General features: G+C 69.0%; 50 protein-coding genes and 6 pseudogenes (1 of these 56 running past the window's edge). 28 read left to right on the top strand and 28 right to left on the bottom strand.

The window, feature by feature from the left end; translation table 11 throughout:
• From VS93_RS10140 to VS93_RS10125, 4 genes and pseudogenes are all read right to left on the bottom strand, one after another.
• Positions 1–90, bottom strand: the start of a protein-coding gene (locus VS93_RS10140; protein WP_046469711.1) for a DUF742 domain-containing protein. Its footprint begins 306 nt before the window's first position; the window shows 90 of its 396 coding nt (coding positions 1–90); it begins with the start codon at positions 88–90; its stop codon lies off the left edge, out of view.
• Positions 87–494 (bottom strand): roadblock/LC7 domain-containing protein, encoded by a 408-nt coding sequence (locus tag VS93_RS31405; protein ID WP_046469710.1) that lies wholly within the window; start codon positions 492–494, stop codon positions 87–89. The genes VS93_RS10140 and VS93_RS31405 overlap by 4 nt, the downstream gene beginning before the upstream one ends.
• Positions 491–1252 (bottom strand): ATP-binding protein, encoded by a 762-nt coding sequence (locus VS93_RS32920; protein ID WP_338022718.1) that lies wholly within the window; start codon positions 1250–1252, stop codon positions 491–493. Before VS93_RS32920 ends, VS93_RS31405 begins: the two co-directional genes overlap by 4 nt.
• Positions 1253–1990: 738 nt before the next feature.
• Positions 1991–2610, bottom strand: a pseudogene (locus tag VS93_RS10125) (nitrate- and nitrite sensing domain-containing protein); the annotation flags it as partial.
• Between the two features lie 676 nt (positions 2611–3286).
• On the opposite strand from VS93_RS10125, the pseudogene VS93_RS10115 reads away from it, so the two are divergent.
• The 4 genes and pseudogenes from VS93_RS10115 to VS93_RS10100 all read left to right on the top strand — a co-directional run bounded on the left by VS93_RS10115 (position 3287) and on the right by VS93_RS10100 (position 6310).
• A pseudogene (locus tag VS93_RS10115) lies at positions 3287–3867 on the top strand (DUF4166 domain-containing protein).
• Positions 3864–4391: a TetR/AcrR family transcriptional regulator gene (locus VS93_RS10110; protein WP_046469707.1), complete on the top strand. Its 528-nt coding sequence runs from the start codon at positions 3864–3866 to the stop codon at positions 4389–4391. Before VS93_RS10115 ends, VS93_RS10110 begins: the two are co-directional and overlap by 4 nt.
• A 574-nt stretch (positions 4392–4965) precedes the next feature.
• Positions 4966–5424, top strand: a complete 459-nt coding sequence (locus tag VS93_RS10105) for a hypothetical protein (RefSeq protein ID WP_046469706.1) — start codon at positions 4966–4968, stop codon at positions 5422–5424.
• A 130-nt stretch (positions 5425–5554) separates the two neighbouring features.
• On the top strand, positions 5555–6310 hold the full coding sequence (locus VS93_RS10100) for a tetratricopeptide repeat protein (protein WP_052745658.1): 756 nt from the start codon (positions 5555–5557) through the stop codon (positions 6308–6310).
• Positions 6311–6510: 200 nt separating this feature from the next.
• Here the strand turns inward: VS93_RS10100 and VS93_RS10095 are convergent, their stop codons facing one another.
• The 5 genes and pseudogenes from VS93_RS10095 to VS93_RS10080 all read right to left on the bottom strand — a co-directional run bounded on the left by VS93_RS10095 (position 6511) and on the right by VS93_RS10080 (position 18053).
• On the bottom strand, positions 6511–7920 hold the full coding sequence (locus tag VS93_RS10095) for a cytochrome P450 (RefSeq protein WP_052745657.1): 1410 nt from the start codon (positions 7918–7920) through the stop codon (positions 6511–6513).
• A 63-nt stretch (positions 7921–7983) separates the two neighbouring features.
• Positions 7984–10128: a KR domain-containing protein gene (locus VS93_RS10090; RefSeq protein WP_052745656.1), complete on the bottom strand. Its 2145-nt coding sequence runs from the start codon at positions 10126–10128 to the stop codon at positions 7984–7986.
• A 266-nt stretch (positions 10129–10394) separates the two neighbouring features.
• On the bottom strand, positions 10395–15602 hold the full coding sequence (locus VS93_RS32735) for an SDR family NAD(P)-dependent oxidoreductase (RefSeq protein ID WP_275451688.1): 5208 nt from the start codon (positions 15600–15602) through the stop codon (positions 10395–10397).
• A gap of 164 nt (positions 15603–15766) precedes the next feature.
• Positions 15767–16504: pseudogene (locus tag VS93_RS31375) on the bottom strand (SDR family oxidoreductase); the annotation flags it as partial.
• A 52-nt stretch (positions 16505–16556) separates the two neighbouring features.
• Positions 16557–18053 carry an acyltransferase domain-containing protein gene (locus VS93_RS10080; protein WP_046469705.1) on the bottom strand — a complete coding sequence of 499 codons (1497 nt, stop codon included), beginning with the start codon at positions 18051–18053 and terminating at the stop codon, positions 16557–16559.
• 700 nt (positions 18054–18753) lie between these two features.
• Here VS93_RS10080 and VS93_RS10075 point away from each other — a divergent pair.
• Entirely contained in the window at positions 18754–19146 is a 393-nt protein-coding gene (locus VS93_RS10075) for a VOC family protein (RefSeq protein ID WP_046469704.1), read from the top strand.
• Between the two features lie 76 nt (positions 19147–19222).
• Here the strand turns inward: VS93_RS10075 and VS93_RS10070 are convergent, their stop codons facing one another.
• Positions 19223–20671, bottom strand: a complete 1449-nt coding sequence (locus VS93_RS10070) for an amidohydrolase family protein (protein ID WP_046469703.1) — start codon at positions 20669–20671, stop codon at positions 19223–19225.
• 208 nt (positions 20672–20879) lie between these two features.
• Here VS93_RS10070 and VS93_RS10065 point away from each other — a divergent pair, with 208 nt between their 5' ends.
• From VS93_RS10065 to VS93_RS10040, 6 genes and pseudogenes are all read left to right on the top strand, one after another.
• Entirely contained in the window at positions 20880–21689 is an 810-nt protein-coding gene (locus VS93_RS10065) for an IclR family transcriptional regulator domain-containing protein (RefSeq protein ID WP_046469702.1), read from the top strand.
• Positions 21690–21776: 87 nt separating this feature from the next.
• Positions 21777–22966 (top strand): annotated as a pseudogene (locus tag VS93_RS10060) (CaiB/BaiF CoA transferase family protein).
• Positions 22959–23765 carry a citryl-CoA lyase gene (locus VS93_RS10055; RefSeq protein WP_046469701.1) on the top strand — a complete coding sequence of 269 codons (807 nt, stop codon included), beginning with the start codon at positions 22959–22961 and terminating at the stop codon, positions 23763–23765. Before VS93_RS10060 ends, VS93_RS10055 begins: the two are co-directional and overlap by 8 nt.
• 35 nt (positions 23766–23800) lie before the next feature.
• Positions 23801–24664: a DODA-type extradiol aromatic ring-opening family dioxygenase gene (locus tag VS93_RS10050; RefSeq protein WP_046469700.1), complete on the top strand. Its 864-nt coding sequence runs from the start codon at positions 23801–23803 to the stop codon at positions 24662–24664.
• Positions 24661–25023 carry a hypothetical protein gene (locus VS93_RS10045; RefSeq protein WP_046469699.1) on the top strand — a complete coding sequence of 121 codons (363 nt, stop codon included), beginning with the start codon at positions 24661–24663 and terminating at the stop codon, positions 25021–25023. Before VS93_RS10050 ends, VS93_RS10045 begins: the two co-directional genes overlap by 4 nt.
• The gene (locus VS93_RS10040) at positions 25020–25979 is read left to right on the top strand and encodes a quinone oxidoreductase family protein (RefSeq protein ID WP_236700452.1); all 960 of its coding nucleotides are present in this window, start codon (positions 25020–25022) and stop codon (positions 25977–25979) included. Before VS93_RS10045 ends, VS93_RS10040 begins: the two co-directional genes overlap by 4 nt.
• A 13-nt stretch (positions 25980–25992) precedes the next feature.
• Here VS93_RS10040 and VS93_RS10035 read toward each other — a convergent pair whose 3' ends face one another.
• Positions 25993–26475, bottom strand: a complete 483-nt coding sequence (locus tag VS93_RS10035; RefSeq protein ID WP_046469697.1) for a hypothetical protein — start codon at positions 26473–26475, stop codon at positions 25993–25995.
• A gap of 317 nt (positions 26476–26792) precedes the next feature.
• On the opposite strand from VS93_RS10035, the gene VS93_RS10030 reads away from it, so the two are divergent.
• The 4 genes from VS93_RS10030 to VS93_RS10015 all read left to right on the top strand — a co-directional run bounded on the left by VS93_RS10030 (position 26793) and on the right by VS93_RS10015 (position 29092).
• Positions 26793–27392 (top strand): sulfite oxidase-like oxidoreductase, encoded by a 600-nt coding sequence (locus VS93_RS10030; protein WP_046469696.1) that lies wholly within the window; start codon positions 26793–26795, stop codon positions 27390–27392.
• 2 nt (positions 27393–27394) lie between these two features.
• Positions 27395–28135 (top strand): ferredoxin reductase, encoded by a 741-nt coding sequence (locus VS93_RS10025; protein ID WP_236700451.1) that lies wholly within the window; start codon positions 27395–27397, stop codon positions 28133–28135.
• Positions 28132–28419 carry a DUF6510 family protein gene (locus VS93_RS10020; protein WP_046469695.1) on the top strand — a complete coding sequence of 96 codons (288 nt, stop codon included), beginning with the start codon at positions 28132–28134 and terminating at the stop codon, positions 28417–28419. The genes VS93_RS10025 and VS93_RS10020 overlap by 4 nt, the downstream gene beginning before the upstream one ends.
• Positions 28420–28525: 106 nt before the next feature.
• Entirely contained in the window at positions 28526–29092 is a 567-nt protein-coding gene (locus VS93_RS10015; RefSeq protein WP_046469694.1) for a hemerythrin domain-containing protein, read from the top strand.
• A 34-nt stretch (positions 29093–29126) separates the two neighbouring features.
• On the opposite strand, the gene VS93_RS10010 is transcribed toward VS93_RS10015, so the two are convergent.
• On the bottom strand, positions 29127–29657 hold the full coding sequence (locus VS93_RS10010) for a hypothetical protein (protein ID WP_046469693.1): 531 nt from the start codon (positions 29655–29657) through the stop codon (positions 29127–29129).
• A gap of 306 nt (positions 29658–29963) precedes the next feature.
• On the opposite strand from VS93_RS10010, the gene VS93_RS10005 reads away from it, so the two are divergent.
• The 3 genes from VS93_RS10005 to VS93_RS09995 all read left to right on the top strand — a co-directional run bounded on the left by VS93_RS10005 (position 29964) and on the right by VS93_RS09995 (position 32475).
• Positions 29964–30791 carry a manganese catalase family protein gene (locus tag VS93_RS10005; RefSeq protein ID WP_046469692.1) on the top strand — a complete coding sequence of 276 codons (828 nt, stop codon included), beginning with the start codon at positions 29964–29966 and terminating at the stop codon, positions 30789–30791.
• A 124-nt stretch (positions 30792–30915) separates the two neighbouring features.
• On the top strand, positions 30916–31146 hold the full coding sequence (locus VS93_RS10000; protein WP_046469691.1) for a hypothetical protein: 231 nt from the start codon (positions 30916–30918) through the stop codon (positions 31144–31146).
• A 357-nt stretch (positions 31147–31503) separates the two neighbouring features.
• Positions 31504–32475 carry an SDR family oxidoreductase gene (locus VS93_RS09995; RefSeq protein ID WP_046469690.1) on the top strand — a complete coding sequence of 324 codons (972 nt, stop codon included), beginning with the start codon at positions 31504–31506 and terminating at the stop codon, positions 32473–32475.
• A gap of 128 nt (positions 32476–32603) precedes the next feature.
• On the opposite strand, the gene VS93_RS29030 is transcribed toward VS93_RS09995, so the two are convergent.
• The 3 genes from VS93_RS29030 to VS93_RS29025 form a co-directional block, all read right to left on the bottom strand.
• Positions 32604–32792 (bottom strand): VOC family protein, encoded by a 189-nt coding sequence (locus tag VS93_RS29030; RefSeq protein ID WP_156184762.1) that lies wholly within the window; start codon positions 32790–32792, stop codon positions 32604–32606.
• The gene (locus VS93_RS32465) at positions 32789–32917 is read right to left on the bottom strand and encodes a hypothetical protein (protein WP_269082822.1); all 129 of its coding nucleotides are present in this window, start codon (positions 32915–32917) and stop codon (positions 32789–32791) included. Before VS93_RS32465 ends, VS93_RS29030 begins: the two co-directional genes overlap by 4 nt.
• A gap of 70 nt (positions 32918–32987) precedes the next feature.
• On the bottom strand, positions 32988–33161 hold the full coding sequence (locus VS93_RS29025; RefSeq protein WP_156184761.1) for a hypothetical protein: 174 nt from the start codon (positions 33159–33161) through the stop codon (positions 32988–32990).
• 228 nt (positions 33162–33389) lie between these two features.
• Here VS93_RS29025 and VS93_RS30350 point away from each other — a divergent pair, with 228 nt between their 5' ends.
• The 3 genes from VS93_RS30350 (at position 33390) to VS93_RS09985 (ending at position 35322) form a co-directional block, all read left to right on the top strand.
• Complete coding sequence (locus VS93_RS30350) at positions 33390–34055, top strand: helix-turn-helix transcriptional regulator (RefSeq protein ID WP_052745655.1); 666 nt, start codon at positions 33390–33392, stop codon at positions 34053–34055.
• A gap of 19 nt (positions 34056–34074) precedes the next feature.
• Positions 34075–34380 (top strand): hypothetical protein, encoded by a 306-nt coding sequence (locus VS93_RS26875; RefSeq protein WP_156184760.1) that lies wholly within the window; start codon positions 34075–34077, stop codon positions 34378–34380.
• Positions 34381–34602: 222 nt separating this feature from the next.
• Positions 34603–35322: a DUF1707 SHOCT-like domain-containing protein gene (locus VS93_RS09985; protein WP_338022713.1), complete on the top strand. Its 720-nt coding sequence runs from the start codon at positions 34603–34605 to the stop codon at positions 35320–35322.
• 333 nt (positions 35323–35655) lie between these two features.
• Here VS93_RS09985 and VS93_RS30345 read toward each other — a convergent pair whose 3' ends face one another.
• The 4 genes and pseudogenes from VS93_RS30345 to VS93_RS30340 all read right to left on the bottom strand — a co-directional run.
• Positions 35656–35889, bottom strand: coding sequence for a Rossmann-fold NAD(P)-binding domain-containing protein (locus tag VS93_RS30345; protein WP_201776593.1), 234 nt, complete (start codon positions 35887–35889; stop codon positions 35656–35658).
• On the bottom strand, positions 35886–36521 hold the full coding sequence (locus tag VS93_RS09980; protein WP_201776592.1) for an SDR family oxidoreductase: 636 nt from the start codon (positions 36519–36521) through the stop codon (positions 35886–35888). Before VS93_RS09980 ends, VS93_RS30345 begins: the two co-directional genes overlap by 4 nt.
• On the bottom strand, positions 36472–36822 hold the full coding sequence (locus VS93_RS31365; RefSeq protein ID WP_236700458.1) for an AMP-binding enzyme: 351 nt from the start codon (positions 36820–36822) through the stop codon (positions 36472–36474). Before VS93_RS31365 ends, VS93_RS09980 begins: the two co-directional genes overlap by 50 nt.
• A 126-nt stretch (positions 36823–36948) precedes the next feature.
• Positions 36949–39830: pseudogene (locus tag VS93_RS30340) on the bottom strand (acetolactate synthase catalytic subunit); the annotation flags it as partial.
• A 289-nt stretch (positions 39831–40119) separates the two neighbouring features.
• Here VS93_RS30340 and VS93_RS09965 point away from each other — a divergent pair.
• Positions 40120–40887 carry an IclR family transcriptional regulator gene (locus tag VS93_RS09965; protein ID WP_046469689.1) on the top strand — a complete coding sequence of 256 codons (768 nt, stop codon included), beginning with the start codon at positions 40120–40122 and terminating at the stop codon, positions 40885–40887.
• Between the two features lie 99 nt (positions 40888–40986).
• On the opposite strand, the gene VS93_RS09960 is transcribed toward VS93_RS09965, so the two are convergent.
• Positions 40987–42477, bottom strand: a complete 1491-nt coding sequence (locus tag VS93_RS09960) for an aldehyde dehydrogenase family protein (RefSeq protein ID WP_236700450.1) — start codon at positions 42475–42477, stop codon at positions 40987–40989.
• A gap of 10 nt (positions 42478–42487) precedes the next feature.
• Positions 42488–43771, bottom strand: coding sequence for a helix-turn-helix domain-containing protein (locus VS93_RS09955; protein WP_052745653.1), 1284 nt, complete (start codon positions 43769–43771; stop codon positions 42488–42490).
• Positions 43772–44174: 403 nt separating this feature from the next.
• Between VS93_RS09955 and VS93_RS09950 the strand changes: the two genes are divergently transcribed.
• From VS93_RS09950 to VS93_RS09940, 3 genes are all read left to right on the top strand, one after another.
• Positions 44175–44993 (top strand): alpha/beta fold hydrolase, encoded by an 819-nt coding sequence (locus tag VS93_RS09950; protein WP_046469687.1) that lies wholly within the window; start codon positions 44175–44177, stop codon positions 44991–44993.
• A 159-nt stretch (positions 44994–45152) separates the two neighbouring features.
• Entirely contained in the window at positions 45153–46118 is a 966-nt protein-coding gene (locus VS93_RS09945) for a phosphotriesterase family protein (RefSeq protein WP_046469686.1), read from the top strand.
• Between the two features lie 818 nt (positions 46119–46936).
• Positions 46937–47344, top strand: coding sequence for a RidA family protein (locus VS93_RS09940; protein ID WP_046469685.1), 408 nt, complete (start codon positions 46937–46939; stop codon positions 47342–47344).
• A 172-nt stretch (positions 47345–47516) separates the two neighbouring features.
• Here VS93_RS09940 and VS93_RS29020 read toward each other — a convergent pair whose 3' ends face one another.
• Positions 47517–48203, bottom strand: coding sequence for a GOLPH3/VPS74 family protein (locus VS93_RS29020; RefSeq protein ID WP_052745651.1), 687 nt, complete (start codon positions 48201–48203; stop codon positions 47517–47519).
• A 225-nt stretch (positions 48204–48428) separates the two neighbouring features.
• On the opposite strand from VS93_RS29020, the pseudogene VS93_RS09930 reads away from it, so the two are divergent.
• The 3 genes and pseudogenes from VS93_RS09930 to VS93_RS09925 all read left to right on the top strand — a co-directional run.
• A pseudogene (locus VS93_RS09930) lies at positions 48429–48683 on the top strand (SAM-dependent methyltransferase); the annotation flags it as partial.
• A 58-nt stretch (positions 48684–48741) separates the two neighbouring features.
• Complete coding sequence (locus VS93_RS32915; RefSeq protein WP_338022712.1) at positions 48742–48867, top strand: hypothetical protein; 126 nt, start codon at positions 48742–48744, stop codon at positions 48865–48867.
• Positions 48868–49047: 180 nt separating this feature from the next.
• Entirely contained in the window at positions 49048–49884 is an 837-nt protein-coding gene (locus tag VS93_RS09925; RefSeq protein ID WP_046469729.1) for an NAD-dependent protein deacetylase, read from the top strand.
• Positions 49885–50007: 123 nt separating this feature from the next.
• Here the strand turns inward: VS93_RS09925 and VS93_RS09920 are convergent, their stop codons facing one another.
• The 6 genes from VS93_RS09920 to VS93_RS29735 all read right to left on the bottom strand — a co-directional run bounded on the left by VS93_RS09920 (position 50008) and on the right by VS93_RS29735 (position 55799).
• The gene (locus VS93_RS09920) at positions 50008–50334 is read right to left on the bottom strand and encodes a hypothetical protein (protein ID WP_046469683.1); all 327 of its coding nucleotides are present in this window, start codon (positions 50332–50334) and stop codon (positions 50008–50010) included.
• 247 nt (positions 50335–50581) lie between these two features.
• Complete coding sequence (locus VS93_RS09915) at positions 50582–52942, bottom strand: heavy metal translocating P-type ATPase (protein WP_046469682.1); 2361 nt, start codon at positions 52940–52942, stop codon at positions 50582–50584.
• 51 nt (positions 52943–52993) lie between these two features.
• On the bottom strand, positions 52994–53200 hold the full coding sequence (locus VS93_RS09910) for a heavy-metal-associated domain-containing protein (RefSeq protein ID WP_046469681.1): 207 nt from the start codon (positions 53198–53200) through the stop codon (positions 52994–52996).
• A gap of 448 nt (positions 53201–53648) precedes the next feature.
• Complete coding sequence (locus VS93_RS09905) at positions 53649–54365, bottom strand: GAF and ANTAR domain-containing protein (RefSeq protein ID WP_236700449.1); 717 nt, start codon at positions 54363–54365, stop codon at positions 53649–53651.
• Between the two features lie 74 nt (positions 54366–54439).
• A complete protein-coding gene (locus VS93_RS09900) occupies positions 54440–55159 on the bottom strand; it encodes a GAF and ANTAR domain-containing protein (RefSeq protein ID WP_082126771.1) in 720 nt (239 codons plus the stop codon).
• Positions 55160–55334: 175 nt separating this feature from the next.
• Positions 55335–55799: an STAS domain-containing protein gene (locus tag VS93_RS29735; RefSeq protein WP_162231667.1), complete on the bottom strand. Its 465-nt coding sequence runs from the start codon at positions 55797–55799 to the stop codon at positions 55335–55337.
• Positions 55800–56723: the final 924 nt, after the last annotated feature.

Genomic DNA, 56723 nt, shown 5'->3' with positions numbered 1-56723 from the left:
CGTCACGGCGAAGTTCCGGACCAGCGGCCCGGCTTCGTCGTCCAGCCATTCGGAGCCCTCGTGGTCGCGGGCGCCGTGCCCGGTCCTCATTGGGTCGGGCGGTCGGAAGTGCGCACCTCGACGGACAGGTGCTCACCCATCCGCTTCACCAGGCGCGCCATCTCGTAGGCGATCAGTCCCAGGTCTCCGTCGGAACCGGCCAGAACCGCCAGGCAGGCACCGTCCCCGGCGTCGATCACGAACAGGAAGGTCGAGTCCATCTCCACGATGGTCTGGCGGACGCTGCCGCTGTCGAAGTGTCTGCTGGTGCCGCGCGCCAGACTCTGGAAGCTGGAGGCGAGGGCCGACAGGTGCTCGCCGTCGTCGCGGTCGAAATCCTCCGAGGTGCCGATGAGCATACCGTCGTTCGACAGCACGATGGCGTTGCGGATTGCTGGGACCTGCTCAACGAGCGTGTCAAGCAACCAGTTGATCGATGTGGCGGGTGCGTTCACTGGTCTCCCCCGGCATTGTCGTGTTCCTTCTGCGAGGGCGGATCGCCCGTGGGGTGCTGCTGATCGGGTTCTTCGTTGCGCCCGCGGGTCCAGCCGGACTGGAGCGCGGACATCATGGAACGCGTCTGTTCCGGTGACCTTTCCTGGGGCTCCGCGGGCCCGGTGGCCGTCTCCTCGGGGGCGTCCTGGAGCTGTGGGACCAGGTTGGCCTGGCGGACGCGCCGCGGCAGCCGGCCGCCGGTGTCGGGGAGGCGCCCGCCGGGGACGCCTTCCGGTCGGGGCGGGGCCGGTGCGGTCCCGCTGCGGTGGGCGGAGCCGCGCTCCAAGGCGGGCTGCTCCGGGGGCGCCCATACCGAAGGGCGTGTCTCCGCCGCGGGCGGACCCTCGGCGGAGCCTTCGCGCTGCTCCTCCTCGTTCCCCCTGATGGCGGGACCTTCGGTGAGGATCGTGCGGCCGAGCAGGACGATCGCGGTGATCCCCCCGTACGGGGATTCGCGCAGGCGCACCTTCACGCCGTGGCGCTTGGCGAGCGTGCCGACCACGAAAAGGCCGAGTTCGGTGCGTTTGGCGAGGTCCAGCTCCGGCGGGTCGGCCAGCAGCGCGTTCGCGTCGGCGAGGGCCCGTTTCCCCAGCCCCAGGCCGCTGTCCTCCACCTCGATCACGAAGCCGTTGGCGACGTCGAATCCGCGGACGGACACGTCGTTGGTGGGCGGGGAGGCCTGGGTCGCGTTCTCGATGAGTTCGGCGAGCAGCCGCATGACGTCGGTGACGGCGTTGCCGGCGATCCGCGTCGGCGGCATCGGTAGGACGGTGACCCTGTGGTAGTCCTCCACCTCGGTGCTCGCGGCGCGCACGATGTCCTGGACCGGCATCGGCCTGCTCCACACCCGCCCCGGTTTGGCCCCCGTCAGGATCAGCAGGCTCTCGGCGTATCGGCGCATACGGGTGGCGAGGTGGTCCAGGACGAACAGGTCCCCCAGCTCATCGGGGTCGGTGACCCTGCGTTCGAGCTGGTCGAAGAGTTTGAGCTGGCGGTGCAGCAGGGTCTGGTTGCGCCGGGCCAGGTTCACGACGACGTCGTTGATGTTCTCCCGCAGCTGGGCCTCGCCCGTCGCCGACTGGATGGCGACCATCCTGGCCTCGTCGAACGCCCGGTTGAGTTCGTCGAGTTCGCGCGTGCGGGCCTCGAACGCTGGCGCCGACGGTTCGAGGTCGGCGGAGGTGAGGGGGTGCCCTTGGCGGAGGAGACGGACGATGTTGGGCAGTTGCTCGCCGGCGACTTTCTGGACCTGCGTCTTCAGATCCCTGGTCTCCTTGATGAGCCGGCGGCCGGTGCGCACCGTGAAGGCGATGGAGAGCACCACACCGGCGAAACCGACCAGCGCGGCGGCGCCGGCCCGGACGAGGATGCCGGTCGCGGTCGGCAGCGACGCGTACTGGAGATCCTCGGCGGTCATGAGCTCCAGGTCGCGGACCTGGTTCATGACGTTCCCGGTCGCCGCCTCCCAGGAGCTCGCGGTCACCTCGGGTGGGACCTCGCCCGGTCCGGCCTCGATGACCGCGTCCTCCATGCGGCGCAGCCGCTCGGCCGCGGGGCTTTCCGTGATCGCCCGGTACCGTTCGAGGCTCTGCTCGGGCAGGTTGATGACGGCGCTTCGTAGGACGCCTCGACCGCTCCGATCTGCTGAACGAACCGGCTGTGCGCCTCGGCGTCGAGCCGGCCCTCCGCGATCCCCGCCGCGAGCAGCGCGTCCTCCTGGGCGAGCAGGTCGCGGGAGGCCGTGGTGCGGGCGAGCGACTGCAGTTCCTCGGTGGTGCCGAGGTCCTCGAGGAAGGTGAGCGAGGACAGGATCCGGTGGGTCGTGGTGATCAGTTCCGTGTAGAGGTCGAACACCTCCTGCCAGCGCGCGGTGCTCTCCTCGACCAGGGCGCGGGTGGAGCCGAGCTCCTCGACGTCGGTGAGGATCTTCTCGGTCAGCGCGCGGGTCTTCGAAGGCGCGATGTCCTGGACGCCGTCCGCGGCGGCCACGGTGCGGAATTTCTCCATCGCCTCCCCTGTCTCCGCGCGCCGTTCCGCGAAGTCATCGCCTCCCTCTTCCGGGTTCGCGAGGTGCACGAGGGCGGCTCGGCGCTCCGCCGCCAGGGCCGAGCCGAGCCTTCGGTGGGAACCCCGACCTCGGGCTGCAGTCGCTGGAACGCGAGGAGGTCCATCCCCGACGGCGCCGTCACGAGAACCGAGAACCCCCACAGCGGTACGAGTGCGAGCAGGGGGACCAGGACAAGAGCGAAGATCCGGACGCGGATGGAGCGTAGGCGGGGGGTGCGCATGGCGCTTCGTTGCTCCCAAATCTGAGAATCGCAGGCGGACCCCGGGAGGGGGAGCGGCTCACTTTAGAGAACGCGGGCATCCTCTGATGGTTTCGCGGCGAATGTCTAGAAGCGGAGAGTAGTCATTTTCTGTCGATGAGTTTTTGCCTGGACAGCCTCATCGGAAAGCACGTTCCGTTCGCGGATCGGGTTCGGCGCCGGGCGCAAGAAGGGCCACTGGAAGGGGCCGGCGGCCGCCGGGGACGGGAGTCCGCAAGCGCCGGGCGCCCCGCGCGCCTCGGTCCCGGGAAGGAAGCGCCGCCCTGACCGTGGCGGCGTAGTGCGCGGCTCGGCGACGCCGCCTACCCTCCTCACACACCTGGAGTCCGAATCACCTCGCTCTTCCAGCGCTCCCTCGGCACCGACTTCGACCGGCTGCCCCCCAGCTCCAGCGCAGGTTCTCCGTCGGACTCGGCGCCGGCGAGGTGTGTATCGGACGCGGCACCATGGGCCGCGTCTGGCACGGCAGCTCCTTCGTCGAGCCTTTCCTCGCTCTGGGGGCAGCCGCAACATCCTGGTCCCCAAGGCGGGCCGCGATGTACCCTTCACAATCGAGAACGTCCCTTACCGCGACTCCTACGGCAGGGAAACCGTCACCTTCGTGCGGACGTTCGCCTTCCCCGACCGTTCCCGGCGGTTCGACGCCACCATGGTCTTCAGCCCGGAGCGCGGCTGTATCGTCGACTACCTTGGAACCCACCAGCACCTGGCCAGTGACCCCCACGCCGGGGTCGACGACGAGGGAGCGATCATCATCCGCTCGGGCCGGCAGCGCTTCCGCGAGGGGATCATCGACGTTCGCGTTCCGGAGCTTCTCAGCGGCAGTGCCACGGTCCGCGAGTCCTACGACGACAGGACCGGCCGCTTCCGCGTTCAGGTCTCGGTCGGCAACCGGCGTTTCGGCCCGCTCTTCGGGTACCACGGCTCCTTTACCGCCGAATACGTCGCCCTGGCCGGCGCGCTCCGCCCCGGCCTGCGCCCCGCACGCGAGGAGTCCCGCGTATGAGCGAGCAGACGCGCACGAAGCTCCTGGCGGGCGCCCTTGAAACGCTGGTGGAGAACGGTATCGCCAAAACCTCGGCCCGCTCTGTCGCGGCGGCCGCCGGAGTGAACCAGGGGCTCATCTTCTACTACTTCGGCAGCGTGGACGAACTGCTCGCGGCGGCCTGCCGGTACGGGGCCGAGCAGCGGGTCGCCCGCTACCGGTCCCGGTTCGCCGAGGTGGAGACGCTCACCGAGCTCCTCCGCCTCGGACGCGAACTGCATGCGGAAGAGCGCGCGGCCGGCCATGTCGCCACGCTCGCCGGCCTCGTCGACGTCCACGGGCTGTCCCGAGCCCTGGCCGCGGGGTTCGTCGGTCTGGAGCTCTACGAGGGCGTGGACCCGGACGGGACCCAGCGCGCGCTCGCGGCGTTGGAACAGCTCGGCCACCTCGTCACCGCTCTGCAGGATCTCGGCCCGGTGGCCCAGAGCGCGGTCCGGATGCGGATGCGGCGGGCGGTCGCCGCTCGGGGCGACGCCCCGAGCTGAACCACGGAGTCCCCTCCTGGATGCTTCCTGGCGCCCATTGAACATGAGAATTTTTCTTATTATTAAAGTAACGTCGTTCGGTTTGTGATTCGCGTTGAAATCGATTCGGATGCTTTGTCCGGATTCTGGTTGAAATGTTGGATTTCTCCTATATGCGCCCGGTGTGTATCGGCCGGTTGTCAGCGGCAGGGTGTGGCGGCCCAAACAAGGCGATACTCCGGGGGGGGGGTCCGGATTCCTGTTCTTCTGCGGCGTCTGCGCCCCTGGTTGCCGGGAGCTCTATTGAAAAACAACGTTTCTGATTATTTTTCCTTCAGGCTCAGAGGCTGGCATAGCGGTGGGACGTTTTGGTGGCCGGAGCGATCTGTGACACCTCTTGCGAGGAGGAGCCGCGATAGCTCCGCGCTTCCCCGGTCAGTGGACAGGAGCGTCGCTGGACGTGTTGGCCGCAGTAGGACAACAGTGTGGCAATTAGCGGGTGTGGAACCAATCGGGCTGGCTAGCCTGTCGTATTCGTCAATGCCTCGCGGCGCAACTTAGCGGGGCGGACCACCAAAGAGGTAAAGGGGTCGGGATGGATTCGACAACGACATTCGCATTGGCCGAGAACGCGGCGAAGGCACTGGTTCGGGCCATGGTCGCCGAAGGCTGGGAGGCGGCGCGCGACCGGTTCGCGGGTCTGTTCGGTTCGGCCAGGGAGGCGGCGGTGGCGGAGCTGGAACAGGCGCGCGGCGAGGTCACGGGCAGCGGGGGGTTGGCCGTCGATGTGGAGGTCGAGTGGTGCACCCGGCTGCGCCGCCTGCTCACCGCTACTCCCGCCGTCGCTGGGGAGGTGCGCGCCATCCTCGACGAGTTCGCCTCCCGGCAGGATGAGGCCGGAGTGTCCAACACGATGGAGACGAAACCCTCCGGTCCCGTGATCCAGGCCCACACCATCGCAGGCGGGGTCAGCGCCATCAGCTACAGCGGCGATCACATCGACTTCAGCAACGCGATCTTCGAGGGACCGGTAACGGGCACGACCCACGCATAGGTCCTGTCATCGTAGGCCAGACCGAGGCGGTCTCCCGTCTGGAGAAAATAAGCAGGTCACTCAATGGATCATCCCCCTGGCGCCCCGTCCCACGGCGGCGGGCACATCAATTTCGGCCATGGGACCTTCCATGAAAACGCTGGAGGACCTGGCTGCCGCGCACCTGCTCATCGACCATCCGCACGGCCGGTGGTCGATGCACCCGCTCCTCGCCGACTATGCCCGCCACCACCCCGCCGCACCTCCCGATCGCTTTCAGGCCCGCGATCGGCTGCTCACCTACTACACCGTTATGACACAGGACGCCGATGCGCATCTGCGTGCCCTCCCCGGTGATCCTGTCCCCGCAGTGTTCGTCGACCGCGGACGGGCTCTGGCACGGCTGGACGCCGAACGTGCCAACCTCATCACCGCTGTCGAGACCGCCCACCACAACGGCCTGACCTCCATCGCCGCCAGCCTGCCCCGGGCCCTGGCCACCTATCTTGACTGGCGGCGCTACTTCGAGAACTGGGAGGCCGTCTATCACATCGCCCGCCGCACCAACGACCGTCATGGCGAGGCTCGGGCGGCCGCCAATCTCGGTCTCGCTTTGGCAGAGGTGGGGCGGGTAGAGGAGGCTATCGCTGTTCACGCTCGTGCCTGCACCTTGTCCGCCGAGGTCGGAGATCACCACCGCGAAGCCAGGGCGTGGCATGGTCTCGGGCTGGCGCTGCGCGACAACAAGCAGGAACGCGATGCGGCCGCCGCTCTGGGGCGCGCGGTAGCGCTGTACGCCGCAACCGACGACCACCGCCGGCACGCCATCGCCCAAGGTCTCGGCAGCATCCAGAACCGGCACGGCTACACCAGAGGCGGGACCGGGCCACTGAAGCCCCTCGCTTAGCGCGACATGTTCACCGCGGGCGCGGGGCACGATGTTCGCGGAAGCCCGGAAGACCCGTCCAAACCCTGACGACTACGCTCGGTACGCGCTGGGGTCTCCCTTTCCCGCCCCGGGGCCGCACCGCCCGCCCGCGCGTACACGCCCGGCATCCTCGACGCCGTCCGCCGCGGCGGACGGTACCTGGAAGGCGGGAGCGCGCCTTACCCGGCGATCACCGGACCGGCGGTCCGGGTACGCGGGCGCAACCGGACCATTACGTCCTGGTGCGGACGCAGCGAGATCAGGGGAGCGCCGTAGGCGAGGTCGGCGTCCGGGGTCAGACTGAGCTCGAACCGCTGGCTGATCATGCTGATGATCATGCGCAGCTCCAGCATCGCCATAAGCTGGCCCACGCACAGCCGGGGCCCTCCGCCGAACGGGAAGTAGGCCATGCGGGGCCGCTTCCGGACCGCCGCGGGAGCGAAGCGCAGAGGGTTGAACGTGTCCGGGTTCTCCCAGTAGCGCGGATTGCGGTGGGAGACCAGCGGCGAGAGCAGCACGTTGGAACCGGCCGGGATGCTGTGGCCGCCCACGGTGTCGTCCCCGAGCGCGCCGCGCGGGTAGGCCCAGATGGGGGGATACAGCCGCAGGCTCTCCTCGATCACCATCCGGGTGTAGTCAAGGGAGTCGACGGTCTCGATGTTCGGCGGGGCGCCGCCGAGGACCTGGTCGATCTCGCTGTTCAGCTCCTCCTTGGCCCAGGGGTGCTCGGCGAGGGACACCAGCGTCCAGAACAGTGCGACGGCGGTGGTCTCGTGCCCGGCCAGGTAGATGGTCACTAGTTCGTCGCGGATCTCCCGGTCCGTCCAGTGCTCACCGGTGACCGGGTCGACGGCCTGTTTCATCAGCGAGGTGAGGAAACCCCCGCCGGAGACGGTGTGGCTGTCGCGCACCTCCCGGACGACCCGCTCCAGGATCTCGTCGATCCGGGCGATCTTCTTGTTGCGTGCGGTCGGCAACCAGGAGGGAAGCAGCTCGGAGACGGTCCCGCGCTTGAACATCACCTCGACGACACCGTCCGCGAGCTGCTTGAGCTCCTGTGTCGAGGGCTTCACGTCGTGGTCGAACAGCGAACGGCTCAGCGTGACGAGGGTCAGCCGCAGCATCTCGCCGAGCAGGTCGATGGGCTTGCCCGTTCGCGCCTTGACTTCCCAGGTGTCCAGCATCTCGGCCGTGGCCTGGACGACGTTGGGGGCGACCGCGCCCATGGCGCTCTTCAAGAAGGCCGGCTGGACCGCGCGGCGGTGGCCGCGCCAGAAATCGCCGTCGGAGGTGAGAAGGCCCTCCCCCATCACCAGCTTGAACTGGTCGTAGAGCAGCCCCCTGCCGTAGTTCTGGTTGTTGTCCACCAGGATGTGCCGCACGGCGATCGGGTCACTCACCTGGTGGACGGTCAGGGGACCGAGTTTCATGCGCACGATATCGCCGTAGTCGCGCTGCAGGTCCAGCAGGAATTGCGCGGTGTTCCGCTGCCACGGGCCGAGGTTGCCCAGAAGCGGGAGACCTCGGGGGCCAGGGGCGGGGGTGACGGGGGTGCGGTTCGGCTGTGCGGTCTTCGTGTCTCGTGTCATGTGTGTACTCGTTTCGTTCTCGCGTCCGGCCGCGGCCGGACGCCGTTTCCGGTATGCGGTGGCTCAGTTCCGCGGGCCGGTCAGGCCGGTGATGGTGACCACGGGCTCTCCGGAGGCCGCGTCGGCGGCCTTCCACACGCCGAGCGCGGGGTCTCCCGTGATCCGGCAGTCGCCGCGCTGCGGCCCGTGCAGCACTATGTCCCCGACGATCAACGGGTCGTTCGACACCGAGAGCCCCCCGCCCTGGTGGGTGGTGGCGCGCAGGATGTTCTCCAGCGCGGCCACGGGAACGGTCGCGCGCGGCACGAACGGGCTCACCCACAGATCGGCGTCCGCGCAGGGCCGGACCTCGGCGACCAGCCGCTTGGCCGGGTCCTGGTGCCAGTCCGCCGAGGGAATCACCACCCCTCGCCAGCGCAGTGCGGGCGTGCCCGTGCGCCAGGTCCGCACCTGGGTGTCCGGCCGCTCGGTCGGCGCCGGGGGGTCGTGGCCGTCCGGCGGGCTGTGGACGAGGCGGAGCCGGGCTTCGGGCCCGCCCTCCTCGCCGGCGCGGCGGAAGGTCGCCTCGACCACCCACTGGTGTCCGCGGTACTCGCCGCGCACCTCGCGCTCCAGCCGCACCTCCGCGTCGCGCAGCCTCAGGAGCGAGAGCGGGACCACGACGGCTTCGATGCGGCTGAGGCCGAGCGGCGGCCCGTCCGGCGGCAGCACCCATTCCGCGGCCCGTGCCGCGTTCTCCAGCAGGACGCTCACTGGGAGCGCTTCGGCGCCCTCGACCAGGAAGTCGGCGGCGACCGGCGCCCAGTCGCGGTGCACGGTGAACACCGACCGCAGGAAGGTGTTCGGCTGGTGGTCGAGCACCTCCCCGAGGTGGAAGATCTTGGGGTAGGCTTGGTCGAACCCGGGCAGCTCCGGAACGGCCGGGAAGCCGACCGCCTGGCTGGGAGAGAGCCCCTTGCCCAGGTAGCCGACGAACGCGACCTCGCCGTCGGAGCCGGCGGCCAACTCCCGCCGCCACTTGGCCAGGCCCTCCTGGACGTCGAGCGGCGCCATGTAGCGCAGGCTCGCCGAGAAGTTCGTGATGAGCCCGATCCGGTCCCAGGTGGGCCAGCACAGGGTCATCACCGGAAAGCGGGTCCGGCGGCGCGCCCACAGGCCGAGCCGGGCGAGCCCTTCGTTCGCCGCGGCGTACTCCATCTGGCCGACCATGCCGCCCAGGCGACCGGTCAGGGAGCCGACGTTGCAGAAGAACTTCAGCTCCGACTCCCGTACCTCCTCGAAGAGGGTGCGGAACCCTTCGATCTTGGTCTCGACGGTGCGCAGGATCTCGCCGTCCGACTTCTTGGGCAGCCGCACGGCGGTGTCGATGCCCGCGTTGTGCACGACGCCGGTGAGTGCGCCGCCCACCTGGGCCAGCACCGCCCGCACCTGGCCGCGGTCGGTGAAGTCGCACGCCAGGTACTCGATGCGCAGCCCCTCCCGCTGGGCAGCCGTCACGTTCGAGGCCAGTTCCCACAGCTTGCCGGTCCGGTCGATCTCCCGGCGGATCTCCGCGACGCTCCGGCCGTCGCGGCGGGCGGACCACAGCCCGCGCTGGTACTCCCGCAGTTCCGGCTCGCTCAAGCCGAACCACGGCTCGGCCGATGAGGGGAAGGCCTCGCGCCCGGTCACGATCACCCGGAGGCCGAAGTCGCGGGCCAGCTCCCGGGCGAGCTGCCAGCCGATCCCGCGACCGCCGCCGGAGATCAGGACGGTGTCGTCCGTGCCCAGGTGGAGGGCGGGCCGACCTACCGGCACCCGTCTCGGTGTGAGGGTGCGGCGGCGCCCGTCCCGGTAGCCGACCTCGGTCCTCCCGCGGTGGCTCAGCTCGGCCGCCACAATCCGCGGCAGCCGCTCCACCGATTCGGTGCCGAGGTCGACCACCCGGGCGTAGCAGTTGGGCAGTTCGCGGTGCAGGGTCTTGGCGAAGCCGGCCCAGATACCGCCCAGCGGCTGCTCGAACGCGTCCTCGGCGTGGTAGCCCATTCCGCCGCCGAGATAGGTCACGGCCAGGTAGCAGAGGCGGGTGGCCGAGTGTTCGGCCGCCCAGTCCTCGTAGCAGGCGCGCACCGCGGCGACCGAGCGCTGGAAGGCCTCCCGCCAGGCGTTTTCCTCCACCGTGGAGGAGAACGGCCGGTCCACGGTGAGGTCGACGACCGCATCGGGCACCGCCCCTTCACCGTGTGCGGCTCCTCCGCGTCCGGGGGCGCCGCGCGCGCGTGCGCGCCGTGCCGCCGCAGTTCGCGGGTGACGCGCTGCGCGGCGGGATCCGTTCCGCCGATCACCAGTACGCGCATCCCGGCCAGCCGGGACGGGTCCGGCTCGACCGGCCGCAGGTCGGTCAGCTGCCACACGAGCCGCTGCACCGGTTGGGCGGCCGCGGTGTTCTGCGTGGTGTGCACCATGGTCTCGTGCATGGGATCGTCCCTCTCCCGCTACCCGCGTGCGGCGGCGGGCGCCTCGGCCGCCGTGGTCGGTGTGAAAGTGCGGCCGGTCTTGCTATCGATGTGACCGATCACGGTCGCCCTGATGTCCTTCATCTGCACGAGCACCCGGCCGTCCGCTCCCGTGGCGACGAACCGGTTGCTGACCGTCTCCGCCGCCATGTCGAACCCGGCCGGTGTCGCGTACAGCTCGATCGGCTCGCCGGCGGCGGCCAGGGTGTGGTCACTCCCCTGCCGGTAAAGGTCGATCCTGCGGATCGACAATGGGGCGGCGATCGGCACGAGGTAGCCGTCGACCAGGTCCAGCACCCCGAGCCGGGCCAGGCCGTCCAGCAGGATCGCGGGGACGGTGAACCGCGGCCAGACATCGGCGTCGGTGGCCAGGGACGGCGACGGCGCGTACCGCGCCCGCTTGCCCCGCGGGTTCAGCCGGGTCTGTGCCGTCGAGACGAACGGGCCGGTGAGCCGCACTCCCGACGCCGGCTGGTGGTAGGGGTCGGGCACCTCGATCTCGTCCGCGGTGTCCCACGGCCCCCACTGGGGCGCGGCCGGGACGTCGCCGCTGAGCAGCACCCGGGTGGTGAAGTGCGGCCGGTCCTCACGCAGCAGGACGCCACTCGGCGAGACGATGTCCTCGGTGATCCGCACCTCGACCGTGCTCAGGCCGTCCCGCTCCCCGAGGAGCTCGGCCCGGATGCGCTTCGGCGCCGGGACCGTCCCCGGGCGGACGCGCATGAAGTGCTGGAACCGCAGGTCCTCGAAGGCGATGACGTGCTTGCCCGGCACCAGGTACCGCGCGGCCTCGGCGGCGATCTCGGTGACGAAGGTGCCGGGAAGCGTCGGCTGGCCCTGCACCGTGTGATGGGTGAGGTAACTGTCCGTTTCCAGGTTGAACGTGCATTCGAAGGTCGCCGAGGCGCGGTACGAGGCCACCAGCCGCCGCAGGTAGAAGCCCTCGCTTCCGGGGGTTGCCGGATCCTCGTCTGGGGCCTGGGCGTCCCGGAACGCGGGCTCCTGGTTCGCTGTGTCCAGGTATCCGGGGTAGAAGCGCTCGACCGTCCCCCGTTCGGCGGTTCCCAGGTGCACCACCGAGGGGCGCCGGACCGGGGCGTGCAGCTCCTGGACGAAGTGGTGCACGCCTTCGGCCACCGCCATGTGGCTGTAGGAGCCGGCCCGCTCGAAGTAGGCCTTGGTCAGCTTGTCGGCACCCATGCCGACGGCGTCCCATAGCGTCCACCCCATGGTGAACTCCTCGGACCCGCCCGGCGCGGCGTTCTCATAGGTGGCGGCGCTGGCCAGGAAGTCGTTGCCCGCGGCGTAGTCGGCCTCGCCGAGCTGGCCGAAGTAGCCGAGCAGGGATCCGAAGTTGCACCACAGCCGCGGCGGGTGGTCCCGCAGGGCGCGTTTCAGGTTGCGGTAGCCGGCCACCTTCAGGTCGCGGATGGCGGTGAACTCCGAGAAGTCCTTGTCCCTGATCAGCGAGGACCGCTGGCGCCCGGCGGCGTTGACCAGCAGGTCGATCCGCCCCTCCGCTGCGAGCACCTGGTCCACGGCCCGCTGCACGGAATCGGGGTCGCGCACGTCGCACGGGAGGTAGCGGACGCGGTCGACGCCGCTGTGCGCGGCCATCGCGGCGAGGTTGCGCCGGGCGACGCGCGCGTCCAACATGCGGTCGAAGGCGCGGTTGATCTCCGCGACGGTCCTGCCCCCGCCCTTGGCCAGCTCGGCCTTGATGAAGGCGGCCCGCCCCGCGGCGAACTCCTCGTCGTCTCCGGCGAAGGTCTCCGGCGGGTGGGCGTCCAGCGTGTTGCTGCCGAACAGGTAGATCTTCGGCCCGAACCGCTCGGCGACCGCCTTGAGCACCTCGGCGGTGATCCCGCGGGCCCCGCCGACCGCGAGCACAACGGAGTCCCGGCCGATCGCGGCCGGCGGCGGTCCGCCGTCGAAGGCGACCGGCTCCGGACGAAGCAGATAGCTCTTCCGGACGCCGTCGATGTCGAACACGATCGGGTAGTTCCGCGAGGCGGCGCTCTCCGCCTCGGCGAGCCGGACCGCCGCCGGCACATCGGAGCCCGAGACGAAGAGCCCGAAGCTCAGGCAGGGGTCGAGTTCGAGGTGCGCGCTCTTGAGCAGCCCGGAGAAGAGGCCGGTGAACGGGTGGGGCACCCCCTCCGGCGCGGCGCCGAGCAGCAGCGCAACGAACGAGGACGCGTCGGCGCGCAAGCCGTCGTAGGTCTCCTGCAGCACGAGGTAGGCCGCGTCGTGCAGGGCGAGGAGGGAACGCGCGTCCCCGGTCAGGGAGTTCCCGGCCAGCGTCGAACGGGTCAGGTCGCTCAGTACCCGCAGGTGGGTCACCGGTCGCCCGAGGGCGGCCAGGCAGCTCCTGACGTCGGACGGCGTGACCTCGGGCAGGTGGTGCCACCCGGGACGCCGTTCGGCCAGCGGCGCCGTTGAGATCACCGTGAGGTTCGAGGCGCGACCGGTCGGCCCGGCCAGCAGTTCGGGAGTGTCGGTCAGCACCACCGCGCCGTCAGGGAGGAACGGCGTCCGCTCCCGCACCGGGCGGGCGGCGACGGCCGACAGGACCGGTACCTGGCGGTGCACCTCGATCGGCTCTCCCGGCGCGTACTCGTCGGTCCGGGTGAACCGTTCGGCGAGCGCCGCCGTCTGGGAAGCGGCCGGGGCAGGGGCAGCGGCCGGTTGTCCGGTGTCCGCCGCGGCCCGCTGCGGAGCGGAGTCCCCGGCGGGGGAGCCGGCCTGCTCCTCCGGGGCCAGGGCACCGGTGACGGACAGCCGCAGCCGGGTCGCGGCCGCGACCTCGTCGCCGGCGAGGCTGTCCTGCTCCGCGGCGCAGGAGAGGCTCACCGTGCCCGCCGGGCGGTGCAGCGCCTCCAGCACGGCCAGGCCGCCCGCGGCTCCCAGGAAGCGCGCGCGCTCGGGAGCCCGCGCACCGCACTCCATGGTGGTGTCCCGGCCGCTCCCGGCCGGGTCCTCCCCCACGTAGCCGAGCACCGGCAGGCCGGCGCGCTGCGCCGCCTCCTCGGTGGCCAGGGCGAACAGGAACGCCCCTTCGGCCAGATCCGGCATCTGCGCCCCTTCGGGCAGCAGTCCCGACACCAGCTCCCGGTACTCCGGAAGGCTGTTGCCGTTGATGCCGCCGGCCACCGCGAAGTCGAGCTCGCCGCTGCGCAGGTAGCGGCCGGCGGTGCCGATAGCGGACAGCGCGGAGCCGAAGCCGGTGTCCATCGTCATGTTGGGGCCGTTGAGGTCGAAGTAGTTGGCCACCCGTGCCGAGATGACGTTCGGCATCATTCCGGGGAAGGCGTCCTCGTTGGAGGGCGGGATCAGTCCGCGGACCCGTTCCCGCAGCCGGTCCAGGACGCGGGGCAGGGCGGGCGAGCCGGCGAGTACCGGGGAGCCGCGCAGTGCCTTCTCCATGTCGTCGAGGTAGCAGCGGTTGGCGAACAGCATTCCCGCCCGGGTCGGGCCCGTGTGACCGACGAAGACCCCGGCCCGCTGCGCGTGCTCCTGCCAGAAATCGGTGATCGGCCCGCGCAGGTCGTGCGCGCACTCCAGGATCATCAACTGGCACCGGTCGATGGTCCGCACCGTCCGGGGCGGCAGCCGGACCTTGCTGAACGGCGGCGCCGGATAGATCTCGCCGAAGCTGCTCTGCGGGCCGCGCCCTCCGCCGAGCCACTCCCGCAGCTCCTCGTGGGAGGACAGCCCCGGCAGGTGGGCCGACCAGCCCACGATCGCCACTCTGCCGCCGCGGTCCGGGGCCCGGTCGGACGGCGGCGCGCTCGCCAGAGCCCGCGGGGCTGCCGCGGAGCCCGCCCCCGGGGCGGGCTCCGCGACGATTAGGTGGGCGTTGGTCCCGCCGAAGCCGAACCCCGAGACAGCGGCGGTGCGCTGCCGCCCCTCCTCGGCCGGCCAGTCCCGCGCGGCCGAGGTGATCTCCAGTTCCGTCTCCGCCATCCGGAACTCGTCGCGCGGCGCGTTGAACCGGTACTGGCCGGGGATCCGCTCGTGCTCCATGGCCAGCAGCGTCTCGATCAGCGACACCACGCCCGCGGCCCAACCGGTGTGCCCGATCAGCGATTTGTTCGAGGTGACGACGGCCGTGCGGTCGACACCGTAGTGCTTGCGCAGCGTGCTGAACTCCGCGAGGTCGCCCGCGGGTGTACCCGTGGCATGGGCGTTGATCCAGTCCACGTCCCGGCCGCAGAGGCCGTTCCCCGCGGCCCCTTCACCGGACAGCGCCCGTTGCAGGGCCAGCGCCTGGCCGTGCGGATTCGGGGCGTAGATGCCCTTGCCCTTGCCGTCGGAGGAGGTGCCGCACGCCTTGAGCACCCCCAGCACCCGGTCGCCGTCCGCCAGAGCGGTGCGCAGCCGTTTGAGCACGACCACGCCCGCGCCGTCGGAGAAGACCACGCCGTCGGCGTCCTGGTCCAGGGCGTGCACCGCACCGCGCTCGGACAGTCCCTGGAGCTTGGAGAACAGCACGGAGCCGCGGGGGCCCACCGCGAACGCGCCGCCGCAGACGGCGACGTCCTGCCTGCCCATCAGCAGGTCCTTGATGCCGATGTCGATCGCGTACAGCGACGAGGAGCAGGCGGTGTCCACCATCTGCACCTCCGTCCGCGGCGGAAGCAGACCGCGCATGGCGAGCCGGCCGACCTGGTGCGGCAGGAAACGCGACGGCTCGGCCCGCCCGCGCTGGTACCTGGCGGACAGTGCCCGGTCGATCTCGCCGCGCAGGCGCTCCTCCTCCTGGGCGGGCAGGTCCATCTCGTCGAGGGCGCCGTGGGCCAGGCGGGTGGTGCCGCCGAGCACGCAGGCCTCCTCCAGGTGCTGGCTGCCGTCGGGGGTGTAGCCCACGTTGAAGGAGTAGCGGTGCTCCTCCCGCCGGTGCACGCCGTCCAGTGCCTGGACCAGCGAGTGGCGCAGCCACTGGGTGGTCAGCTCATGGTCCGGGGCATCGCCGGCCGGGTCCTCGACGGTGCCTTCGGCCGGATCGAAACCGGTGATGAACACGCTGGCCTGCTGGTAGGCCTTGTCCTCCTCGTCGGCGTCCGTGGCGGCGAAGCTGGCGGTCTCCCAGCGGTCCTCGGGAGCCTGGGTGAACAGCTCGCGCCCCGCTGTCCGTAACCTCCAGAACTCCTGCGGGCTGTTGGCCCCGCCGACCGCGAGTCCCATCCCGACCACGGCGATCTCGTCGTCGATGTCCTCGGGGATGTCGGCCGCGTCGGAGGCGCCGGCGACGCCGAGGTCCGCTGTGGGCTGGTCCGTGGCGACCGGCCGGGCCCCCGTGTCCGGCCGGCTCGGCGGTGACAGCAGCTCGCGCCCAGGGACAGGCCGCCGTCGGCGAGGATCACCTGCCCGGTGATCCATCGCGAGTCGTCCGAGGCCAGGAAGGCGACGACGTCGGCGAACTCCTCGGCGGTCCCGAGCCGGCCGAAGGGGGTCGCGTCCCTGATCACCTCCTGCATCTGCCCCGCGTCGGGGAACTTGTCCGCGACCTCGCTGCCGAGCATCGCGGCGGAGGCGGTGTTGACCCGGATACCGAGCGGGGCGAACTCCACCGCGAGGTAGCGTGTCGCCGCCTCGGCGGCCGCCTTCGCCGGGGCGCAGGCGAGGTAGTTCGACATCACCATCTGCGAGCCGCCGAGGGCCGAGACGGTGACGATCGCCCCGCCCCCCTGCCGGGCCATCAGCGGGGCCGCGGCGCGCGCGCAGCGCAGCCCGCCCTTGTAGTTGGTGTCGAGCGCCTTGTCGAGATGCTCATCGGTGATCTCGTCCAGCGGCAGCAGCGCTCCGTTGGCGGCGTTGTTGACGAGGATGTCCAGGCGGCCGTACCGCTCCTCGATCTCCGCGAACATTCGGTCGACCTGGTCTTGGCGGGCCACCGAGGCCCTGATCAGGTCCACCCGGGCGCCCGTGGCCAGGAGCTCGGCCCGTGTCCGCTTCGCCTCCTCGTGCGAGTGGAAGTAGTTCAGCAGGACGTGCGCCCCGCGTTCGGCGAGTTTCTCGGCGATGGCCTTCCCGACGTTCTTCGCTCCCCCTGTCACCAGGGCCAGCTTTCCGGTCAGATCCGTCATGGCGGTTCTTCCTCTGGGAGTTCTCGATCAGGGGCGGCAGGCGGATGCAGCCTCAGGCGGAGGCTGCAACGGGCTGCTCGTTCGGCCGGTCCCCCAGTTGGGCCAGGACGAAGTCGACGACCTTGTCCATCGTGTCGTAGTCGGCGAGGCTGAAGCCCGGCTGCCGGGGAGGGAGCCCGTACCGCTGCGAGATCCGGGACAGCAGCTCCACCTGCTTGACCGAGTCGATGCCGAGTTCCGCCTCCAGGAGGACCTCGCCGGTGAAGACCTCCTCCGGGTATTCGAGCGCTTCCGCGAACATGGCCCGCACCTCGGCGAAGAGTTCGTCGCGGTCCATCAGCGCGGCCGCCGGCGCCTCGGCGGCGGAAGGCTCGGGCTCGGCGAGCTGCGGCTCCGCCTCGTCGGCGGCCGTGGCCTGGAACGTGCTGAGCTGGTCCTGGACCAGCTCGATGATCTCGGCGCCGTGCGCATCCCAGAACGCGTCGAAGATCTCCTCGGACACTCCCGGAGCCAGCTGCGCCGCCAGGCTCGCACCGCTGCCGGCGGTGGCCAGACCGGCCTTCCGCAGCTCGGCCAGTGTCCCGTCGAGCGCGATCCGGTCGCCGCCGGCGAGTGCCAGTGTGGATAGAGCCGGCGCCTCCGGGTCCGCGAGAACCCGGCCCACCAGCTTCGACAGCGCTGCGTGCCCCCCGGCCTCGACGAACACGCGGTGCCCGTCGGCGTGCAGCCGGCGCAGCCCGTCGGCGAACTTCACCGGCGTGGTGAAGTGCTCCGCCAGCAGGTCGGCCAGTGTGTCGTCCGGCTCGTAGTACCGCTGCAGGATGGGGGAGAACACCGGGATCCGGGGAGCGTGCTGCTCCATCCCGCGCACCTGGGAGGCGAAGCGCGGCGCGGCCGGGGCCAGTACCGGGGTGTGGAACGGGAACCCCGCGTCCAGCGGGACGGCGCCGATGCCGAGCTGGCCGGCGATAGCCTGCACCCGCTCCAGAGCTTCGGAGGGCCCGCTGACCACCGTCTGCTCGTCGTGGTTCTCGGTGGCGACCGCCAGCATCGGGTCTTCCAGCAGAGTCAGGATCCTTCGGGCGCGCTCCGCGCCCGTCGACAGCGCCACCATGCGGCCCTCGGCGAGGCCCGACCCCCGGATCGCCGCCACCCGCCGGTCGACGATCCGCGCCCCGTCCTCGACGGAGTACGCCCCGGCCGCCACCAGCGCGGTGATCTCGCCCAGGCTGTGTCCGCTCAGGACGTCCGGCCGTACGCCGTGGTCGGTCATGGCCTCGTAGGCGATCAGGCCGGCGGCGTAGATGGCCAGCTGGGACACCCACGGCTCGTCGCGGAGCAGGTCGGCCAGCTCGACCGGGTGCGGGCCGACCAGGATGTCGGAGAGCCGTCGCGAGTGGAGGTCGTGCGTCACGGTGTCGATCCGGTCCAGGGTCCGGCGGGCCTGCGGATAGCGGGCGTGTGCCGCACGCAGTGCCGCACCGTCGAAGCCTCCTTGGCCCGGGAAGAGGACAGCAAGCCGGGGGGTGGCGGAAGAGCGCTCGGGCATCTCGTTTCTCTTTCCTGGAAGTTCGTCCTAGATGAATGGGACGCTATCGCCGGCAACCTTAAACCAGCTTTAAGAGGAGATGTCGTTTCCTTTGTGTGGTGTTCGCCAAGCGCCGTTTGGATGTGATGCTGAAGACATTGAATCGTGTGTGACCTTGAAAACACCGGGTTCGTTATCCGGGGGGCCGGTCTACTTCTCCGAGAATACTGTGTACGGGGAGGGATTCTTCTGCCGCGGCTGCGGGAATTCGCGGTAAATGCTTCCTGAGCTGCGGATTCCTGATTATCCCCATGTCAGGTGAGGTCGACGGGATCGCCGGTGCGTGCGTACGCGGTCTACCGGCCGGTGTTTCATCAAACAGTCGCACATGTTGGGCGCGGCCAAGGCGGGGCTCCGTGGGAAAATATTCGGAACGCTACAGACTATGCGGTGGCCCGCAGCCGTTTTTGCGGAGCCGCCCGGACGGTTCCGCTGCTTTCCGGGGCGCCGTCGGATCCGGCCTCTGCGTTTCCCGGTCGAGGCCGTGCCGCCCCGTGGAAAGAGACCGCATCTCCGGCCGGGTGGCGGTCCCCTGGGAGCCGCCGCGCGGGGGAGGAGCACTTTCACCAGCGGGACGGCGCCACCGGAGACCGCGCGACTCCGCTCATTGTCATACCCGTGCGGCATCGTCGGTGCTAACGGTCCCGTGGAAGGAGAGCAGATGGGCAACCGGTTGCAGACGGTCGTACTGGAGGCCCGCGACCCGCGCGCGCTGGCGCGTTTCTACGCGGAGCTGCTGGGGTTGACGATCACGAGGGCGGACGGCGACTGGGTGGACATCGGCGACGCCGCGACCACGCGCCTGAGCTTCCAGCACTCCCCGGGGCACCGGCCGCCCAGCTGGCCGGACCGTGCCTCGTCGATGCAGATCCACCTGGACATCGAGGTGGACGACATCGATCGGGCCGAAGCGGCGGCGCTGGCACTGGGCGCGACCCGGCTGCCCTGGGACTCGGCGGAAGAGGTGGCACAGGGACTGCGCTCTGAGGCGGAAGGCGGCTTCCGGGTCTACACGGACCCCGCCGGCCACCCGTTCTGCCTGTGCTGGGGATAGCCCTCGGGCGGCCCGTCCCGCGCACCGCGGCCCTCCAACGGGGAGCCGGATCCGCGCGGGACGGACGGGGGCCGGGCTACCGGGTGTGCGTGGCCGAGCCGCGGTAGTCGGTGTAGGTGTAGGGACTGTCGAGGACCTTGGTTGCGGGGATGTCGGGGTTCATCCCCTTCTGCCAGGCATCCTCCCCGAGGGTCGACCTCAGGTGCTCCACCGTCCGCTCCACCGCATGCCGGGCGTTCTCGAGGTCGACGCCGACGAGGCGGTGGTCGTGCTTGACCACACGGCCGTTGACGACCACGGTGTGCACGTCGCCGCGCTGGGCCTGAAACACCACATGGCCGTAGGGGTTGAGCAGCGGGAACATCACCGGCGAGCTGTCGTTCTTGATCAGCACGAGGTCGGCCTTCTTACCTACCTCGACACTGCCCAGTGTCGCCTCGCGGCCGATCGCCCGCGCCCCACCGCGGGTCGCCCATTCGACGACCTGCTCGGCGCGCAGCGCGCAGTGGGTCACGGTGGCGCTCTTGGACTGGGCCTCAAGGTGCTCGCGGGAGCGGTCGGCGCCCAGGGTCGCGCGCATGGCGGAGAACAGGTCCCCGCTCCACCAGACCGAGGTGTCCGTCGACAGCGACACCGGTATGTCGTGCGCCCGCAGCGCCCAGGTGGGCGGGTAGCCCTGGCCGGCGCTCTGCTCGCTCTCGGTGGAGACGGAGACCGAGCCGCCGGTGGCGGCGATGCGGTGGTAGGAGTCGGTGGAGAGCGACGCGCTGTGCACGTACACGGTCTCGGGGGTCATGAACCCGTGGTCGTGCATGAGCCGGATGCTGTCGTCGCCGGTCGCGCCCCAGACCCCGGCGTGCGTCGTGACGGGGACGCCCAGGTCGCGGGCGATCTCGAACGCGGGCTTCTCGGGGAAGGCCGGATCGCCCGTGACATCGAACGCGATCTGGAAACCGAGCATGTCGTCGCCGGTGATGCGGCGGTTGACGAAGTCGCGGAAACCGGGCGCCGCGGTCCACTCGGCGGGTGCCTGCTGGATGTTGCCGTAGGCCAGAACGAACCGGCCGGGGACGGCCTGCAGCGCGTCGACGGCCGCGTCGGCGTGGTCGACCGTCTGCAGCCCGTGGGACCAGTCGACAGTGGTGGTGACACCCGCGTCGATGGCCTCGACCGCCGACAGCAGGTTGCCGGCGTGGACGTCCTCGGGGCGGAATGTCCGGCCCCACTCCAGGTAATACCAGACGAAGTACTGGGTGAGCGTCCAGTCGGCCCCGTAGCCGCGCATGGAGGTCTGCCACATGTGCCGATGGGTGTCGATCATGCCGGGTATCACGATGCCGCCCCTGGCGTCGACCTCGACGGTGCCTTCGGGGACGGCCAGGTCGGGCCCGATCGCGGCGATCGTGTCGCCGACGACCAGGACGTCGCTGGCGGGCAGTACCCGCCTGGCATCGTCCACGGTCAGCACGGTGCCGCCGCGCAGCACCACGGGGCGCCCGGCCTCGACGTCGTTCGGCTCGCTCATGGCTTCGCTCCTTCGTGGCGGCACCGTTATTCCGGACGTTTGTCCGGTGAGCGGTCATTCTGGGATGAGGTTAGTGTGATCGACGCCAGACCTACTGTCAATCCACCTCCGCCGGCACGGGTGTCGCGGACTGTGGGCAGTCACGTCCGGCAGTCGGACAGAGGGCGGTTGCCCATGGCAGCGGCCATCGAGATTGGGGAGTCACGTCATGCCGCGTGAAGGGACTGGACCGGATTTCATCGAGGCGCTGGCCCGCGGACTGGAGGTCATCAGCGTCTTCGAGCCTGGCAGGCCGGCGATGTCGCTGACCGAGGTCGCGGCCGCGACCGGGCTGGCCAGGCCCACCGTCCGGCGCATCCTGATCACTCTTGAGGAGCTCGGCTACGTGCGCTCGGGCGAGCAGGGGTTCGCGCTCACCCCGCGGGTGCTGGAGCTCGGTGTGGCCTACGTGCGCTCGATGGGGCTGTGGGATGTGGCCCGCCCGCACATGGAGCGCCTCGTCGCCCAGACGAACGAGTCCTGTTCGATCGGCCAGCTCGACGGTTCGGACATCGTCTACGTCGCGCGGGTGGCGGTGCCGAAGATCGTGTCGCTGGCGGTGCAGATCGGAACCCGCTTCCCGGCACTGCAGACGTCGCTGGGAAAGGTGCAGCTCGCGACGCTTCCCGCCGAGGAGGTGGATCGGGTGCTGGCCGAGCCGACCCGGTCGGGCCTGGTGCCGCTCTGGGAGCCCGACCGCGCCGAACGGGAGGCCGAGCTGCGCGAGGTGCGCGCTCGGGGCTGGGCGCTGACCGACGAGCAACTCGCCCGGGGGATCCGTTCCATCGGCGCACCGCTGCGGGACGGCTCCGGGCGCGTGATCGCGGGCCTCAACGTCAACACGCACGCCGCCGAGACCTCGGTCGAGTGGCTCCTCGACCACCATCTGCCGCTGCTGCTGCAGACCGCGGGCAACATCAGCGCCGACTTCGCGCGCCTGGAGACGGTGCCGCACGTGACGGTGCCCGCGGTCTCCTAGCCGGGGTGCTTGACAGTCCGCCGCGCGTCGCAAACAATCCGGTTGTGCGGACGTTCGTCCGCTGAGCGGGCAGAAAGGTGTTTGCGGATGGCGGACAGCACGCCGTCGGAAGAGCAGGGCGCCGGCGGGCCGCTGTCGGGTGTGCTGGTGGCCGACTTCTCCCGAGTGCTGGCGGGGCCGTACGCGACGATGCTGCTCGCGGACCTCGGCGCCGAGGTTGTCAAGGTCGAGAGCCCGCAGGGCGACGAGACCCGCGGCTGGGTTCCTCCGGCGCGCGGTGACGTGTCGACGTACTACCTGGGTGTCAACCGGGGCAAGCGGTCGATCGCCCTGGACCTGCGCGACGAGGCCGACGCGAGGTGGCGCGCGAACTGGCGCGCCGCGCGGACGTGGTGATCGAGAATTTCAGGCCGGGCGGGCTGACCCGGTACGGGCTGGACTACGGCAGCGTGAGCGCGCGCAACGCCGGGGTCGTCTACGCCTCGATCAGCGGCTTCGGCTCGGGCGCGGGCGCGCACGTCCCCGGCTACGACCTGATGGTCCAGGCGATCTCGGGCCTGATGAGCCTGACCGGCGACCCGGACGGGCCGCCCTACCGGTCGGGGATCTCGGTGTTCGACGTCATGGCGGGCAACCACGCCGTCATCGGCATCCTGGCCGCGCTCCGGCACCGGGAGGCGACGGGAGAGGGGCAGCACGTCGACGTCAACCTGCTCAGCTCGGCGCTGACCGGCCTGGTCAACCACAGCTCCGCCTATGTCGCCGGCGGGACGGTGCCCTACCGGATGGGCAACGCCCACCCCAGCGTCTTCCCCTACGAGCCGCTTCCGACCGCCGACCGGGACCTCATCGTGACCGCCGCCAACGACCGGCAGTTCCGCCGGCTGTGCGAGGCGCTGGGTATCCCGGAGGTGACCGAGGACCCGCGCTTCGCGCACAACTCCGACCGCACCGCCAACCGCGGCGAGCTGCGCCCGATCCTGGTCGAGCGGCTCGCCAAACGGGGCGCGGACGAGTGGTTCGAGGTCCTCGTCGAGGCCGGAGTGCCCTGCGCCCCGATCAACACCATCGACGGCGGCTTCGCGATGGCGGAACGGTTCGAGCTCGACCCGGTCGTCGAGGCCGGGCACGGCGACCGGGCCGTCCCGACCACCCGGCACCCGATCCGGTTCTCGGCGACGCCGGTGCGCTACGAGCTGCCGCCGCCCGAGCACGACGAGCATGGAGGAGAGCTGCGCACGTGGCTGACCACCCCGCAGGAGGACGACCGTGACTGAGCGTCCCGCCTACCCGACGGCCCTGGGCGCATCGGACCGGGAGTCGATCACGCTGCTCGGCCACGACCTCGCCGAAGACGTGATGGGCACGGTCGGGTTCGGTGAGCTCGCGTACTGGCTGGCCACGCAGCGGCGCCCGACCCCGGGCCAGACCCGGGTGTTCGAGGCGGTGCTCGCCGCGCTCGCCGACCACGGCTTCACCCCGACCGCGATCACCACCCGGCTCACCTACCTGTCGGCGCCGGACTCGATCCAGGGCGCGCTCGCCGCCGGACTGCTCGGCGGCGGGTCGCGGTTCCTCGGGGTCACCGAGGACACCGGCGCGTTTCTGCACGGGGTGCTGGCCGGCGCGGAGGGGCCGCTGCCCGCCGACGACGCCGGGTGGGACGCCCTCGCCCTGGAGACCGTGCGGACGCAGCGGGCGGAGGGGCGGTTCATTCCCGGCCTGGGACACCACGTGCACAAGGAGGGCGACCCGCGCACCCCGCGGCTGATGCGGATCGCCACCGAGGAGGACCTGTTCGGACCGCACCTGTCGCTGTTCGCCGCGATCGGCCGCGTGCACCCGCAGGTCCTGGGCAAGGAGCTGCCGCTGAACGGGGCAGGGGTGTGCGGGGCGGCGCTGGCCGACCTCGACCTGCCGGTAGAGCTGCTGCGCGGGTTCGCGCTGCTGGCCCGCACCGCCGGGCTGGTCGGGCAGCTCGCCGAGGAGCTGCGCCGACCTGTCGGCAACGACATCTTCCTGTCGGTGGACCAGAACACCCGGCCCGTCGACCCCGACCCCTACACCGGCCACTGACGCGGCGGCCGCCGCCGGAGGACAAGGAGGCCCCTATGGCCGAACTGGTCGCGGTTATCGCATCCACGCACCATCCGTTCTACTACCGCGCCAGCACCGCGACCGGCGAGGAGCGGCCCCCCTTCGCCGACGAATGGGTGCGCAAGATCACGGCCTTCCGGGAGACACTGACGAAGGCCCGCCCGGACGTGCTGGTGATGGTCGGATCGGATCACTTCCACCAACTCTGGCTGGACAACATGCCGCAGTTCCTAGTCGGCAAGGCCCCGTTCTACGACGGCAACTTCTACAACGAGGAGCGCGAGTTCGGCCTGCCGAGGATGCTGCTGAAAGGGCAGGAGGACCTCTCGACCTACGTGCTGCGGGAGGGCATCGACGCCGGGTTCGACCTGGCGTTCTCCAACGAGCTGCGGATCGACCACTCGATCACCTGCCCGATCATCACGCTGCGCCCGCAGAACGACCTGCCGATCGTGCCGATCTACACCAACATCTTCGCCCCGCCGCTGCCGCGGCCGAAACGGTTCGTCCAGCTGGGGCGGACGATCCGGCAGCTGATCGAGTCCTGGCCCTCCGAACAGAGGGTGGCGGTGATCGGCACCGGGCACCTGTCGCTGGAGCTCGGCGGGCCGCGCCAGTTCGGCCCACACGGCCCCGCCCCGGAGTTCGACCAGCGCGCCGTGGAGTGGATCTCGACCGGCGACATCGAGGGATGCCTGGCCGAGGTGACGCTCGACAGCCTGCACGCCCCCGGCAACGCCACCCACGGGTTCATGGACTTCATGCTCATGATGGGCGTGGCCGGAGAGGGGCGGAAAGCCGACTACGTCGACACCTACGACCTGTTCCACACGATGGAGGCCTACTTCACCTGGTACCCCAATGGAGGCCCGCGGTGAGCAAGTACCTGGTCAACAAGTTCCTCTACACGGTCGACCGCGATCCGGAGCTGGTCGAGCGCTACCGCGAGGACCCCGAGGGCACCGTCGCGTGGTGGGAGGAGCGGCACGCCTGCCGGATCCTCAACTGCCACGGCGGAGAGTCGAGCACCTGGGTGCGCTTCGACGACACCGAGCGCGCCGCGCTCGCCGGCCACGACTACCCGGCGCTGTTCGAGCTCGGCGCGCACCCTTTCCTCACCCTCACGCTGTTCATCGCCATGTTCGAGCGCGACTACGAGGAGCCCTTGGGCTTCCAGCAAGAGTACGCGCGGCGGCTGTCCCACTTCTCGCTGCCCTACCCCGACATCGCCACATGAGCATGCGCGCCGTCCTGCTCCAGACACCCGGCGATCCGCCGTCGGTGGCCGACCGCCGGCGGCCGGAGGCCGGACCGGACGAGGCGCTGGTCGAGGTCACCGCCGCGCCGATCACCCCGCTCGACCTGCTGTGCGCCACCGGAACCTCCTACTTCGGCACTCCGCGGACGCCCTACATACCGGGCGTGCAGGGTGTCGGCACGGTGGACGGCAGGCCGGTGTGGTTTCCCACCGCGGCCGGAATGCGCCCCGGGGACGGCAGCATGGCCGCCGCCGCCGCGGTCCCGAAGAGCGATCTCGTCCCGCTGCCCGAGGGCGCCGACCCGGTCCTGGTCGCCGCCTTGGGGTTGTCGGCCATCGCCGCGCACATGGCACTGACCTGGCGCGGCGAGCTGGCCGCGGGGCAGCAGGTGCTCGTGCTCGGTGCGGGCGGGGTGGTCGGGCAGTCCGCCGTGCAGCTCGCACGCACCGCCGGCGCTCGCCGGGTGGTCGCCGCGGCGCGCTCGCCCGCCGGCCGGGGCCGGGCGGAAAGAGCCGGTGCCGATGCCGTCGTTACCCTCGACACCGAGGACGTCGACGAGCTGACCGCGCGCCTCACGGCAGCGTGCGACGGACCCGTCGATCTCGTGCTCGACCCGTTGTTCGGTGCCGCCGCCGCGGCCGCGACCAGGGTGCTGCGGCCGGGCGGCCGGCTCGTCAACCTCGGAGGCTCGGCCGCCGAGACCTCCCCGATCACCTCGTCCACGCTGCGCAGCAAGTCGCTGCGGCTGCTCGGCTACACCAACAATGAGCTGACCGCCGAGCAGCGCGACTCCGCGCTCACCACTGTCGCGCGGCAGGCCGCCTGCGGGGCGCTGACCGTCGAGCACGAGGCCGTGCCGCTCGACGACGCGGTCGCGGCGTGGAAGCGACAGGCCACCGGGGCCGCGGCCGGGCGGATCGTGCTGATCCCCTGAGAATCCGCCGGCTTCAGGGGTCCGGAGGGCGCGAGAGAAGGTCGTAGGCGACCGCCGTGGTGACACCGTAGGCGAGGTGCGGCACGATATCCATGAGCCAGGAACTCGCCGGCCATTCGCGGGGATCGGTGACACCGAGCGTGCTCATGGGGACGACGCTGCCCAGGTTCGCGGCGACGCTGGCCCCGAGCGCCAGCAGGGGGAACGGTGCCCGGGGCCAGCGGGCGCGGGCGGCGCCGTAGAGCAGCCCTGTGCCGATCCCGGTGGAGATGCCCAGCAGGGCACCCAGCCCGGAGCGCCGGTTGGCCGCTTCGTCGGTATCGGACCCCTCCTTGGCCAGCGACACCCCGGCCAGGTCCTCGAAACGCTGCACCGTCTGTTCCGGGGTGGTGCTCGCGGGCCTGGCGCGAAGCGCCATGTCGAGGTAGGTGACGGCGTTCAGGGCCGTGGTCCCCGCGGCTCCGGCCATCGCGCCGCGCAGCAGGGGGCGCGGCACAGCATGCTCTCTCGGTCGTCCTCGGCACACCCAGACGCAGATGGCGCGCCGGGCCCAGATGGCGGTCAGGGACCGCCCCCGCCCTTTCGTGCTGGAAGCCATAACGCTCTGCTATCCGCTGTGTACGGTGACCAAACTCCGGCGCCGGGGCCCGCGCGCTCCGCCGTCCGCGACCCCGATCCGGCCCTTCGGGCGCCGCAGGTCCAAGACGAGTCGCCGGGCGGCCAAATCCCCAGAAACGACGTGTTTTCCCTGGGCATTCGGGGATGGTCCCCAAAGCCGGACGAACGGCTCATATGACACCGGGGGGTAATCCGATGAGTCTGTTTTCCCGAGGGTTCCGCGGACGCAGGAGCGCGCAGGAAACGCGCCTGCCTCCGGGCCAGTACCTGACCGAGGACTTCCCCGTGCTCAGCGCGGGGCCGACACCGCGCGTGGACACCGACACCTGGGTCTTCACCATCACCGCCGAGTCCGGGCAGGCCACCTCCTGGACATGGCCGGAGTTCCTCGCCTTTGAGCAGGAGCACCCGCACACCGACATCCACTGCGTCACACGCTGGTCGAAGACCGGTACCCACTGGACGGGGGTCTCCCTTGACACCCTGCTGGCGGCGGTGGACACCGCGGCCGACTACGCCCTGGTCTACTCCTACGGCGACTACACGACCAACCTCCCGATGGAGGACCTCACCGGAGGTCAGGCCTGGATCGTGCACGAGTACGAGGACGAGCCGCTGCCGCCCGAGCACGGCGGGCCCGCGCGCCTGCTCGTCCCGCACCTGTACTTCTGGAAGTCGGCCAAGTGGGTCCGCGGTATCCGGCTGCTCGACCACAACGAGCCGGGATTCTGGGAGCTGGCGGGCTACCACGACTACGGCGATCCCTGGCGCGAGCAGCGCTACTGGGGGGACTGAGCGTGGCCGGGCACTGGCGGTCGGCCGAGCTGGTCGGCGCCCGGCGCGAAACGGACACGGCGCGCAGCCTGACACTGCGCATGGAGGGCGGCTGGCCCGGGCACCGGCCCGGCCAGCACGTCGACGTGCGGCTCACCGCCGAGGACGGCTACACCGCTCAGCGCAGCTACTCGCTGTCGGCCCCGGCCGAGGGGGACACGATCGAGATCACGGTGCAGCGCGTCCTCGAAGGGGAGGTCTCGCCCTACCTCGTGGACATCATGGAGATCGGCGACCGGCTGGAGGTGCGCGGTCCACTGGGCGGCTGGTTTGTGTGGGACCCGGCCTCGACCGACCCGGTGGTTCCGGTCGGCGGCGGCGCCGGGATCGTCCCGCTGATGTGCATGGTCAGGGCCAGGCGCAAGGAGCGGTCCAAGGCGCTGTTCCGCATGCTCTACTCGGTTCGGTCTCCCGAAGAGCGGTACTACTCCGGTGAGCTCGGCCCGCCCGCGTCCGGCGACGGTGGACTGGACGTCTTCGTCGCCTACACGCGCCGAGTCCCCGAGGGGGCGGCGCGGCATCCGGGGCGCCTCGGGATCGCCGACCTGAACACGCACGGGCTCCCGCCGGAGCTGGGCCCTCTCTGTTTCGTGTGCGGCCCGACGGGGTTCGTCGAGGCGGCCGCCGACGCGCTGGTGGCCCTGGGGCACGACCCCCGGAAGATCAAGACGGAGCGATTCGGCCCGACCGGAGGACACCCATGACCACCTCATCCCGTTTCCTGCCCGAGGAGCGCCGGCTCGACGCCAACATGCTCGCCGGGCCGTTGTCGGAGATCTTCGCCGTCGACCTGACCCCGGCGTTCCGCCGGTGCTCGATGTGCGGCCACGGTGGCGCGTTCGCGCAGCTGCACGTCTACGTCGACTGCCCCGGGCTGGTGGCGCGCTGCCCGAACTGCCAGTCGCTCGTGCTGCGTCTGGTGCGCAACGGCAACACCGTCTGGCTGGACCTCGGCGGGACCGGCTGCCTGCGGTTGCACCTGGAGTGAGGAGACCGGGCGGCTTCCCGTTTCCCCGGCCGCTCGTGTGCGCGGCGTTGCCTTGACGCCGCTTTCGGGTAGTCGTGCCGAGGACCGACCGACGATTGGGGGAACCATGGCCGCGAACGATCGGGAACAGGACCTGGTGGACGTCATCGTCTCCGACCACCGCAGTGTGGAGGAGGTCTTCACCGAGCTGGAGAACAGCGCGTTGGAGCCCGAGCGCCGCAAGGAGCTGGTCGACCACGTGATCACCGAGCTGGTGCGCCACTCGGTGGCCGAGGAGCACCACATGTATCCGCTCACGCGCCGGGTACTGGACGACGGCGACCGCATCGCCGACCACGAGATCGAGGAGCACGCCCAGGCCGAGCGGGTGATGGACGAACTCGTGGGCATGGACACCACGGATCCGCGCTACGAGGATCTGGTGCGCACGCTGATCGAGGAGATCCGCCACCACGTCTCCGACGAGGAGAACGACCTGCTGCCGCGGCTGCGGCAGGCGTGCTCCCGGGAGGAGCTGCTGGAACTGGGGCGGAAGGTGCAGAACGCGAAGACGACCGCACCCACCCGCCCGCACCCGAACGCGCCCGACACACCGCCCGCCAACCGCATCCTCGACCCCGGCGCGGGGATGATCGACCGGATGCGCGACGCCCTGACTGGCCGTGGCGCCTGACCGGCCGCGCACTGAGGCCGCCCTGGCCGCCCGGTCATCCGGCTCCTGACGGACGGGGCGGGGGCCCGACACCGGAGCGCCGCCCCGGCCGCATCATCGCGTGGACACGTCCCGGCCCGGGTGTGAGCCTGCCGACCAGGCGATCGGCCACGATCCCGGTGACGAACGCGTAGACGGACTTGTGCAGCAGGTCGACGACCAGCTCCCGCCGGGGCCAGGTCCACGGCGGAGCGCCGACCGCGGTGGCGTTCTCCAGGATCTGGTCGCTGGTCAGCCGTACGACGAGGAACATCGACGACGCCCACGGCCCCCGAAGCCCCGCCGCGGCCTGGAGACCGCGCACGCCGCCCATGAGCGTGCCCTGGCCGAAGTGCATCGCCAGGTTCCACCCGTAGGGCTGCTTTCCGGGACGTTCCGGCAGACCGAGCAGGCGCTCCAGCGTCCGGGCGGGGACGTGGGAGTCGGGCCGGCGCGTGTACGCCTGTTCGATCTTCTCGGTAACCGACATCGCCACCGCGCCCGCGAGGCCGGCGGCCATTCCGCGCGTGATCGCTACGAGCCACATGGGCGCCCGCTACCCGGCGGGGATACGCCCAACCGGGCCCGCTGAAAGAACGTCACGCTGCGTGTCCGCAATCTCTTCGGCCAGGGATGCCCACTCGACGGCTCCCAGCGGCGTGGCGCCGCCGGTTATCCGGAATGACCAGGTAGTTCTTATAGGGGGCCTTTCCGGCCGTACCAGCGCGGATCCCAGCCGTGTGATCGCGGTGCGCATCGTTCCGGCCCGTGGGGGTAGCAGCCGTAGTTCGGTACGTGGCCGTTGAGCCAGCCCGGAGGGAACCGGGACCAGAGCCTGCGAGGGGGCAGAGACGTGTTCCGCCACACCAAGAACCTGCAGTTCGAAGCGAAGCCCGAGAAGCCCGACGCGCTCTACGCGATGAAGCTCCAGGAGCTGATCGGCGGCGCGTTCGGCGAGATGACCGTGACGATGCAGTACCTGTTCCAGGGATGGAACTGCCGGATGGAAGGCAAGTACAAAGACCTCATCATGGACATCGCGACCGAGGAGATCGGGCATGTCGAGATGATCGCCACCATGGTGGCCCGGCTGCTGGAGGACGCTCCCGACGACGTGACCGCGGACGCGGTCAAGGAGCCGGCGGTGGCGGCGGTGATGGGCGGTATGAACCCGCAGCACGCCATTGTGGGCGGCGGCGGACCGGTACTGGCCGACTCCGCGGGGACCCCCTGGAACGGCAAGTACATCGTGGCCAGCGGCAACCTCATGGCGGACTTCCGGGCCAATGTGGCGGCCGAGGCGCAGGGACGACTGCAGACGGCCCGGCTGTACCGCATGACCGACGACCCCGGCGTCAAGTCGATGCTGCAGTTCAACCTCGCCCGCGACACGGTCCACCAGAACCAGTGGCTCGCGGCCATCGAGCAGCTCCAGGAGGACGGCCTTGAGGACCCGGTGGTTCCCAGTGCGCTGTTCGACGAGGAGAACCAGGAGCACGCGCGGACGATGTGGCATCTCTCGGACGGCACCGAGTCGGAGAACGGCCCGTGGGCACACGGGCAGGCGCCGGACGGGCGCCACGACTTCGAGTTCCTGCCCGATCCCAGACCGGAGGGCGCCCCGGCTTCCGCTCCGCCGCCCGCCGAACACCACTACAGCACCACAGCGAAGAGGACCTAGAACGAACTGTGGACGCGGTCGCCGGCGACGGGGCCGGAGCAACGACCGCACCGGGTGGCTCGATCGCCGAGACCACCTCGTTGCCGGTCGCACTGGTTCAGACCGGCGCAGGAAAGGGGGAACCATGATCGAGAAGCTCCGCGAGATGGGTGTCACGTCCACCATGGCCTACATGGCGGGGATCGCCTCCATCGGACTCAGCGCCACGACGTGGCTGGTCTCCAAGAAGACGAAAACGGAGACCACGACGAACCGCGGTGAGGACCGGGCGCTGTTCGTCGGGCAGTGGGCGCCGACGTTCTTCATACTCGGGACGGCGCTGCGCCTGGACGAGCAGATGGACAAGAAGAGGTAGCGGCTGCCCGCCGCGCCTCCGCCGTTCACCAGTGGCCGGCCCGCCGCTATCCGGGACGGGCGCAGCGGAGGGGGCCCGGCCGGTCCACGGTGGACCGCGTACCGAGCGACGCCGCCGATGAGAGCAGGGCGCGGCCCTCCACTCGCACCGGGTGGCGGGGAAGACGATCCGGTGGCTGCGAGCGGCGCGCAGCTCCCGGGTGCCCCCACTCCGACCGCAGGTCCGCGGGCAGGGCGAGGCATTCGGGGCGCCGCGTCCGGGGGCGTCCGCACGGCCGGCGACGAGGGGGACCGGTGCGGCGGGCAGCGCGGAGCGCCGGACGCTCGATGAGAAGCCGGGTAGGGGAGGGACACGATCGTGCGTATCAGGGATTCTGTCGTCGTTGTCACCGGTGCGTCCGGCGGGATCGGGCGCGCGACCGCGCTGGCGTTCGCCAGGAGGCACGCCGTGGTGGTCCTGGCGGCCCGGCGGGAGGCGGCGCTCAACGAGGTCGCCGAGGAGTGCCGCTCGCACGGCGCCACGGCGACGCCGGTGGTCACCGAGGTGGCCGACAGCGAGTCGGTCGACGCCCTGGCGCAGTACGTGCTCGACCGGTACGGGCGGATCGACGTCTGGGTGAACAACGCCGCTCTCACGGGTTTCGCCCCGTTCACCGAGATGCCGCTGGACGACTTCCGCCGGATCGTGGACGTGAACCTGATGGGGTACGTGCACGGTGCCCGCTCCGTCCTGCCGCACTTCCGGGAGCAGGGGAGCGGTGTACTGATCAACGTGTCCTCGGTCGTCGCGGTGGTGCCCCAGCCCTACACCCACGCCTACGGGATGACCAAGGCGGCCGTCCGGGCGCTCAGCACCAGCCTGCGCCAGGAACTACAGATCGGCGGCGCGAACGGGGTCCGGGTGTGCAGCGTGCTGCCCGCCGCCATCGACACTCCCCTCTTCGAGCACTCGGCGAACTACACGGGCCGCAGGATCCTCGCGATGCCGCTGGTCTACTCGCCCGAGCGCGTGGCGTCGGCGATCGTCGGACTCGTGCGGCGCCCGCGCCGGGAGGTCATCGTCGGCCCCGCCGGCCGGGCTCTCGTCTCGCAGGCCAAGACGGCGCCGGGGCTCGCCGAGCGCATGATGGCCCGCCAGGTGGAGCGTTCCCACCTGTCGCGCACCGAGCCCGCCCCGATCACCAGCGGCAACCTGTACCAACCGGCCCCGGGCAGCGGAGCGGTGCACGGCCAATGGCACGGCCGGCGGCAGACCGCCCTCCGCCGGATCGCGGTGGCCGCGCTCACCACCGGGGCGGTCATCGCGATCGTGCGCCGACGGCGGCGGTGAGGCGCGCCGCCACCCGAACGTGCAGCCACCCCCGCCGCAATCCGTCCTGCGGCGGGGGCGGGTCCGCGCGCCTGCGAAGGGGCGGGAAGCGGACGGGGGTCACATGTGTTCGAAGGGGGATTGCCAGTTCAGGGGTGAGGGCTGGTGGCGGTTGGGCACGACGCACATGAGCGTGGTGGCCCCGTGGGTGGCGGCGTAGACGTCTCGTTGCCGTCCAGGGTGATCCCGCGCTGGCAGACGGGCACTCCCGCAGCGGCGGCCCAGGCGTGCAGGGTGTCCAGGTCGGGCACCTGGCGGATCTCGCAGTAGGTGGTCACTCGCACTGCTCCGCCTTCTGCCGGGCCTCGCGCAGCGCGCAGACGTCGCCGGCGCGGTAGATCCGCCATCCGGTGTGGGGGTTGCGCAGGTAGCGGATCCGTCCCTTGCGCGCCCAGGCCCGCATGGTGGAGGGGCGATGCCCAGGACCTGTGCGGCTTCGCCGGTGGACAGGTAGTTGTTCGAGTGGACGTCGTTCACGCCGTCACCGCCTCGGGGAGAAGGCCGAGAAGGCGATCGGCGGCGGTGGTCCAACACCGGCGGCGCGCGATCCAGGCCGCGCGCCGCCGCCGCTCGGCCCGTTGCCGCTGCTCGGCGGCGAGCAGGTAGGGGCGGATTCGCGCGTTTCGGCGCGGTGGCAGGATGACCATGTCATCAACTCTTGGGTAGTTGGTGGCCGCGCCCCCGGACGGTTGCCGCCGTCGCGGGGGTCATGTTTCCCACCACTGTTCTGCGCGTCCACAGATTCCGGATCCGCTTGTCTGTCGGCCGATCCATAGGCCGGTTTGTAGGCCAGGACGCGGGTCATGCAGGAAACCCGTTTCCCCAAGGGTGGAAATCCCCTCCTTCCGGGGAGGGGAAGAAGTCAAAATGGATACATGGCCCCCGAGACGTTCCCGCAGATGCTCAAACGGCACCGCACGGTGCGCGGCTGGTCGCAGCAGCGGCTGACCGATGTGCTGTGTGCGGAGTCCGGCCGTCCCACGGTGACGCGCCAGGAGGTCTACCGCTGGGAGTCCGGACGCCGGGTGCCCAGGTTCTGGCTGCCGTACCTCGCCTCCGTTCTCGACATCCCACGGGAGGAACTGGAACGCGCAACGGTGCTGAACGAGGACGACCGCGACCGCATCGCCCGTAGCGTCGCCGCGCCGTCCCGCATCGATGCGAGGACCGTGGAAGCCCTCGCGGAGGTACTGGCCGCACAGCGGCGGCTTGAGGACGCCGTAGGTCCGGCCGCGATACTTCCGGCGGCCAGGGCACAGCTCGACACGGTGAGCGGATTTGCCCGGGAAGCGCGCGGGCCGCGCCACAAGTCCTTGCTGGCTGTAGCAGCGGAATGGACCCAGTACACCGGTTGGCTGCTTGCGGCCGTTCGTAGGGACAAGGAAGCCGTGACCATGCTGGGGCGCGCGGAAGAGATGGCAGACGAAGCAGAAGCCCCAACAGTGGGGGCGGTGGCCGTGTCGTTTCGCGGCTACGTAGCACGTCAGCAAGGGCGCTTCATGGGTGTTGTGTGCCTCGCAAGCTGCCCTGCACACTCCTGACGTACACATCGCTCAGCAGGTGTTCGACACGCTGCAAGCGGCACAGGGCTGCGCGGCTCTGGACGAAGGAACCAAGGCGCGCCGATTGCTGGACGATGCTGCACGGTATTCCTCCGACGTTGGTGATCCTCCAGGAATTGTCTACTGGTACACGCCATCTTTTTTCCGGCTCAACATCGGTCTTGCGCTGTTATCGCTGGGCGATTACGCGGACGCGGCGGGCCACCTCCACGCCGGACTCGACGGGCTGCCGACGGACCAGCGCGACGCCGAATGGACCGGCGAGTATCGGACCGCCCTGGAACACGCCAAGACCGCCGCTTAGCAAACGCTGACACCGCGCACGGCAGAAGGCCGCTCCTGCGTTCGGTGGACAGTACGGAGGTGTCTGCTCCGCTTCGGCATGGGTCCTCGCCGTCCACAGGCTGGGGACGCGATGGCCGATGGCACCCGCTTCCCGCCTCCCGAGCCGGCGTGACCCGCCTCCCGCGCCGCGGGCCCCGGCCCCGACAGGGGCGGAACCAGGGCAGTCTCAGGGCTTACCCCGGTGGTAGAACGGTGGGCGCTGCGGGATACTCGGCCCCATGGGCGAGGACAACGACAAGACCGCACCGGAACGGCAGCACCTGCGGATCTCCGACTCCGAGCGCGACGCCGTCGCCGCCAGTCTGCGCGAGCGCTCGCCGAAGGCCGACTGGATCCCGGCGAGCACGGCGAACGGCTGGACGCCGCCTACAGTGCCAAGACCCAGGGCGAGCTGGCGGACCTGCCCGCCTCCGGCGCCGCGGCCGTGTCGGCGGAGCGGTCCGACGGGACACCCCGCCCCGTTCGCGGCGTTGAGCGGGTGGTCGACACGCCGCCGGCCAGCAAGAACGCCTTCACCGTCATGTCCGGAGCCGATCGGACGGGCGCGTGGGTGGTTCCGGAGAGGTTCTCGGCGGCCAGTGTCCTGGGCGCGGTCACGCTCGACCTGCGCGAGACCAGGTTCGCCGCGCGGGAGACCACGATCCGCGCCCATTCGCTGCTGGGCACGGTGGAGGTCATCGTCCCCGACGACGTGGTGGTGCGGGTCGATGGCGCCGGAGTTATGGGCGGGTACTGGCTGGACGGGGATCCGCCCGTCATGACCGACCCCGACACCCCGGTCGTCACCGTCACGGGGGTGTCGCTCCTGGGGTCGGTCTGGGGCGTCTACAAGCGGCGCGACCACCAGAAGCCGAAGAGGAAGAAGTGGTGGAAGCGGGGTCGCAAGACGATCGGGAACTGAGTTCCCGGTACCCGCCGCCCCGCAGTCGCACCACGTTGCGGCGCCACCTCGTCCACCAGTCGCCCACCGCCTTGAGCGAGACCTGCAACATCGCCGCGACATCCTCACTGCCACCGCCCGCCCCCTACGCTGCGACCACCCGCATCCGTAACGCCTCCTGCGCCGATACGACGACAACTGCCGTACGTCTCCCGCCAGTTCACTTACACAGGGGTCAACGGCCCAGAACACCTATCGTTTCGGATCAATAGCTGATGCGGTGGACATCTGCGTGTCGTCTGACTGCGCCGTCGTCGACCAGGAAGCCGGCGCGCCAAAGCAGGCCTTGCCACCTCATGAGCGGGTCACGAAGAGATCGATTTCGGGCGGCGTACCGGGAACGAGTTCGTACTTCGCGAAGTCGGTGACGCCTTCCTCGCGAAGTACGTCCTCGTCGAGGAAAAAGCTGCCAGTGCATTCGGTGCTTGGACGAGTGAGGATGGCGTGGGCTGCATCGGCCATGATGTCGGTCGAGCGGCAGCCCGCTCGGCCGAGACCGAAGATCGCGGAAGCGGCTGTGTAGATCATTGTCTTCGGCCACAACGCGTTGACAGCACGATGCCGGCTCGCAGTTCTTCGGCCAAACCCAGGACCGTCATGCTCATCGCGTATTTTGACATGGTGTAAGCGGTTCGGTTCGCGAACCAGTCGGCCTGCAGATCGATGGGCGGCGACAAGGTCAGGATGTGTCCGTTCTCGGAACGCTCAAGGTACGGGATGCAGGCCTGTGATGCGGTGAACGTCCCTCGCACATTGATGTCGAACATCAGATCGAAGCGCTTGAGTGGCGTGTCCGCGGTCTTTGCCAGGAACACTGCACTTGCGTTGTTCACAAGCACATCAATACCGCCGAAGTGGCGGGCGGCCGATGCGACGGCCTTCGCGACCTGGTCGCCTTGGCGTACGTCGAGAGTCAGAGGGAGTGCCCGCCCGCCTGCCTCCTCGATCTCAGCTGCGACCGTGTGGATAGTCCCCGGGAGCTTGGGGTGCGGTTCTGCTGTCTTGGCTGCGATGACGACGTTGGCGCCCTCCGCGGCAGCCTGAGCGCTATGGAACGGCCGATGCCACGGCTCCCGCCGGTGATGAAGAGCGTTTTGTCCTTCATGGAGGTCACGCTTCTCTCCGATCAGTGTCGTCCGGCTGGAGTCGTTGGCCGGCACGGCTGAGATAGTGGTCGCGAAGCGCGAACTTCTGGATCTTCCCCGACGCTGTCTGCGGAAACTTGGCGACGAACTCCCAGACCTGCGGGATTTTGTAGCTAGCGATCCGGCCTGCGCAGTGGCTGATCAGGTCGTCCGGCGTGAGGGTCGCGCCCGGTCGGGCCTGGACGAACGCAGCCACGATCTCCCCCCACTCATGGTGCGGCAGGCCTACGACGGACACGTCAGCGACCGAGTCGTGTGTGAAGAGGAGATCCTCGATCTCGCGGGGATAGATGTTCTCGCCACCGCGGATGATCATGTCCTTGACCCGGCCCTTGATGCGCACGTAGCCCGCCCCGTCCATGCTTCCCAGGTCGCCGGTATGGAGCCAGCCATCCTTGTCAATGGCCGTTCTAGTAGCCTCCGGATTCTCGAAGTAGCCGCTCATCACGCAAATGCTCCGCGTGCAAATTTCACCCAGCTCACCGAGGGGTACCAACTCGCCGGTGTCCTGGTTGGCGATCTTTACTTCCACGTGTGGCAATGGCCGTCCGACTGTCTCCCACCACTGCGGATGCGTGTCACTCGGGACGGTGTGGGTAATGTAGGGCGCCGCTTCCGTCTGTCCGTAACCGATCCCTACGTTGACGCCGAAGTCGCGCTGTGCCCGTCGGATGAGCTCGACCGGTACAGGCGCGCCACCCAGTGTGGCGAGCCTCCACGAGCTGAGGTCACGCGCTGCCGCGCGCTGGGCGTCCAGCATCCGGATGAGCATCGTGGGCACTGACAGCAGTATGGTTCCGCGGTGGTGCTCGAACAGGTCCAGCATGAGATCGGCGTCGAACTTTCCCGGCAACACGTGGACGCCGCCGGTCTGCAAGGCGCCCAGTGTGGCAAGCCCACAGCCGGCCGTGTGGAACAGCGGCATCGGGTTGACCCATACGTCCTCTGGTGTCGCCCCGATCGTCTCCGCATAGAGTCGGCCGTTCACGGCAAGGGCTCGGTGGGCGAGCACGGCGCCTTTGGGGAAGCCGGTCGTCCCCGACGTGTACTGGATCTGCGCCGGATCTGTGGAACCGACCTTCGGCAGACGGGAAGTCGTGGCTGAGGAGAGGGAAACGAAGTCGGCCCACTTGTCCAGGGACTGGACGAATCTGAGCTCGGGCAGCTCTACGGAGACATTCCGCGCCATGGCTGGCAAGTCGCGTGAATGGACCTGCTGTTGGACGAAGATACCCTGCGTCCGCGACTGCCGGAGGACGAATTCAAGTTCAGCAGACCGATAGGCGGGATTGACGGTTACCAGAGTGATGCCCGCAAGCGCCGCTCCCAGCTCCAGGAGCACCCACTCCGGGGAGTTGGCTGACCACACGGCGACCCGTTCACCGGGGTGGAACTGAGTCAGTAGAGCTCGCGCTACCGCTTCCGAATCACGAAGGAGCTCAGCGTAGGTCCAGGTGCGCGCGTCACTTTCGACGATGCCCTCCACAAGTGCGGTCCGAGAGGACCAGCGGGCAGCGGCCTTCCGGAGGGCGTCACCGATCGTGTAGTCACAATCGGAGATTGTGGTGATGGCAGGCCAGTGCGCCGCCTTTGCTTCGTGCTCTGTTGACGACACGTCTCCGTCATCCTTCGGGTCGGGCGAGGCGGGCGCATCCGGGTCGGCATGGAGTCGCCGGTTGATGCGGTCTGTGATTCCGCCCCAGGCGCGGACCGGAGGATAGGCGTCGGGATCGACGACCACGTCCAGCACGGTCACCGTGGTGGATGCCAGAGCCTTCTTGAGTTCGGGCCCCAACTGGGAGCAGTTGGTGATCTGGGTTCCGACGGCCCCGACCGCCTGCGCCATCGCGGCATGATCGACGGGCTGGAAATTGATGCCCGTGGTCGTCTGCCCGAAGGCTGCCATCTCGGCGTGCCGCTGAGCGGCGAGGAGTTGGTTGTTGAGCACAATCACGGTCAGGGGGAGGTCCTCGCGGATGGCTGTCTCCAGTTCAGACCACACGTGGGCGAACCCGCCGTCGCCGACGACGGCGACCACGCGGGCATCGGGAGTTGCCAGCTTCACTCCGAGCCCAAGGGGAAGACCCCACCCCAGCCCCGCCAGACCACGGGGCAGAATGAACCGCTGACCGGCCAGCTTGGCGGTGAGGTAGCTCGCTACCCAGAACGAGGAGTAGCTCGCGTCCGCGACAACAATGTCGCCGCGGACGAGCAACGCGTCAAGCTCCCTCATAAGCCTCTCTGGAGCGATGGGGTGAGCATCGAAGGGCATCGCCGCCTCGATCTCTTCGGCGCGGCGTCGATGTCCCGCAGTGATGCGATGGCGGAGAGTCTCTGCAGCGCGCTGTCGCTGCGTGAGATCGCATGCCTCCAAGGCGTCCGCAAGGTCGCTGAGAGCCGATCGTGCGTCACCGACGAGCCGCAGCGCCTCGTAGTTGCGGCCGACTTCCAATGGGTCCATGTCGATGTGGATGTATGTTGCGTCGGGCGAGGTGAGAGTCCACCCCTCCGTTCCGTTCTCGTTGGTCCGCGTTCCAACCAGCAGGACGACGTCGGCCTCTTGGATAAGAGACAGATGGTGGTGTGCCGGGCCTCGCTGACCCGTTACGTTCGCTGCGACACCCAACGACAAGGCGTCCAGCTCACTCACCGCCCCCTTCCCCATGTTCGTCGTCACGACGGGGAGGTGCGCCACGCGTTGGAGTGCGGCCAGTTCCTCTACCGCACGCGATAGGTGCACTCCGCCACCTGCGACTACTAGGGGGGAGCGGGCCTCAGCGATAAGGCGAGCCGCCTCCGCAACCGCAGTGGCTTCGGGCCGCGGCCGGTCGAGCGGAAACCCGCCCAGATCACGCCTGCGGCTGAAGCGCGCTGTCACTGTCGGCGCCTGCAGGACGTCCTTCGGGAGCAGTAGCACGACGGGGCCTGGTCGGCCACTGTTGGCGACCGCCATCGCCATGTCGACGTTGTCGTCCACTCGTGAGGGGTCGTCGACCCGGCGCGTCCACTTCGAGACCCCCGCGAAGAGCGCGAAGTGGTCCAGTTCTTGGAAGGCGTTACGGTCCCGGGCCGATGCCGGTACCTCTTGCACCAGAACCAGCATCGGGATTGAGGCCTTCAGGGCTTCCGCCATGGGCGGCACTGTGAGCGTGGCGGCCGGACCGTTCTGGGCGGCGACGACGGCGATCCGATTGCTGATCCGGGCGAAGCGTCAGCCATTACGCCTGCGGCGTTCTCTGTGCGGTACAGGACCTGGCGGATACCGGTCCGCTCGGCGGCCAGCATGAAGGCTGTCGGGTTGCTCTGACCGAAGATCGATGTCACGCCGTGCCGGGCAAGGGCGTGAGCAAGTACGTCAGCAACGGTGTCACTCAATGCGCTTCCTCCTCGTTACGCGATCAGTATTTCATTTTATGAAATAAATATCAACTATTGAAATTCCTCGGGTCTGGGGCATGAGAGGCCGGGCTTCGGACCGGACGGAGCGCCATCGGTGCCGCGGCAGGGGGCGTCGCGAGATTCCGCGGTTCCTCGGCGGTGCTGTGCGTCAGCTAGACCTCCGGCAGCCCCACCCGCCCCGCGTTCTCGGACTGCTAGTTTTCATAATGTGAATATGCGGTCAACTAAGCAGCCGCCGCTCCAGACGGTCGAGCGTGCGCTGAACTTTCTCGAGTGCGTCGCTGGACGCGAATCCCCGCCCACGGTTCAGCAGGTCGCGTCCGAGCTGGGCTTGAACATCACGACCTGCTATCACCTGATGCGGACGCTGATCGGTCGTGGATATCTCGAACGGCGGCCGGACCTGACCCTCACCCTCGGCGCGAGCGTCGGGGCCCTGTTCAATCAGTACCGGCGCAGCTTCAACGTCAGCGAGAAGCTGTTCGCCCTCGTGACCGACCTCGCGCGGAAGTCTGATGAGACGGCCTTCTTCTCTACACTGGAGACCAACAACCGCGTGATTCTCAAGGTACTTGTCGAGGGTTCGCAGCCGCTGAGGGTCAGTGGTCTGTACGTCGGGCTGACGGGCGGAGAATACATTCGGGCGGCGGGCAAGGCTGTGCTTGCACATCTCAGCCCCGAGCAGCAACGCGAGATGGTGCTCAAGGACTTGGGCGAGTATACGAAGGCCCAGCAACAAGACCTGTTTGCCGCTCTGGATCAGGAGTTCGAGGTGATTCGCAGCCAGGGCTGGGCGGAGGACGCGCAGGAGTCGAGCCTGGGAATCTCCGCCATCGGGTCACCCGTGTTCGACAAGGACGGAAAGGTGTACGGCGCCGTCGGCATCGTTGCCCCGACGTCCAGGATGGACAGCTCGCATTCCGAGCGGGTCCAGGAAGTTCTGGAGGCCGCACGTCAGGCAACCGCACTCCTCAGCGTCTGACGGTGAGGGCCATGCGCATGGCCGCGCAAATGGTCGGTGCGCGGCCATGCACGTCCCCGGGCACCGTGATGCCACCCCTTCTGGACGGTCCGTGGCTAGTCAGAGCCCGACTATCACCGACTTCGTCTCGAGGTAGTGATCGAGCACTTCGTCGCCCTTCTCCCTTCCCCAGCCGCTCTGCTTGTAGCCGCCGAAAGGCATCTCTGATGCGAAGACGTGGTAGGTGTTGATGTGTACTGTGCCGGCCTTGAGACGTTTGGCGAGGCGGTGCGCCTTGGAGATGTCGGTCGTCCAGATGCCGGCGGCAAGGCCGTAGACGGTGTCGTTCGCCTGCTCGGCGAGGTCGTCGATGTCATCGAAGGGCAGAGCAGTCACGACAGGGCCGAATATCTCCTCACGAACCAGTTGGTGGTCCGGGTTCGGCCGTGCGATCACGCTTGGTTCGACGAAGAAGCCGGGGCCCTCCAAGAGGTTCCCGCCGGCGAGTACCTCCCCGCCGCATTCCTGACTGAGGTCCAGATACCTACCGACGCGGTCCTGATGCTCCTTCGACACCAGCGGTCCCATCTGTGAATCGGGACGCAGCCCGTACCCCACCTTGATTTCGGAGGCGTACGAGGCCAGCGCCTCGCCGACTCGGTCGAACTGCGCTTCCTGCACGTACAGCCGAGTACCGGCCGAGCACACCTCCCCCTGGTTGTAGAACGCGGCAAGGGCGGCGCCCTCGATGGCGGCGTCGATGTCGGCATCGGCGAAGATGATGTTCGGCGACTTCCCTCCGAGCTCCAGCGAAACCCGCTTCAAGCTGCCGGCCGATGCGCGGACGATCGCCTTGCCGACCTCGGTCGAGCCCGTGAAAGCGATCTTGTCGATACCGTCGTGCCGGGCCAGGTGGGCGCCGGCTGTCTCACCGAAGCCAGGAACGATGTTGACGACCCCGTCGGGAAGCCCGGCATCGAGCAGCAGCTCGCCCAGGCGGAGCGCGGACAGAGGTGTCTGTTCGGCCGGTTTCAGCACCACGGTATTCCCGGCCGCGAGTGCCGGTGCGAGCTTCCATGCCGCCATGAGGAGGGGCACATTCCAAGGAATGATCTGCCCGACGACGCCGACAGGCTCACGCACGGTGTACGCGTGGAATTCCTTGCCCGGCATATAGGGCACGGACGGGGCCATCGTGGCGCCTCGTAACCGTGTCGCGGCGCCGGCCATGTAATGGAACATGTCGACCGCCAGGGGCACCTCGACGTTGAGCGCGGCGCTGTAGGGCTTGCCGTTGTCGAGGCTTTCCAGCTCAGCGAACTCTTCGGCATGCTCGGCCAGCAGATCGCCTATCCGGTGGATCATGCGGCCACGCTCGCTGGGCGACAGACGTGACCAGGGACCATCGAGTGCACGGCGTGCGGTCGCAACGGCGCGGTCCACATCCTCTGCCGACGCTTCCGCGACATCGACGATAGGCTCGGCGGTCCCCGGATCCACGGTCGTGAAAGTGCGTCCGTCCGCGGCGTCGACGAACTCTCCATCGATGAGCAGCTTGACAGGCTTGGACAGGAAGTGCTTCGGCCGGTCGGCCGCCAGCGTTTCCGACATTCTCATCTCCTCACCACGACAGCACGTTGCAGTCTTGAGCGCTGACCGTACGGCCGAGATGTTGGCGAAGTGTTGGTGCAGGGGAGGCCGAAGCCGCCAACCGTCCCATCAGCAGGGGGGTGCGCGGATCCTGCCGGGGAGTGCGAGCCATCGCGGTGCGAAGGACCTCGTCGTCCCAAGGGAAGATTTCGGCGTACCGAAGTGCATCGCCGGCGCAACCTGTGAGTAGCAGGCGGTTACGAAGAGCCACGCATACATACGTGCACATCTCCCGGAGGTACGGCGAGTCCGACCAGGGCAGCGGCTCTCCACGGAGCAGATCAAGGACCTTATGCGTTTCACCCGCCGCGAGGTGCGCGAGTGCTCGGGACAGGTCGAGATCCACCTCTGCGTTCAACCGGTAGGGCGGGCTGAGCAGCACGTCGCCTCCCAGGAGAGATCGCAGTTTCGACAGCTCGACCCGCAATGTCGTGGCGGCAACGCGCCGGTCGCCGTACAGATGACTGTGCAACTCATCAGGGGAGACACCACCGGGCCTCATCGCGAGGATGGCGACGATTTCCATCTGCCGCGGGGAGAGGGGAACGGACGCTCCTCGCAAGACCACCTCTGAAGGGCCCAGCAGGCGTATGACCAGATGCGGCCGCTCCCCGGAGCCCGACAACGTCAGGATGTCCTGAGCGTCCTCAACCATGAGCGCGACGCTCCGCGCCAGCGCGGCGCCCATTGGTACGTGGTGATTCCACGGGGCGGCAATGTTCACAACCCCGCCCAGGGCGCCGCTGTCCCGGGCACGTATGGGTACTGCCCAGCAGGTCCAATCGTGGAGCGTTTGGGCGGCGTGCTGGGTTGCGAACACCTGGGCGGGGCGTCCAGTACGGAGTGCGAGACTCAGGGCATTCGTGCCCATCACGCGCTCCCCCCAGGCGCTTTGAGGCACCGCGTTCACACGCTCGGCCCGTCTGAGCATCTCCCGGCCCGCAGAGGTGTGGATCAGCGTTCCTGTCGGGTCTGCGATCGCGATCAGGTAACCGGACTCCATGGACAGTGCGCGGATGCGCGGTTCCAAGTGGCGTGCCACCCGGCACAGGGCGAAGCCCGCGTCACTCGTTGCCGGCAGATGCGCCGCGGCGACCGTCGCCAACGGCGCGGCGGACGCTCTGGTGCGGGCCCAGCTGTCACGGATCTCTTGTGGCAGGGACGACGCCGGCTCCTCGCCGCTCGACTCGAAGAACGCCCCCCAGTGCGAGGCACACGTGTCGCGCAGCGCACGCAGCTCCGTGACTGAGGACACCGCCCGTCTCATGGATGATCCCATGGCCGCCCCTTCAATTTTCAATATATGAAATTCATATCATATATTGACATAGCTTAAGTCGTAACCATACAGTGAAAGCGGTGACGGATACCACGTCTCACCATCCGGCGGAACGCGGGGCCAGACCGCGTCGGCGTGGCAGCCGCACACCGCGGCGTCATAACGGACGATCCCTGGAGGCCGCGCGCAGGGAAGCTACGGGACGTGCCGGACACAACCATGACGACGTTGTCGCGCCACGCGGCGACAACTCGGACGTTCAGCCGATGAGGACAACTGCCCGCCGTCTGCCTTGGCTTTACGCGACCGTGAGGTCAGCTCGGTGACCCCTCGACGCACCGCGACAAACGACTCTCCGCACGCAGAAAAGAAGTGCACCATGAACACAGCTGACACAATCCAGGTGGCAGGAACCTCCCTGCATGTGGACGACACCGGCGAGGCATCGCTGGAACCGGTTATCTGTCTCCATTCGCTCTTCTTGGACAACCGGATGTTCGATGGGTTCGTCGAGGCGGCGACAGGCGCCTTCCGGCTGATCCGCCCGGACTTCCGTGGCCAGGGCCGAAGCGCCGGGACGGACCGCGACGTGATCACGATGGAGCAGTGCGCTGGTGACATCGCAGCATTGCTGGATCAACTAGGGGTTTCCCAGGCCCACGTGCTGGTCTCCTCCATGGGCGGAGACGTCGGGGTACGGCTGGCGGCGTACCGCCCGGACCTCGTGAAGTCGATGACCTTCCTTGGATCCTCGGCAAGGGCTGAACCGGCCGACAAGGCCGACGCTTACATGACTTGGATCGAGGACGTCGCCCAGAACGGCTTTACGGGCGAACGGCTCGACTTCCTTGTGCAGGTCATGTTCGGGGAATCGACGCGTGCCTCAAGTCAGATGAAGGAGACGGTCGCCCTTTGGACGGATCGACTGGCTCAGCTTTCCCGTGCGCTGAGGCCGGCCATGGTCGGTGTCGCTTTGCGAGGGGACGCCACGAACCTGCTGAGTGACGTGCGAGTCCCGACGATGGTCATCAGTGGTGAGGAGTGCCCAGTGCGGCCGCCGGAGTGGGCCGAGGAACTCGTAAATGGCCTGCCCGCCTCGGAATTGGTGATGCTTCCCGCCGTCGGACACAGTCCTCTCCTCGAACGACCGGACCTCGTGATTCCGAAGGTGCTGGACTTCCTCAAGGCGCAGCGCTGAGTCGGATTCTGCGCTACACCATGGCGGCTGAACTTCGGCTCCTGTGACACCGGCAGCGGTCGCCGATGCCCAGCAGGCGGGGAAACAGGGGCACGCCAGGCGACACTCTGCCTCGCACCAGGCCCCGATAGGTGTCACGAACCGAGAGATGGTGACCTCATGACGACAGAGATCCACACTGCTGCCGGCCCGATAAGGCCGGAAGATCTTGGCAGGACGCTTGTTCACGAACACGTGTTCGTGCTCGGCGAGGAGTACCGCAACAACTACCAGATGGACTGGGACGAGGAGCAGAAGGTCCGCGAAGCAGTCCGGGACCTGCGCGAGCTCAAAAGTCTCGGGATCGAGACGATCCTCGACCCGACGGTCCTCGGCCTGGGACGTTACATCCCGCGCATCCAGCAGATCGCGGAACAGATCGACCTCAACATCGTCGTGGCGACCGGGCTCTACACCTTCAACGACGTACCGCATCAGTTCCACTACCAGGGTCCAGGTCTTCTCTTCGACAGGCCTGAGCCCATGACTGAGCTCTTCGTCAAGGACATCACCTCCGGTATCGCGGATACCGGCGTCCATGCCGCGTTCCTCAAGTGCGCCATCGATGAGCCGGGACTGACACCGGGAGTCGAACGCACGATGCGGGCGGTGGCGCAGGCGAGTGTCGAGACCGGAGCTCCGATCACCGTACACACGCACGCGGCAACCCGATCCGGGCTGGTGGCGCAAGCCGTGCTGGAGAAGGAAGGCGTCGACTTGTCAAAGGTGATCGTCGGTCACTCAGGGGACTCCGACGACCTCGACTACCTGACGCGGCTTGCGGAGCGTGGCTCCCTGCTCGGCATGGACCGGTTCGGCCTCGATCCGTTCCTGCCCTTCGCTCGGCGCGTCGACGTCATCGTCGAACTCGTGCGCCGGGGCTTCGCCGAGAGCATCGTGATCTCCCACGACGCCTCCTGCTTCATCGACTTCTGCGATCCCACAGCCAAACGGGAAATGCTCCCCGACTGGAACTACCGCCACATCAGCGAGGACGTCATCCCGGCTCTCCAGGAACGAGGGCTGAGCGAACAGGACATCGACACAATTCTTGTCGCGAACCCCCACCGTTACCTGGCTGGTTGAGGCGGCCTCAGGCTCGACAGCTGAAGCGCGCCGGAGCACAGAACGGAACGACCACATTATGCTCATTACTCATCCCGCCCTCTGCGGTTGCGTGCATACCGAGCCGATCGCCTCCTGGCAGCTTCAGGATGAACCTCTCTCGGCGGCCCGGGCGCGGCAACTTGCCGCCGGGCAACTGGCCGACTGGGGACTGGACAGTCTGATCGACACTGCGCAACTGCTCGTCAGCGAGACGGTCACCAACGCCGTTCGTTACGCTCCTGGGTCCATTCGGCTCAGTCTCCATCGGTGCCCGGCGGCTTCTGCGGTGTGAAGTCGAGGACGCTAGCCCGCATACGCCGCAGCGTAGCCCGGCGGGAGATGAGGCCGAGGGCGGCCGTGGCCTGACACTCCTAGACGCGCTCAGCGACTCCTGGGGCAGCCACCAAACCTCGAGCGGCAAGATCGTCTGGTTTGAGTTTCCGCTGCCCTGGAACTCCTCAGCGGAAGCTGAATGCCGCCCGAAAGCCGCCTAGTTACTTGGCAGTCCCTCTTGTAGCTGACGCCTTAGATCCCGTTGTGCAGCTCGCTGAAGCGCAAGGTGTCCTCACCGAGGTCTCGATGCTCAGCAGAGCCGGATTGCTGGCGACGTCCGAGAAGATCTCCCGCTCCAGCTGCCTCTTGACCACCAAGGGGTTCCCCAGTCACCAAGAAGTGCGTTCTTCCATTTCAGCCGCCACTCTTCTACGGTTTCTCAGTAACCAAAAGTGACCGAGGGCGTCTCGTTCCGGTGCATGCGGCCCACAGGTTTCCCCAGCAGTGATAAGGAGAGAGATGTCATGGCCATCACCTTGGTCAACCCTGCAGGACTGCCCAAGATCGACGTCTACCGGCAGGTTTCGGTCGCGACCGGTTCAAGGCTGGTTTTCATCGCCGGGCAGGTCGCGTTCGACGCCGACGGGACCACCGTTGGCGAAGGCGATCTCGCCGCTCAGGTCGAGCAGAGTTATCTCAACATCGGCACTGCCCTGGCCGAGGTCGGTGCTTCCTTCGCGGACGTGACCAAGCTGACCGTCTACGTCGTCGACTGGACTCCCGACAAGATGCCCCTATTCCTGGAAGGAGTCTCCCGGGCTGCCACGAAGCTGGGGGTTACCCCTGTCGCACCGGGCACACTGATCGGCGTCGCGGCACTGGCCTCACCCGACTATCTGGTCGAGGTAGAGGCCATCGCGGTCATCGACTGAACGGATTGAGCTTCCCCCATAGCGCGGACACCTGAGGGGAGGGCACCGTGATGTCCGCGTGTGAGACCTCGTCGGTGCGGGGTAGCCGCGCCGGCCAGTGTCCTGGGCGCGGTCACGCTCGACCCGCGCGAGGCCGGGCCCGACCGCCCGTGTACGCCGCACCGCAGGCCGGTCAGCCTCCGCCTCCTCCACCATCTCCTCCGCCTCCTCCGCCAGCCGCGGCCGCGGCGGTCGCTCCCTCGATCGACCGGATCACCGACGCGACCGCCCGGCTGATCTGGTCGCCCTCGGTCGTCTGCTTCATCAGCCTGCGGCGTTCCCGGCTGGACAGTCCGGGGAACAGCTTGCGGTCGACCTGTACCGCGCCGCAGAGCGCCAGCAGAGCGACCGTCCGGGAGTCATCGGGCGCGCGCTCCTGCACCAGCACGGCGTGCAGCCTCTGCCGCAGCTCCTCGCGCTCCTCCGGGTGCCGCGGGCGGTAGTTGTTGAGCGGGAAGAGACCCAGGACGCGCTTCCGCTCGTGGTCGAAGAGGTCCCTGTCAGTGGCCGATTGCAGCATCTCCCCGCGCAACCGGGCGGATTGCGTTTTCTGCACCCACCACTTGATCTTGCGGGGGCGCCGCTGGGCCGCGATCCGCTCGGCGAGCGCGTCGAGGTGCGGATCGCCGGCGGCGGGCTGCCGGGCATCGTGGACGTACTCGTCGTCGATGGTGATGCGGCCGCTCAGTGCGAGTTCGGCGACCGTCGCCCCCGCGAGTCCGCAGGTGAGGCGGGTGGAGTTCGCTGTCGGGCGCCCTGTGGTGGGGTCGTGGCAGAGGAGAAGCAGTTCCTCGGCGATGGTCGGCTGTGGCACGGCCATTAAGGCTCCTCTCGACGAGTGGGACCGTGCATTGACCACCGCCCCTGGGGAACGATGGCTCCTGTTCCGACCCTAGTTTCGCCGGACCGGCTGCCCGCACGCGAGGGGAACCGCTCCCGCGATTGTTCCGGTGGAGGGCGGGTAGTCCCCGGAAAATCCGGAAACGAACTGCGGAACCGGTATGGTGCTTTCGCGTAGTAAACACTGTCAACGTTTGAGAAGTGAATGACTGAGAACACCCCCTCGTCTGAGCGCGCCCCCTCGGTCCCGTCGTCCGTCGACCCGACGGCGCCCCATTCCGCACGGGTGTGGAACTACTGGCTGGGCGGCAAGGACAACTACGCCGCCGACCGCGAGGCCGGCGAACAGTTCCGCGAACTGTTCCCCCACGTACCCGAGTTCGCCCGGCAGGGCCGGGGGTTTCTGAAGCGGGCGGTGACCTACCTCGCCCGCGAGGCCGGCATCCGCCAGTTCCTGGACCGCGCCGCTGCCGTACGAGCACCGCTCTCCCGAGTGGATCTCGGCCCTCTTCGACGGGTTGCAGGTCGTCGAGCCGGGTATCGTCCCCTGCCCGCGGTGGAGGCCCGAGCGCGCTGAGACCGGACCCCTGTCCGACGCCCCCTCCCGGTGCGGTGTGGGGCGCAAAGCGGAATCCGGCCGATAGCCGCGCCCTCCCGGACGAGGACGGTGTCCCCGGTGCGCGCTCCCGGCACGGGGTGGAGGAACCGTCTCCGCGCCGGGCCGCCGGTCCCGCCCGCGGGCGTTCGCCGGCTCCTCGTATGGGCGCCCGCTGTTCCCCACCGCTCCGCACCCCGAAGCCACGTAGTCTCGAAACGTGGTGAAGATTCTCGAAGCCGAGGACGCGGCCGCCGTAGCAGACCGTATACGCGAAACACTCGGATCCGGGCCCGCCACCGCGCTTACCGGGGCGGGCATCTCCACCGATTCCGGTATCCCCGACTACCGCGGTCCGGACTCTCCGCCGCGGAAGCCCATGACCTATCAGCAGTTCGTCGGGGATTTCGTGTTTCGGCGCCACTACTGGGCCCGCAATCACATCGGGTGGCACCGCATGAACCGCGCCCGGCCCAACGACGGCCACCGCGCCCTCGCCCGGTTGGAGACCAGCGGAGTCCTCACCGGCGTGATCACCCAGAACGTTGACACCCTGCACGAGGTGGCGGGCAGCCGCCGGATCATCGACCTGCACGGCCGCTACGACCGGGTGATCTGCCTGTCCTGTCGGCAGGTGATCCGCCGGGAGTACCTCGCCGAACGCCTTGCCGCGCTGAACCCGCGGTTCACCGCCGACGTCGCCGGCGTCGAGACCGCTCCCGACGCCGACGCCGTGCTCACCTCGACCGAGGGTTTCCGGGTCGCCGACTGCGAGTCCTGCGGCGGTGTGCTCAAGCCGGACATCGTCTACTTCGGTGAGAATGTGCCGAAGGACCGGGTGCGGGAGTCGTACCGAATCGTCGACGAGGCCGAGTCGCTGCTGGTCGCTGGCTCGTCGTTGACGGTGATGTCCGGCCTGCGCTTCGTCAAACACGCGGCTAGGCAGGGCAAGCCGGTCGTGATCCTCAACCGGGGGGAGACCCGGGGTAACAGCGTGGCGACCCTGAAGGTCGAGGGCGGGTGCTCGCCGATCCTGCGCGCGCTGATCAAGGCCTACGCGGTCTGACCGGGCGGCCGAGCACGGTCCGACCGCGGCCCGGCGCCTCGTTCACGGGTCCGGCCGCGGTGCGCGCGGCCGACCTTTCGCCCGGAGCGCCGTGGCGGGAAAAGGGAGCCGGTCGCCTGTCCCTCAGCCCGCGGAGCCGGGGACAGGTCCGGAGTTCGGGTGAAAGACCCGCTCCGTGCCCGCCATCCAGGCGGCGAGGCTGAAACAGCCGGCCTCGAAGGCGACCAGGTCGCCGCCCCAGCGTGTCCCGCCGCCGCGTTGCGACCAGGCGAGCAGGGCCAGCCCGCCCGCGAGGTTGAGCCCGCCCCAGAGGGCGTTGACGGTCGGTCCCGAGTTCCGGCCGGCGAGCGGGGTGAGGTGGCGGTGGCCGGTGACGGCGGTGGCGAGGTGGGGAGCGCTGTTGGCGACCAGTACCCCGGCGACGAATGACGAGACCCGCGACGAGTTCATGCGGCAACCCTAGAGGCCGGCGGGTTCCCCGGCCAGAGGCCCCCTGCCGTGCGCTCCTCTCCTTTCCGCGCCGCCCGGACTCCCCATGTGGGAACGGCACGTCCGGGGCAGGGAGCGACGGCTTCTGCGGCCGGGAAGGGTGGAGCGGCGGCGAACGCCGACCGCGAGTGGGGCGCCGCCGCTCACCGGCCGCCTGGGATGGAGGTGTGTTCCGGGGCTTTCCGCGGTGCTGGTGCGGTCACATCGCCTACGTGGTCACGGGGCGCTCCCGTTCCGGGAAGCGGGGCGCGGCCGGGCCGGCCCCGGTTTCGGCGTCGTCGCCTGCCAATGGGCGGAAGCGGCGCAGCCGCAGGCTGTTGCCCACTACGAAAACGCTGGAGAACGCCATGGCGGCTCCGGCGATCATCGGGTTGAGCAGGCCGGCCGCGGCCAGGGGGATCGCTGATGCGTTGTAGGCGAAGGCCCAGAACAGGTTGCCCTTGATGGTGCCCAGGGTGCGGCGCGAGAGCCGGATGGCGTCGGCGGCGGCGCGCAGGTCGCCCCGTACCAGGGTCAGGTCGCCGGCCTCGATGGCCACGTCGGTTCCGGTCCCCATTGACAGTCCCAGATCGGCCTGGGCCAGAGCGGCGGCGTCGTTGACGCCGTCGCCGACCATCGCCACGGACCGCCCCTCGTCCTGCAGCCGCTTGATGACGTCGACCTTGTCCTCGGGAAGCACCTCGGCGATGACGGTGCCCTCCCCTGTGTCGATGCCGACCTCGGCGGCCACCGACCGTGCGACCGCGGTGTTGTCCCCGGTCAGCAGGATCGGCCGTAGCCCCAGGTCACGGAACCGGCGGACCGCCTCGGCGCTGGTGGGCTTGATCGCGTCGGCCACCACCAGCACCGCGCGCGCCGCCCCGTCCCAGCCCACCGCCACTGCGGTGTGCCCCTTCGCTTCGGCCGCGGCCTTGGCGCGCTCCAGCTCCGCGGGCAGGCGCTGGGCCCGGTCGGTCAGCAGCGAGACCCGGCCCACCAGCACCCGGTGGCCCTCGACGGCGCCCTGCACGCCTTTGCCCTCGATGTTGCCGAACTCCTCCACCTGGGGCAGCGCACCGATGCGCTGGGTGGCGCCCGCGGCGATGGCCTGGGCGATCGGGTGCTCCGAGGCGTTCTCCACGGCCCCGGCCAGACGCAGCACGTCCTCATCGCGCTCGCCCTCGGCGGCGAGCACGTCCAGCAGGGCCATCCGCCCACTGGTCACCGTGCCGGTCTTGTCCAGAACGACGGTGTCGACGCGCCGGGTGTTCTCCAGTACCTCCGGACCCTTGATGAGGATGCCCATCTGGGCGCCGCGGCCGGTGCCCACCATCAGCGCCAACGGTGTGGCCAGGCCCAACGCGCACGGGCAGGCGATGATCAGCACCGCGACCGCGGCGGTGAACGCCGCGGCGGCCCCGTTGCCCGTGCCCAGCCAGAAGCCCAGTACGGCGACCGCGATCATGATCGCGACCGGGACGAACACCCCGGCGATCCGATCGGCCAGGCGCTGGATCGCGGCCTTGCCGTTCTGCGCCTCCTCCACCAGCTTGGCCATTTGGGCTAACTGGGTGTCGGAACCGACCCGGGTGGCGCGCACCACCAGCCGACCGCCGGAGTTGACCGTGGCCCCGGCCACGGTAGAGCCGGGAGCGACCTCCACCGGGACGGACTCGCCGGTGAGCATGCTCATGTCCACCGCCGAGGTGCCTTCCTCGACGACGCCGTCGGTGGCGATCTTCTCGCCGGGGCGCACGACGAACCTCTCGCCTTCGGCCAGTTCCTCGACCGCGATCCGCTCCTCTCGGCCGCCGCGCAGCACCGCGACGTCCTTGGCTCCCAGCCCCAGCAGGGTGCGCAACGCGGCGCCGGCCCGGCGTTTGGAACGGGCCTCGAAGTACCTGCCGAGCAGGATCGCCGCCACGACTCCGGCGGTGACCTCCAGGTAGATGTTGCCGGCGCTGTCGCCGCGGCTGATGGTCAGCTCGAAGGGGTGGACCATGCCGGGTTCGCCCGCTGTGCCGAGGAACAGCGCGTACAGCGACCACAGGAACGCCGCGCCGGTGCCCATGGACACCAGGGTGTCCATGGTGGCCGTTCCCGCCCTGAGGTTCTTCCAGGCGGCGAGGTGGAAGGGGGCCGCCCCCCACACGATCACCGGCGCGGTGAGCGTGAGCGCGGCCCACTGCCAGTAGGTGAACTGCCACGCCGGAACCATCGACAGCGCGATCACCGGGATCGCCAGTGCGAGGCTGACGAACGCCCGCTGCCGCAGCGAGTCCAGTGCCGCGTCCTCCGCGTCCCCGGTGCCATCCTGCTCCGCGGCGCTCGACCGCGCCGCCGGCGGCGCGGGAAGTTCGGCGCTGTAGCCGGCCTTCTCCACCTGGGCGATGAGGTCCTCGGGTGTCAGCGCCGCCCGCGCGTCGAGGCTCACCCGCGCCTTCTCGGTGGCGAAGTTGACCGAGGCGGTCACCCCCTCCAGCCTGTTCAGTCGCCGCTCCACCCGGTTCGCGCACGCGGCGCAGGTCATGCCGCCGATGGCCAGCTCCAGCCGGTCGCCGGCCTCACTGATCTCTTCGGTCTCGCTCATCACCACACTCCCATCCCGCTCAGGCTAGTGCCCGTGGTCCACGGAGGCTCTTCATCGTCGTCGCTGGTCGTGGGGCTGGTTCCGGCTCCGTCGACGTTCAATGCTGACGGTGAGCCGTCCTGTGGCCAGGTCGACGTGCACGCCGGTGACGCCGCTGACCTCTTCGGTGACCGATGCGGCACAGTGGCCGCAGGTCATCCCCTGGACGGTGTACAGCGTGGTGACGGCGGTGCCACCTCTGCCGTTGGCGCCGGTCATCTGGCCCCCTTCTCGTTCCGGTCACGCGGAACTGCATTTCTACCATACCCCCTAGGGGTATGCAAGACGCAGACTCGCTCACCGAATGCGGTGGTGCCGAACAACGGTGTCCCCGCGACCGGCCACCGCTGTCCAAGAAGCCGCTCGCCTCGGGAGGACGATGAGGCGCGGCCCCGTCGAGTTCGAAAGAACGACGCGCTTAGGGAGGGAGCCCGCTCATCGGCGGGTAACCGGGGTCCGAGCCGACAGGGGGAGAGGCCGGGGCCGGGACGCCGAGATCACCTGAGTCATGGTTCCCCGGACTCAGGTGGAGGCGTGGCGACGGAAGAGGGCGCTGATGCTCTGACACGGTACGGGGCGCCGCCCCGGGCGCGAACCGCCCGGTCGGGGAGAGAGGGTCGGCCGGCGGCGTTCCACCCGGTACTTCGGCTTGAGCCGCACCGAGTGGCTAGACGCTGAGCCGGGCGCTGTGTTGGCCGGTGGCGATCGCGTGGGCGAGGTCGGTCAGGCGCAGGTTGTTGGACCGGGCGTAGGAACGGATCCGTGTGAAGGCTTCGTCGACGTCGATGCTTTCGCGGCCGGCCAGGACGCCTTTGGCTTGTTCGATGATCACGCGGCTGTTGAGCGCGTGCTGGAGCTGCTCGGTGAGCGTGGAGCCACGGCGGATGGCGCGTTCCTGGAGGATTCCGATGGTGGCCACGTCGGCGAGGCCTTGGGCGACCTTCAGGTCGGCTTCGGACATGGGCGTGGGGGTGGTGCCGAACAGGTTGAGCGCGCCGATGATGGTGCTGCGTAGCCGCAGTGGCAGGGCGTGCACCGAGGCGAACCCCTGCTCTTGCGCGTGATCGGCGAAGACGGGCCACCTCTCGGCGGCGGCGGCCAGATCAGGGACTCTGACGGGTTCACCGGAGTCGAAGCAGTCCAGACACGGGCCCTGGTGGTTCTGCAGTTGGAACAGCTCCAGCAGTCGGGTCCGTTCGCTGGAGGCGGCCACGATGTGCAACGTGTTCCGTTCGTCGGCGAGCATCAGCCCGGCCGCCGCGGCCTCCAGCAGCTCGACGCAGTGGTCGGCGAGCTGATGCAGCAGTTCGGCGACATCGAAGTCGACGACAAGAGTGTCGGCCATCTCGACGAAGGCGCCTACCAGTTGCCGTTCACGAGTCACCTCCCCACCTCCTCAATTCTCCCCGACGCCGTCGGGCTGCCGGGGAACGTATGCGAATAACTCATGCTAGTCCGCTACCCTTCGCCATCTAGGCGTATCCGTCTGGCGATAATGTCGCGGGCCACCTCCCCGACCAGCCGGTCGCGGGCGAACGCGTGGGCGCGCAGCCGCACGAACGCCTCCTCCAGCGGCACTCCCAGTTCACCACTGATCAAGCCGGTGGCCTGGTACACCTGCACCTCGGTCTCACTCAGTGAGGCCGAGAACCGCTCTCCGCCGTGGTCCCCGTCGCCGTCAGGGCCGCGCTCATGCGCGTCCAGCAGGGCCAGGGTCACCGTCTCCGCGGCCAGCAGCGCGTCGCCGAGCGCGGAGCCCAACGAGCCGGGGGCGGTGCGGTAGAGATCCAGAACCCCGAGGGTGATCGCGCCGATCTGCAGCGGCAGCGCGAACATCGCCCCCACGGAACCGGCTTCCAGCCCATCGGCGAAGGCCGGCCAGCGCCGCGACTCACTGGCCCAGTCCGCTGCCAGCACCGGTCTTCTGGTGGTGAACGACTCGATACACGGGCCCTCACCCAGGCCGAACTGCAGCTGCTCGATACGGTCCGCGACCGCGTCACTGGTCGCCACCGTCCCCCGGCGCCTCTCGTCGACCATCATCGAAATCGCCGCCCCGTCGATGGGGAGTTCCTCGACGCACGTCCGGCACAGTTCCTCGCCCGCGACCGGAGCCTCACCATCACCCGCGGCCAGTAGCCTGGCGTGTAGCCGCGCCAACCGTCCCAGATCAGCCACAAGAAACCATTATCAACAACCGGCGACGCGGTCCGGCGCGAATACGGTCAAACAGGCCAGTATTCAGGTATCGCATTACGCTACTCCGTCCGAAGGGACTTCCCGATCGCTATCCGGAGAGCGCAACAAGGTCTGGATTGACCCGACGGGCCACGGGTGGTCTCGATCGATTCACTTACGAGCCTACCCTGAATCTCGTGCCGTCGCTCAGAGAGCCGTCACCGGATCGCTCCTTCCGGCACGGCACGCCCCCGGGCGACCGGTCGGCTCCGGCCGCCCGAAACGGTCCCGTGTCCCACGGGAGGGACTGGGCGGGAGGGGTGATGGTGAAGTAAAGGTCGAGTCCGGTCACGGCCATCACGCGGATCGTGGGACCCGGCACGTTCGTCAACGCGAGTTTCACACCGTGTCGTGCGAGTGTGGCCTGCAAGGTCAGCAGAGCGCGCAGGCCGACAACGTCGCAGAACTCCAGACGTGCGAGATCCAGAATGAGCTGCCGCACTTCTTGACGGGCCGAAACACCGGCCAGCCGCCCCAGGCAGGCTGCGGTGGCCAGGTCGAGTTCGCCCGTCAAGGCCACCACAACGCGGCCAGTGCTCTCCGTGAATGATGTGTCGCCTACCGTTGCTGTTCGGCCCATGTCTGAATTTCCCTGCTCTCGCACGTGAGCACGTCCGGACAGCGGGGGCTGGACCACCGATCGGATCACGAATGTGACGTGGATCGTAAACGGACTCCTACATGACACGCTGAACGTACTTCCGGTGTCAACCCCGGTACGCGGAACAATCCAGGTCACCGGCGCAGCAGTGCTTTCCGGCGAACAGCGCCCCGGATTCCGGGCCCGGCCCCCTGACCGCGAGGCGCTGCCGCTGTGCGGCGGACGGTCTTGCCGGGTGCCGGCGCTCGGATGCGGCATAGAACAGCAGTGTCGTTGCGGGAGCACGGGACGCCTTCCGGTCCCGCGGGCACTCCGCTTTCGGGCAGGCTGCCGTCCGCGGCCCAGCACGCGCCCTGGGTCGCCTAAAACCAGCGATGCGCCGCATTTCGGTCTCGGGCCGAGTTTCGAGAAAGACGCGGCACGCGGACGCTTCGGAGATTTAGTGCGGTTTGAGATGATTTAGCGGAAAAAATTCCCGCAACAATGCGCGTTGGCTTGTTGAATATAAGTTCTTGCCTCGTATGGTTGAATTGAACGTCAGGTCAGACAGCGTTACCTGAACCCCGATCAAGTGAGTCCTTCCGCTCTCCACGGCCCGTACCGGGACACGGCAGCGTCAGCGGAGTGACCACACAACACGGCCCTTCCAGTCCCCGAGGCGGGTGATCGGCGGTCGAGGCCCAACGTGCGAAGAACGCCACCTGATGCTGGGAATGAGCGTATTTCGCACCTGGACACACGTCCGTCTCCCGTTTCCGTCTCGCGTGGTGCGGGCACTGCGATTAGGGCGATTCTGTGAAGGCAAGCGAGCTGCTCAAGAAACTCCGACAAGCTGAAGATCTCCACGAACGCGACGTCATCTACCGCGAGCTCGTCGAGCTGCACACCCCGCTCGTGAGGCGT

This window comes from Allosalinactinospora lopnorensis (assembly GCF_000981225.1).
GTDB lineage: Bacteria > Actinomycetota > Actinomycetes > Streptosporangiales > Streptosporangiaceae > Allosalinactinospora > Allosalinactinospora lopnorensis.
This window is presented reverse-complemented; position numbering and strand designations above follow the sequence as displayed.

Bases quoted from the DNA above. Each gene is read 5' to 3' on its own strand.
- VS93_RS32920 (WP_338022718.1), bottom strand. From the start codon at position 1,252: ATGCGGCTGCTCGCCGAACTCATCGAGAACGCGACCCAGGCCTCCCCG.
- VS93_RS10110 (WP_046469707.1), top strand. From the start codon at position 3,864: ATGAGCGAGCAGACGCGCACGAAGCTCCTGGCGGGCGCCCTTGAAACG.
- VS93_RS10105 (WP_046469706.1), top strand. From the start codon at position 4,966: ATGGATTCGACAACGACATTCGCATTGGCCGAGAACGCGGCGAAGGCA.
- VS93_RS10100 (WP_052745658.1), top strand. From the start codon at position 5,555: ATGAAAACGCTGGAGGACCTGGCTGCCGCGCACCTGCTCATCGACCAT.
- VS93_RS10095 (WP_052745657.1), bottom strand. From the start codon at position 7,920: ATGACACGAGACACGAAGACCGCACAGCCGAACCGCACCCCCGTCACC.
- VS93_RS32735 (WP_275451688.1), bottom strand. From the start codon at position 15,602: ATGGGACTCGCGGTCGGCGGGGCCAACAGCCCGCAGGAGTTCTGGAGG.
- VS93_RS10080 (WP_046469705.1), bottom strand. From the start codon at position 18,053: ATGCCCGAGCGCTCTTCCGCCACCCCCCGGCTTGCTGTCCTCTTCCCG.
- VS93_RS10075 (WP_046469704.1), top strand. From the start codon at position 18,754: ATGGGCAACCGGTTGCAGACGGTCGTACTGGAGGCCCGCGACCCGCGC.
- VS93_RS10070 (WP_046469703.1), bottom strand. From the start codon at position 20,671: ATGAGCGAGCCGAACGACGTCGAGGCCGGGCGCCCCGTGGTGCTGCGC.
- VS93_RS10065 (WP_046469702.1), top strand. From the start codon at position 20,880: ATGCCGCGTGAAGGGACTGGACCGGATTTCATCGAGGCGCTGGCCCGC.
- VS93_RS10050 (WP_046469700.1), top strand. From the start codon at position 23,801: ATGGCCGAACTGGTCGCGGTTATCGCATCCACGCACCATCCGTTCTAC.
- VS93_RS10040 (WP_236700452.1), top strand. From the start codon at position 25,020: ATGAGCATGCGCGCCGTCCTGCTCCAGACACCCGGCGATCCGCCGTCG.
- VS93_RS10030 (WP_046469696.1), top strand. From the start codon at position 26,793: ATGAGTCTGTTTTCCCGAGGGTTCCGCGGACGCAGGAGCGCGCAGGAA.
- VS93_RS10020 (WP_046469695.1), top strand. From the start codon at position 28,132: ATGACCACCTCATCCCGTTTCCTGCCCGAGGAGCGCCGGCTCGACGCC.
- VS93_RS10015 (WP_046469694.1), top strand. From the start codon at position 28,526: ATGGCCGCGAACGATCGGGAACAGGACCTGGTGGACGTCATCGTCTCC.
- VS93_RS10010 (WP_046469693.1), bottom strand. From the start codon at position 29,657: ATGTGGCTCGTAGCGATCACGCGCGGAATGGCCGCCGGCCTCGCGGGC.
- VS93_RS10000 (WP_046469691.1), top strand. From the start codon at position 30,916: ATGATCGAGAAGCTCCGCGAGATGGGTGTCACGTCCACCATGGCCTAC.
- VS93_RS32465 (WP_269082822.1), bottom strand. From the start codon at position 32,917: ATGCGGGCCTGGGCGCGCAAGGGACGGATCCGCTACCTGCGCAACCCC.
- VS93_RS29025 (WP_156184761.1), bottom strand. From the start codon at position 33,161: ATGGTCATCCTGCCACCGCGCCGAAACGCGCGAATCCGCCCCTACCTG.
- VS93_RS30350 (WP_052745655.1), top strand. From the start codon at position 33,390: ATGGCCCCCGAGACGTTCCCGCAGATGCTCAAACGGCACCGCACGGTG.
- VS93_RS30345 (WP_201776593.1), bottom strand. From the start codon at position 35,889: ATGATCTACACAGCCGCTTCCGCGATCTTCGGTCTCGGCCGAGCGGGC.
- VS93_RS31365 (WP_236700458.1), bottom strand. From the start codon at position 36,822: ATGATCATCCGCGGTGGCGAGAACATCTATCCCCGCGAGATCGAGGAT.
- VS93_RS09965 (WP_046469689.1), top strand. From the start codon at position 40,120: ATGCGGTCAACTAAGCAGCCGCCGCTCCAGACGGTCGAGCGTGCGCTG.
- VS93_RS09960 (WP_236700450.1), bottom strand. From the start codon at position 42,477: ATGTCGGAAACGCTGGCGGCCGACCGGCCGAAGCACTTCCTGTCCAAG.
- VS93_RS09950 (WP_046469687.1), top strand. From the start codon at position 44,175: ATGAACACAGCTGACACAATCCAGGTGGCAGGAACCTCCCTGCATGTG.
- VS93_RS09945 (WP_046469686.1), top strand. From the start codon at position 45,153: ATGACGACAGAGATCCACACTGCTGCCGGCCCGATAAGGCCGGAAGAT.
- VS93_RS09940 (WP_046469685.1), top strand. From the start codon at position 46,937: ATGGCCATCACCTTGGTCAACCCTGCAGGACTGCCCAAGATCGACGTC.
- VS93_RS29020 (WP_052745651.1), bottom strand. From the start codon at position 48,203: ATGGCCGTGCCACAGCCGACCATCGCCGAGGAACTGCTTCTCCTCTGC.
- VS93_RS09920 (WP_046469683.1), bottom strand. From the start codon at position 50,334: ATGAACTCGTCGCGGGTCTCGTCATTCGTCGCCGGGGTACTGGTCGCC.
- VS93_RS09915 (WP_046469682.1), bottom strand. From the start codon at position 52,942: ATGAGCGAGACCGAAGAGATCAGTGAGGCCGGCGACCGGCTGGAGCTG.
- VS93_RS09910 (WP_046469681.1), bottom strand. From the start codon at position 53,200: ATGACCGGCGCCAACGGCAGAGGTGGCACCGCCGTCACCACGCTGTAC.
- VS93_RS29735 (WP_162231667.1), bottom strand. From the start codon at position 55,799: ATGGGCCGAACAGCAACGGTAGGCGACACATCATTCACGGAGAGCACT.